The sequence below is a fragment of the Mycoplana sp. ABR4_002 genome, from assembly GCF_056159645.1.
Map to the genome: position 1 here is coordinate 228,131 of NZ_JBSWVO010000003.1, position 56,522 is coordinate 284,652.

Genomic DNA, 56,522 nt, shown 5'->3' on the forward strand with positions numbered 1-56,522 from the left:
CGGCGGACGCATGATCGTCATCGAGGTGTTCGAACGGTGGAAGCAGCCGCGCGGGCCGCCGGGCAAAGCAGAGACAGACCGGGAGAACGCCCCATGACCCGGCATGGCGTAGTCCAGCCTGCAGCCACAGGCCCCCCACGCGCGTCCATGGAGATCGTCGATGCCGACACAGGCGCGTCCGGCCGCGCACCGAGCCGACGATGCCCCGCGGCCGAAAGGCCCAGCGGTCCGTCCTCACCGATCTTAGTCCTGCCCGGCAGAAGTTGCGCAATCCCCGACACCAGCCGAAATCCGAAATCCCCATAGCCATCACCTGTGGCCCGCGGGTTCCTTCCTCGGGGACTTTCGTACGCCTGCCGGCGCCCGAAACTCTTCACGCTTCCTGACCGACAACTTTCGGTCGACAGAATCCCGAAGCGGACACTGATGCAACCTTCATCCACTGGGGAGTGCTGGGCTTCGCCGTCAGATATATTCGCAACCATAGCTCAGTTGAACGGGAAGCCTACAACGCGGTATCAAGCGTGGGCCGGTCGGGAATAGTCAACAACCATCGCTCGCATGAAACCGCGCTGGCTGACACCAGCGTTTGGTTGCGCCGTCTGCCCGCCGGCGGGGCTGTTCGGTAGCCGGTTCGCCGGCTGACCGCCCAGCGGACCGATAGGGGCGTCGTTCTCATCCACAGTACCCGCGAGGCGGCGCTGGCCGGGAGCACCCGGTCCTTTTACGATCCCGAAGTCCAACTCGCCCGTTTTCGAAGACACATGCCAAAGAATGACCCAAGTCCCCACTGTAGCTCACGCAGGCGCTGATCCTCGCGTCGCCGCGATCCGAACGCTCCGCTCCCACTACTTAAGTTGCGGCATCTTCATTCGGATTGCGAGTTTCACTTGTTGTCATTGTGTTTATTTCCGCCTCTTTCGTCTTTTTCCACCAACTCCTCACCCTCGCTAGCTGTCGAGGTCGGGCCGTAGTCGCTAATCACTATTTTGTCTCTGACTACCCCGTATAAGTATGCGGCCAATGCAATAAGCATAACTACGACTATTTCGTCTGGTAACGGAAGTATAAAGAAGAGAGTTGCAGCTATGGCCGGAATTATTACTATCTTAATCAGGGTGGCAGGTGTGAACAATTCGTTTATGTGGGGTCTCTTTGCCATGTGAGTCTCCGCTGCGCTGCCGAACGTTGGATTCGCCATTGGCTAACGTTCGGAAATAGGTTCTGCCCCACCAGCATAGCAGCCGGCAGGTGCGTGGACTCCCAGTCGTGAGTAGCCACGGGCTTCACGCTCGCCCTCAGGCGGCACTTACTGGTCGGACACGCAAGTATGGGATTCGAAGCTAATCCGCTTCACTGTGGATAGCATTAACATGTTTTTATGTAACCGCAACCAATACCTGCATCGATGAAAGGGCAATCACAAGTCTGAGCTGCGGACGCGCGCCTGTGCCAGCGGTAGTGACCTGCCACGGGTAATATCGTCCAGAGACGGTTCTCCCTCATGTGACTTTCGACAGCCTCACTTTGGCACATCGCGATGCCGGGAGCGGAGGCAGTCCACCACATCAGGTCAGTTTTTCTTTGCAGTTGCGGCAGAGGGGGGCGACCAACGAAGCCCTCCTTCGTGAAAGTATAGCGGCGTCTTTCCATGCCTCTGAAGAGGCGATGGATTTTTCGACGTCCTTGGCCAAACTTCTGCATCTGCCGAGCCAGGCGAAGGTGCGTTCTACGACCCATTTGCGCGGCAGAACCTCGAAGCCTTTTGCCTTGTCGGTGCGATTGATGATCTCGACCGTCCAGCGCCCGATCTTCTTCAGTCGCCCCTGTCGCCCGCATAGCCGCCATCTGCAAAGACAAAGACATGCAACAACCATGGCCACCTGTGGCGGATGGATTTCAAGAGATCGGGAGCACCGTCGCGATCCTGGATGTCAGCGCTGCGCACCATGAGGCCGACCATCAGTCCGAGCGTGTCAACGATGATGTGACGCTTGCGGCCTTTGATCTTCTTGCCCGCATCATACCCCCGAATGCCGCCGCTTTCCGTGGTTTTGACGCGCTGGCTATCGATCACTCAGGCTGTAGGGCTCGCCTCTCTGCCCTCCAGTTCTCGCGCTTCCATCACGAGATGATGGTTGATCTTCCCCAATAGCCCGCTCGCTCGCCATGCATAGAAGTAGCTCTGGATCGTCGAGTAGGGCGGAAAATCCTTTGGTAACATTCGCCACTGGCAGCCCGTCGAGGCAATATACAAAAGAGCGTTGACGACCTCACGCAGCAGCGTCCGACGAGGTCGGCCAAGTCTGCGTGGCGGCGGCATGAAGGGCTCAATCGACGACCATTCTCGATCCGTCATGTCACTTGCATAACGCAGCGGCAGTCGCCCATACTGACGAGGATGAAATCAGTCCAGGCCATAAAATCTCCATCGAATCCTAGCAAATCCGAAGGGATCACAACCTGCTGATTTCACTCAACTCTTTTTCGGTCAGGCTCTGAGGCCTGCGAGCAACGGAAGAGAATTGGTAGGCGACTATGCCCGCAGCGCAACTACAGGGAAAGCCGTTCCCGGCAGATCGTTTCCACCAGGCTCTGCAGAACCTTCACCCGGTCAACAAGCCAGGTGAGTTCCTCATTGCTGATCGCATATTGCGACGAGTAACGCGCTTCCACATAGGCGCGTGAAAGCAGCTCAAAACAGCGACGAGAAAACCGGTTGTCGCGTGGCCAGGCGGCAATCAGTCGATTGTCAATCCCTTCGGCCTGGGATCGAAGGACCTTGATGCGATGAGACTTTGGGCTGTAGAGCGTCAGTGTGAGCAGAGCGCAGTGATAAAGACGCTCTGCTGTCTGATGCAGGTTGAAGGCGGCTTCCTTCAAATTACCCCTTTTGAAAAGGAAGCTTGCAGATGCATTGAAAGCGTCCGCGCTCTTTGACCACTCTTCAAAATACCCGCGCGCCTCGGCATACTGTTCTTCCACAGTTAGCGATTTTGGCTGTGAAAAGTGGTAGCCCGGCGCTTCGTAGAGGACGATGCCATCCATGGCGATGTCGACGAAGAAGGGACGTCCGCGGGAAAGCTGGTCGTTGACGTCCTGCAAGGTGTGGACGATCGGGACGACCGGTGTCTCGATGCGGTGGGCGATCTGCTCCTTCAGCAGCTGCTCTTCGATGCCTTCCCAGAGATCGCTCTCATCGGCAAAAGATTTGGTGCTGACCACGATCAAAAGGTCGTAGTCTGAACGATATCCGCTCAAACGATCCTCGACCCAATCGCCACGGGCGTAGGACCCGTAGAGTATCACCTTCAGGATCTTGCCGCCGCCTTTCTTGCCGGACAGCTTGGTCGCCTGGAACTGCTCGACCTCGGCAAACAGGATTTCGATGATGCGGGCCAGTTCGCGGCGCTTTTTGTCCGGCAGATGCTCAATATGATCGGTCAGGGTCAAAGCAGCGTCGAAGCCTTCGGTGTGAATCGCATCCATCGTAGCGTTTCCAGCGTGATTGCGCATCTGAAGCTTTTACGCGAAGGGAGATAGGTCCACAATTAGAGGATTAAGCAGTCCAACTTGGTGGCGCTGTGCTTCATGCGTCCAATGGAGCTGATGTCGAAGGGTTTTTCGTCCCATGAAGGGCGGTGGCAAATCGAAGCGTCTACGCCCCCCAACGCCGCGTCAGGCACACGTCGAACAGGTGTAAGATGGATTTGCGCGTTCCATCACCTGTTCGAAGGGGTGCACGCTGTAGCGAAGAAAGTCGGAAGCACACGCGGAGTTGTTGTGGCCCGTGACTTGTATTGACAAGACGTCCTGCTGTAAGCGGTGAGCCCAACGTAACACCGGGAGGGAACTTTGCTCCACGAGTTGGCCCAACTGACGGCAGAGGTGGTTTCCGCCTACATTTCCAAGAATGTGATTCCGCAGGCAAGTCTTCCCGCTCTGATCAGCGACGTGCATGGCGCATTGCGTAGCCTCGGCGATGCCGCTGCAACGCAAGCTCCCGAAGTGGCTGAAGAACCGTTGAAGCCGGCGGTTCCAATCAAGAAGTCGGTGTCTGCCAGCGAGCTTGTCTGCCTGGACTGCGGCAAGCGCTTCCAATCGCTGAAGCGCCATCTGCGAACGAATCACGGTCTCAGCCCTGATGAATACCGCGCTCGGTGGAGCCTGCCTTCAAGCTATTCGATGGTTGCCCCCAACTACGCCGAAGCCCGATCGACCCTGGCAAAGCAGATGGGCCTCGGGCAAAAAATTTCACGCTCCAGCAAAGAAGCCAAGGCAAAGTGATTTAAACTCGCTGACGGCCATGCAGTAATGGCCGCCTCGTCACGCCAGTTGAGCACCTGTCGTGGTGGGTGCACCGACAAGACGCACATGATGCAATTCAACGGCATCCACGGGTGTGGGCTCCGAAGACACTGGGCGAAGTCGGACATCGGACAATCGCGGCCGCAGATCGCCACGAGCGTTTCAACGGTCGCTCTGCCGCTGACGCGGACTAGCGCGTTCTGCCGCCTGTTCTGAGATTGTCATACATCATCGTCCGTGCAGCCAACCGATCTAAACCGGTCCGCGTCCGAGACAGAACCGATCGGTGCTCCATTGTATCGCCCCGAATGGCGGCAAGCGACATCGGAAGAAGGTCAGGACGATGGCGAGAACAAGCCGACGAACTCCCGATCCTCGAAGTAGCGGATCTTGGAGACGACGGCCGGCGATTGCCCCTGTCGCAGCAGGAGCATCTGGGCACTCGACAGGCGCAGGATCTCATCGGCATTGATAAGGTCACGTGCCGAGATGTGTTCGGAATGCGACGTATCGCCCCTGCTCCAGGAGCGGGTGGTGTAGCTGACGTCCGTCTTGCCGATCGTGCGGGCGATGAGCTCCGCCGTCTCGATGTCATTGACGCCGAAGACCTGAAGCACGGCCGCGTTCGACAGGAAGGTGCCGGCACCCCGGCCATAGGTGGCACGCAGTTGATGAATGTCCTGCAGGATCGGCCAGAGCTGCACGCCATAGCCAGCCATCAAGCCCATCGCCCGTTCGACCGGAGCGAGATGGCCGAGGGCTGCGAACTCGTCCAGGAGATAGAGCACGGGACTGGCTGGCTTTGCCGCCTCACGCGCCATGTCAGTGAGGCTCTGGGTGATCAAAAGGCGCAGCCATCGCGAATAGGTCGACAGCCGGTCGGGTGGGAGGACAAGGAACACCGTGGCGTCGTGCTGTTTCAAATCACCGAAGCGAAACTCCGATCGGGAAAGCACCGCGGTCATGCGTGGGCCATCGAGGAAATGGGTGTGGCGCTGCGCGGCCGACAGCACACCGGCAGCTTCGCGGTCGGCTTTGCCGAGATGGCGATTGGCCGAGCGGGCAATCAGACCATTGGCCGCGTCCATCGCCTGCATGCGCGCCATCAGCGCAAGGAAGCGTTCCGGCGCCAGGGTGAGATATTCGCGCAAGGTTGTAAGGTTTCGGCGGCGCGGGGATTCTGAGGCGATGATCTTGAGGATGAGGCCGGCGATCAGTGCTTTCGCCTCTTCGTTCCAATGCGCCTCGCCCGCCATGTTCGGCTCGTCGACGACGAGCGCGTCGGCCAGCATTGCAGCGTCCTCGGCGACATCAAGTCCATCAGGATCGAGCAATTCAAGCGGATTGTATGAGGAGGATTGTCTGCCGGTGACGTCGAACGGATCGAGAATATGAACCGGTCCGATCTGCTCGCGGGCAGCGCCGGCGACGATGGCGTTTTCACCTTTCGGATCGACGCAGATCACCGAGCGATCGACGGTGAGCAGGTTGGGTATGATCGTGCCGACACCCTTGCCGGTTCTGGTTGGCGCCATCGTCAACAGGTGTGCTGGTCCATCATAGCGCAGCAACTTTTCCGTTCCCGGATCCCGGCCAATCACCAGGCCGACATCCGTAGTGGAGAGCTTCTGCATTTCCTTTGCGTTTGCCCAGCGGGCGGTGCCAAACACAGAGGAGAGCGGCGCATCCGTCATGAACGCCGAGAAGAAGCCTCCCACTCCGAACACGAGCGGCAGATACCTGGCGAGCGCGTGGACGAGCAGGCTGATCTGCCCCTGCTCAAGACCGCCGATCAGATGGATGAGAAAATTGGCAAGGAGCATCAGCGCCGAAACAAGGAAGCCGAGTACGACACTGAACATCGCGAGGAAGGGCGCCGTGACCAACGCCTTGAGAAACGCGGTGCGGTTCATTCTGCCGGCTCGCCGTTCACGTCGGTTTCGGCCGGGCTGAGGATGTCGTCGAACAGGGCCCTGTCGCCATCGCGGACGAGGAAGCCAGGCAGTTCCCTGCTGAGCCACTCCCGCAGGCGACGGGTGAAGTCCGGACTATCGGACTGTTCCAGCCGGTGGAGCACTAATGCACCAAGGAGGATCTTGCGGCGGGTGTCCTGGGCGCGTTCCTGCTTTCCGAGCCGAGCCTTCAGCGCCTTCTTGCGCTCCTCCAGTTCGGCGAGGCGCTGTGTGATCGGTTTGCGTACCAAGAGGCCCTCCCTGTGCGCGCTGTGATAGAGAAATTCCGCCATTGCGCGCTATGGCTGAAAGTAGTTTGCTCCGTCGGTTTGCACACCCCTGAATTGTCACTGGAACGGTGCATCTTGCATGATCCCGAACGGAGGGAGCGAAGCGAGTGAAGTGATAAGGACGCACTTACGAGTTGCATAGCAACTCAGTGCTTGGTATGGTTGTACGCCTTTGGAGAGTGTCGCTTGGCCATCTACCATTGCAGCATGAAGCCGATCGCCCGAAGTGGGGGCCGAAGCGCCGTCGCGGCGATTGCCTATCGCACAGCGACAAAGATGCTGAACGAGCGCGATGGCATCGTGCACGACTTTACGAGGAAACAAGGTGTTGAGCATTCGGAGATCGTTCTTCCCGATGGGATGAATGCGGCGTGGGCACGCGATCGTTCGACGCTCTGGAATGCGGTTGAGCGCGCCGAGACACGCAAGGATGCCCGCGTGGCGCGTGAGTTCGAGATCGCCCTTCCGCATGAGATCAGTGCAAGCGATCGCCTGGTGCTGACGCGTGACTTTGCGCGAGACCTTGCGAACCGTTATGGCACTGTTGTCGACTTCTCCATTCATCAACCACAGGGCGAAAGCGACATCCGCAACGTCCACGCGCATGTGGTGATGACGACCAGGGTTGTGAGCGAGCAGGGGTTCGGCGAGAAGACGCTGATCGAGCGTGAGAACAAATGGCTGCTCAACCACGATCAGCCGACCTCGCACATGCAGCTTCGTGATATTCGGCAGCTCTGGGAGCATCAAGCCAACCGTCATCTGGCAAGGCTTGGATTGGACATTCGCATCGACCATCGCTCGCATCTGGAGCGTGGTCTTGAGATCGAGCCGACGGAGCATATGGGCCCGCACGCTTCGCAGATGGACCGGCGAGGCTTCAGCGTGTCGCGTGCTCGGATTGACGACAAGGCGGCGCGGTTCAACGCCGAATTGATCCGCAGAAAACCTGAAGAAGTGCTTTCGATCATCACGGGCGAGAAGAGCGTCTTTGATCGCCATGACGTGGCGCGCGCGCTGCATCGCTACATCGACGATCCGGACCGGTTCCGAAACGCTTTTGCCGCGGTCATGGCGTCGCCGGCGCTTGTCGAATTGAAGCCTGAAACTGCGACGGAACTGGCGCGATACTCGACGCGCGAGATGGTCGAGATCGAACACGCGATGGCGTCTGGTGCAGACCGGATGCGCCAATCTCATAGCCACCCTGTTCATCGTTCCCATGTCGACCGGGCGCTGGACATTCACGACCAGGCCATTCGCGCGAACGCGTCCTCTTCGCGTTCTGAGAAGGGCAACGGAAGCGGGCAGCGTCCGCTCGATGGCGACGGAAAGACGATGCGCGTGGGCTTGAGCGCCGAGCAGCGCGCGGCCGTGCGCCACATCGCCGGACCCGAGCAGATCGCGACCGTGATTGGCTTTGCCGGCGCCGGTAAATCCGCCATGCTGGCGGCGGCGCGCGAGGCCTGGGTTGCTGCGGGGTATCGCGTGCATGGTGCGGCGCTTGCCGGCAAGGCGGCGGAAGGACTGGAGGAGTCCTCCGGGATTGCGTCGCGCACCTTGGCCTCCTGGCAATACGGCTGGCAGAACGAGAGGGGGCTGCTCGGAAAGGGAGACATCCTCGTCATCGATGAGGCGGGCATGATCGCAAGCCGCCAGCTTGCGCAATTCGTGAACGAGGCCGAAGCAAGGGGGGCCAAGCTTGTTCTCGTCGGCGATCACGAGCAGCTGCAGGCGATCGGCGCGGGGTCTCCTTTCCGCGCAATTGCGGAACGGGTCGGTGCTGTCGAACTCTCCGAAATCCGCCGTCAGAGAGAAGCCTGGCAGAGGGAGGCTTCGATCGCCTTTGCCACGCATCGCACGGGAGAGGGCCTGTCGATCTATGCCGAGCGTGGCGCGGTCCGGTATCTCGACAATCGCCTCGACGCTCGAGCGGCTTTGGTCAGCGACTATCTCTCAGACAAAGAAGTCCACCCTTCCGGCTCACGCATCGCACTGGCCCATCGCCGCGTCGATGTCCGTGCGATCAATACCGACATCCGGTTGGGTCTTCAGGAGCGTCGCCAACTGGCGCGGGGTGACGAGGAGGATGCGGCACTTGGGCGTGAACGCGTTTACCGCACCAACGATGGCGAGCGGTCCTTTGCCCGCGGTGACCGCATCGTGCTTCTCGAAAACAACCGGGATCTCGGCGTGAAGAACGGCATGCTTGGCACCGTTGAGGCCGTCGAGCCGGACGCACTACAGATACGTCTCGACGGCGGTGCGGGCGCAGCTAAAAGCACCCGCTCAATCTCCATACCGGTCAACAGTTACCAATCCTTTGACCATGGCTACGCGACGACCATCCACAAGTCGCAAGGGGCAACGGTCGATCGAGCCTTTGTCATGGCATCGACCACCATGGACCGGCATCTTGCCTATGTCGCAATGACCCGCCATCGCGAGCATGTGCGGCTCTATGCCGGCCAGGACGAGCTCAAAGACATCGCGGCGCTGAGCGCCAGCATGGGGCGATCGGGGGCGAAGGAAACGACGCTCGACTACACCGGCACCTTTGCCACACGCCGGGGACTTGCTGAAGGGTTCGGCATCCGAAGCGAGATTGCCTTCGCTGCCGCGCCCGACGCGGCCAGGTCAAGTGCTGTCTATGAACGGCAAGGTGGATCTGAGGCGGGCGAGGGACCGAGGGAAAAGGTCGAGCCGCTCATTCCGGCTATCACGAACTATGCACGCAGCATCGAGGATATCGCGCGCGAAAAAGCAAAGTCGGACTTCGACCAAGCGATGGAAGCGGTGCGGTCGGTGGGCCGAGAGGTCTATGTCGACCCGAAAAGTGCTGCGGTCAGAATCGGATCGGCGATCGTCGAGACGGAAGCAGGCGGGCAGACACTTGCGAACTCCGTTGCCGAGCATCCGGAACGGTTCGGAGCGCTGCGCGGCAAGGCAGGGCTGTTTGGCGACAACAGGGACCGCAAAGCGGCGCGTCACTTCGCCAAAGCACTCGGTCATCACATCGCTTCGGCGGCCAAGACCTGGACGTGGCGGCTTGAGGCGGAACGTCAGTCTGAAGTCTGGCAGCGCGACCATAGAGACCTGGTCGAAGTTCCCGGTCTCACCAAGCGCTGTGAAGACATCCTCAAGCAGTTCGACGCGTTGCCGCAGGCTGAAAAGCCGAAGTTCCTTGCGGAGCTCTCGGGCACGTCGGACGGGCGGCAGGTGCTTGAGGAGACGAAGACCATCGCCCATGCCCTTCAGCAGCGCTTCGGCAGTTCGGACCCGCGTGAGTTCAGGAAAGAGCTCGATCGGCTGGGATTGAAGGATGGCGCAAGAATCGAGCGCATCAAGGAGGTAGCGCGTCTCGTCGATCGAGCTCAGAAGGAGGAGCTCAGCCGCAGGTACGAGCTGACACGAGGATTGAAGAAGGGGCTGGGCTTGAGCATGTGAGCCATGCCCAGATTGGCGTGGTGCTGAAGAACCAGAGGAAGACGGTCGGCGGCCACTCTTCAATGGCGGCCTTGCTAACCACTTTGCCTTGTGCCAGAGCCGATCGGGTCTCAGCGTGGTCGGGGGCTGCCATCGGATAGTCCGCTGACAGTCTCACCGTGCTCGGTAGTCGTCAGGCGTGAGGCCGTGATTGCAAAAGGCGCTTCAGCGAGCCGAAGCCTTTGCCGCAGTCCAGGCAGACCAGCTCGCTGGTAGATACCGACATCCAGATAGGAACCGCTGGCTTCAACGGCTCTTGAACCGTTTCGGGAGCTGGCGTCTCAGGTCATCTATCGACTGGAACGCGTTATGCACTTGCTCTGTCGCTGAGTATTTCCATGTAGGCACGATAGACGAAGACCCGTCCACGACGTCGACCTGTTGCTTCTTCAACGATCCCGAGTTTCTGGAGTTGGTCTAGAGCTGCGTTAACGGTCGGCATGGTCAGCCCGCTCCGCTTCACTGCCGTACTGGCGGTCAGATAAGGGCTCGTGCGCATGACTTCGTGGATCTGGAGGACCGATCCCGTACGTTCAGACCGTCTAACGATGCGTTCGCGGTCGTTGTCGAAAAGTCGTGCAATTTGATTGGCAGTCTCGAAGGCTTGTTCCGCTGTGTCAGCGATCCCATCGAGAAAGAACTCGAGCCAAGCTTCCCAGGTGCCGTATTCGCGAACTTCCTGCAGCAGGCGATAATAATCGGTCCTGCGCGACTTAAAATAGAGGCTGAGGTAAAGCAGGGGTTGTCGGAGTACGCCCGTGGCGCAAAGAAATAGAGTGATCAGAAGCCGACCGAGACGGCCGTTGCCGTCCAGGAAAGGATGGATCGTTTCAAATTGAACGTGAATGAGCCCCGCCTTGATCAGAGGTGGAATGTCGGGCGTATCCAGATGAACGAACCTTTCCAATTCTCCAAGGCAACTCATGACTTCATTGGGAGGAGGGGGCACGAACATTGCGTTTCCCGGCCGAGTTCCGCCGATCCAATTCTGGGTCGTGCGGAATTCACCAGGGCTCTTCGTCCCACCGCGGCCGCTGTCCAACAACCGCTGATGCATTTCTCGAATAAGACGCAGAGATAGCGGTAGCTGCTCCAGACGCTCGAGACCGAACATCATGGCGTCGACGTAATTGGAGACTTCGCGAATATCGTCGACGGGCTCGCCACCGATCGCCTCCGTTTCAAAGCGAAGTAGGTCGGAAAGCGTCGATTGGGTGCCCTCGATTTGGGACGAAAGGACCGCCTCCTTGCGTACGTACATGTAGAGGAACAGTTCCTTGTTGGGCAACAACACCGAAACACCGTCAAGCCGTCCGAGCGCGCGCTCGGCCGCGCTGAGACGTGTAAGCAGGCCGGCGATCGCGATTGGCGGAACCGGGGGAAGGGGAGGCGGCACAAACGCTTTGACCCGTTCACCACCGACTGCCGTTTCCACGAAGCGGCCCAGTCGCCCGTTGGTGTTGGGATCGTTGCTATCCATAGCCTTCCGGGATCAATTGATGTGCTGACGTTAAATAGCACCTCGCCTTAATAAACAAAACAACATTTTCGTTAATTAATCGCTCGCTTAAATCACAATGGGCAAGCAGGTCTGCCCGTCAATCCTAAGCGGGAGGGTTGCAGCAGCTTGATAAAGTCGGCGTGCTTCGTCCAGAAACGGAGCGATAGAATTCAAAGTGCATCACCGTTCGATAGCATGTCTCGCCTCGGGCGCGAAGTCCTTATTTTCATGTGGGCGCGGGGCGGCAAGCGCCAGAAGATGGGGCTGGGGCCGTATCCTCAGATCGAGGAAGCCGACACCGGCACCGGCCACCTGCTGTTCACTGTGGCGCCCGCTTAGAGGCGCTTTGCATGGCGTCCGCGTCAGCTCAAAGTCGATATCATGCCTTGGGATGAGGTGGACTTTTCATGCGTGCTCGACGCGTTAACCAAGCGTGGTCTCATCGTGAAATATGCGTCGGGTGGGCGGGAGTTTGGGCGCATCCGCACCGGCCGCGTTGCACCATCGATCGACACCGGCACCGACCGCATTCTGTTCACTGTGGCGCTCGGGCACATGACGCCTGCACCATCTGCACCGCACGCCTGCGGGATCAAGCTCGCCCTGTTGGGCATCCATCCGACCGCCCTTACTTCTGCCGTCGATGGCCCGGTTGCGCGGCAGGGCGCCATGCGGCAAGCGTTGCCGGGCGGCCGTTCCCCACGGCTATTGGAAGACGACCACGTTCACCGCTGGCGGCCTACTATCCGGCATGGCAGCGCCGATGCTGCTTGACGGCCCGACGAACGGTTCGGCGTTCCTCTATGCCTTTGCTGCGCCGGCATGATCACCCACGATGCTGTCGGCCGCCGACGGCCAGATGAGCGACCGCGCTCGAGCTTATTCGTGAACGGGCAGGCATCCTTGCCGTCGTGACAGATTAGCTTGGTCGGTCCACCCTTCCGAGTAATCCCGAAACGCTCAGGGCGATGAGACGCGGAGAATCCAGTTCTTGGCATCGTTATGGAGATCGCACTTTTCGATCCCGATCGCGATCTTTGCCAAGAATGAATTGCCGATGTTTGAGTTTCATCGACTGACGGCGATGAATGGCGTCCCAACATGCCGGCGGATTGTAACAACTTTTACTATGTCCAGCGCACACTGGGCAATCTGATCGGCCTAGGGCACCCTTTACTGTTTATCGCCGAACAAGCGGTATCAAGGATTATAACGCTATCGGCCATGCACTCAATCAACTCCACATCATGAGAGAATAGTACAACGGACATTCCCCGTTCAGACCTTGCACTCATCATGGCGCTTACCACCTCACTCCGCGATTGCGCATCAAGTGCCGAGGTCGGCTCGTCGGCGACGAGCAGTTGCGGTCGCTGCATCAGGGCGAGCGCAAGGGCGACGCGCTGCGCCTCGCCCCCTGAAAGGCTGCGGATGCGGCGGGATAGGAAATCTGCGCCGTGGCCCAAACCCACTATATCCAACGACTCCTCCACACGGCGCTTCACTTCGGAGGCATGCGGTGGTGCCCGGTTGGCGCTTCTGGCGTCTAGATGGACTGCCTCGGCCACTACATTGAAAACGGTGAAGTGGGCGGCGAGCGACCGCGCCGGATGCTGGGAGAGATAGCCGACAGGCCGAGGTCCGGAATCCTCCCGCCGATGCCGGATCTCGCCCTGCTGCAATGGTTCGAGACCGATAAGAAGCCGTGCGAGAGTCGATTTGCCCGCGCCGCTTTCGCCACGGATGGCCAGACAAATCTCGGCCGGAACTGAAAAGCTTAGGTTGTGGAGCACGCATCGCGGCCCGTAGCGGTGACCTAGCCCTGAGACCTCTAGCACCAGGCTGTCGCTGATGGACCGGGGCCGAGCCCACGGTGGGCGAGTGGAGGCTGCTTCCGGCCGCAGGAGCGCGCGGGTAACGGCATGCCGTGGCGCGTTCAGCACGGTGCCGATCAGGCCCTGTTCGACAATCCGTCCCCGATCGAGAACGGCGATGACCTGCCACTGAGAATTTCCTCCACAATTGATTAGAGTCCTTCCCATTGAGGACGGACGAATGAAGAAGCAGAGATTTACGGAAGAGCAGATTATCGGTGTTTTGCGAGAGCAGGAGGCGGGTGCGAAGGCGGCCGACCTATGCCGCAAGCACGGGATTTCCGAGGCGACGTTTTACAACTGGAAGGCCAAATACGGTGGCATGGAGGTCTCCGAGGCTAAGCGACTGAAGGCACTAGAGGACGAGAACGCCAAGCTGAAGAAGCTGCTGGCCGAGCAGATGCTGGATGTGGCCGCACTTCGCGAGCTTCTATCAAAAAAATGGTAGGGCCTGCCGTCAAGCGTGACGCCGTCGCGCATCTGAAGGCCATGATGGGCCTCTCGGAGCGTCGGGCCTGCCAGATCATTTCCGCCGACCGCAAGATGATCCGTTATCAGTCCTGCCGACCGCCGGAGGTCGAGCTGAGATCGAGGTTGCGCGATCTAGCCAATGAACGGCGGCGTTTCGGATATCGACGGCTGTTCATCCTGCTCAGGCGGGAGGGAGAGCCATCCGGTGTCAATCGTATCTACCGGCTCTATCGCGAGGAAGGACTATCCGTTCGCAAACGAAAGGCCCGGCGACGTGCCGTCGGCACACGCGCCCCGATCCTGGTCGAGGCGAAGGCAAATGCCCGCTGGTCGCTGGATTTCGTCCACGATCAGTTTGCCTGCGGCAGGCGGTTCCGCGTGCTCAACATCGTCGATGACGTCACGCGCGAATGCCTGGCGGCGATCCCGGACACCTCGATCTCTGGCCGTCGTGTTGCTCGCGAACTGACGATGCTGGTCGAACGGCGCGGCAAGCTCGGCATGATCGTCTCCGACAATGGGACCGAACTCACCTCGAATGCCATCCTCGCCTGGTCGAAGGATCACAAGGTCGAGTGGCACTACATCGCGCCAGGAAGACCGATGCAGAACGGCTATGTCGAGAGTTTCAACGGGCGCATGCGCGACGAGCTGCCCAACGAGAGCCTGTTCTTCGGCCTCGACCATGCCCGCAGAGCCATTGCCGAATGGGCTGAGGATTACAACAATTTCCGGCCGCACTCGTCGCTCGGATATCAGACCCCGGCAAACTATGCCGGAACAATCGCCGCAACCGGCTCCAACGCTGCGCAAGATGAAAGCTACGCGTTTCCGCCGGTTGCTCCCGCCGCGCCATTTGGCGTATCAAAAACCGCCGAGGCTCTAATCGCAGCCGGATGAAAGTTCAGTGGCAGGTCAAGCCCAGCCTCCCGCGCCCGGCCGATGAGACGGTAGGGAATGTCGGTCATGATGTCGACTGTGCCTGCGCGAATGGCTTCGATCGCAGCCTCGGGCGACATCTTCACAACGAGGATCTCGGAGAACCGCGGCGCGCGCCGGTAGTAATCTTCGACTTCCACTAAGGTATACCGCCCCTGCGCGCGGTCATGGGAGATCAGTCGGAATGGCCCGCTGCCGGTCAGCGCGGCGGTGTCGGTGAAGCGCCAGGGGTCTTCCTGGCCCTCATAGACGTGCCTCGGAAGGATCGGCAACCCCATCAGCACTGTCGCCTCGAAACCGGCGTCGAGCCAGTTCAGCGTGATGCGGATACGATCGTCATCGATAATCTCGGTTCCAGCGACGTTGGCCAGGGAGACGAAGACATGCGGATTGCTCCGCATATAGTCGAAGGTGAAGGCCACATCCGCCGATGTGACATCCACGCCGTCATGCCAGCGGGCGGCCTCGTCGAGCGTCAAATCGAAGCTCAACCCGTCGGCCGAGCGGATCCATTTACGCGCCAGTTCCGGCGCCGGACCACCGCTCGCGTCCTGCCCTAGGAGATTGTCGAATACCCAAGAGGTCAGGATGTAGGCCATTCCGCCACGGCCCCGGCCGAAGCCGGGCCCATAGAGCTGGAGCAGATCAGAAGCTGCGCTGGAAGCGGATTTTTCCACCCCAATCGTTGGCCTCAGCACCAGCCACGTCGGAGTAGTCGGAGACGTAGGAAACTTCCGACCGGACGACAAAGCCCGGGGCCACCGTGTAGGTCAGGCCTACAGAGCTTTCCATCTGCCCGGCGTCGGTGAAGTTCTTGCCTTCATCCATGAAGTTGAGTTCGCCGTAGAGAGCAAGCTTCTCCGTGGCCTGGTACTGCGCGCCGAGCCAGACTGCCCAATCACCATACCACTTGGCATAGTCGTTGGTCTGGTCACCATCGGTGTTCCAGCCAGCCATGACGAACGCCTTGAAGGCGCCGAACGTGGCGTTGATACGACCCTTGATGGCGCCTTGCTCGACGTCGGCATCATAACCGCCAACCAAGAAGCCTTGGAACCAGCCAGCTGAATAGCTGAGACCGCCAACCACGTTCGGAACGTAGGTGTCATCGCCAATGACGGACGGGGTCTGGTCGTCGCTGCCGTCTTCGACAGCGGCCGTGAACGAAAAGCCAGCCTTCGTATCGCCGTAGGTGTAACGGACTTGTGTGCGAGCCACATCGCCGTAGTTGACGAGGATGTAGTCGCTCATGGCATAACCGCCGCCGATGTAGCCGCCAGCGAACAGCGAGTCGGTGTAACCGATCAGGAAGCCGGCGAACTCGATATAGCCGTGCGCCAGGCTTTCGTTGGAATCGGTGTTGTTGTTACGGTCGAAGTTGACTTCGGCGTAGGTCTTCAGTGCGCCGTATTCGGTGTCGGTCGCCGTCGAAACGCGGAAGTTGAAGCGCGAACGCGTACCCCAGGAATCGCCGCCGCCGGTGTCGCCGGCTGCTGCATCGGCAGCGGAACCAGCGAAGGTGTCCTGACCGAGAACATCGCCTGCATTGAAGTCAACGCGGATGTAGCCACCGATTTTGAGGCAGGTTTCCGTGCCCGGGATATAGAAGTAGCCGCTGCCGAATGCATCGCAGATGCGAACGTATTCCATCGGCTCCGGCTCGGCCGCGACGATTGCGTCGGCGGCGTGTGCGCCCGAGGCGGCGACAAGTGCAGCAGCGGAGCCGAGAAGTAGGGTTTTGATGTTCATCTGGTTGATCTCTCCTGTGGTTTAGGTAAATGCCCGGCGCAGATAGTTCTGATCTCAGCGGCCACTTCATTCACGCTGCCGCCAAACAGTACGTCCCAGATCGCCAGCGACTGGAGAGATATCATTGATCATGAATAGGCTTACAATAAGAAATCAGCAATGATTTTTCAATCATCACAAACATTTGCCGTTGTGTGTCAGGTACACAACTAAAATATTGTCGTATTTTGTATATTTGAAAATCCTATTACATTTAACTCGTATTGCTTATTACCATGGCTACACGGCAACAATATGCATCCTGCATCGAATTATTGACACCCAAGGCCGGAATGGTAAAATCTTTACTGCCCGGAGAGAAGGCGGGCATTTGGCGTAGCGTCGCCAGACTTCCAGCTGGCGACGCAATTTTCCATTTCAGGTTTAGGCCCAGTTCGATGCGCTCTCCATACAGCTGGCGACGCTACTTTAATCCTCTTCGCTTTCGCGTGAACCAGGAGTTCATTTGCAATGTACAAGCGTGGCGCTGGTCAGGCGTTCCGCCGGACGTCGCAGAAAAGCGTCTTCTCCAGAGGGAGAATGGCTGTCGCGGCATCAAAATTATTCAGTTTGGCCCTCGTTGATGGCAAACCGAAGGGCGGAAGAAGGGCTGAGGCCGTAAGCCGCCTTATACAGAACCGAGAACCTGCTAGGATTGGAGAACTGCAAGCTCAGAGCCAGGTCCGTGATGCTTGCCGTTCGGCCCTCCTTGATCGCACCGTGAGCGGCAGCGAGTCTATAGTTGCAGAGTACTCCCATCGGCGATCCTCCCCTGTATGTGCGAAACAGCCTTTGAAGCACCCTCGGCGTACTATCGGCTGCACCGGCGAGGTCCTCAAGGGATACTGGATTGGTCAAGTTCTCGCGCATGAATGCCTCTGCTTTGAGGAGTTGCCTGGGGGCTTCAACACTGTTTTTCTGACAAAACGCCTCCGCTAAATTGTGGGGCATCGTCGAAAACAGCTTCACGAGTGCGAGTTGCTGGTACGCCTTTGCCAACATGGGCCTTGCGGCTTGCGAGGTGAGTTCAAGATCCCGTTCTGCCTGCCGCAGAGTCTGAAATACCCCCGGAGACTTGTCGTCAGAAAAATGTGTGGGCGGCAGCACAAACTCTTGTACATATGGTCTGGCGGTCAGGTCCTCGAAGCCTCGCCGCAGGGCGTGCTCTGGAATATGCAAGGCAACCCATGAGCTCTGAGACTCGATCGCCAATCGGTTGCCGATGCGGTCGCGTATGCTCGCGACATGATTTGGAACTATGCAAAGCGGCTTGCGTGTCCGTCGGTCGGTTATTTCAATTTTCCCACGCAGAACAAAATAGAAGCTGATGAGGGCTGTGTCGCGCCTAGCAACGGCGTGTAGACCGACGGAATGTTCAAAGGCAGTAAGCCATGCGGACTGAAGTTCTTGCCGACGGTAGGCTAGCGTGAATTCGGCAGGAGCTTCGCGTGTTAATGTCCACCGCCAGTTCGGCTCTGCAGATCCAAGATTGGCGAGGATCGCCTCACGCGAATGAGCCTCGAATTTCCCTGTGCCTGAGGGACCAACTGAATGGGCCGCGCCGTAAAGTGAGGTGCTCCAGGCAAGGACTAAATAATCCGAGATAGCCGACCAACTGCCGTGGTCCATAAGGTCGGTCAGTGCCACGTCCCAAATCAGCCCCGATAGCAGTGCCGAAGCACCAGATTGAACTGAGTGGAGAGGTAAAGTTGACGCAACAATCAGTCCCAGCACAAGCAGGAATAGGATTGTTCGGCCAGTATGCCATGGAACTGCACCATCGGTCGTCACAGCTGAAGCGCCACAATGGACATCAATCTCCATCCGCCATTATCCTTTAGAGCTACTTTGTGGATGGCGCTGCGACCCAAACTGGTAGCTTCGATCCGATCATGGGTCGACCGAGTCATGGTGAAGGCGACGACTTGTCCGGGCATGAGTGCCGAAATAGAATGCTCGCGCGCCTCGTGCTCAGCCATCGGCTGCCGTGCACATTGAGCGACCAACTTGGCGCGACGAATAAAAAGGGCTGCCGACCGGACCTGTTCGACGGCAGCCAAGTTACCCAAGGAGTATGAGCAGGGAAAAAGTCCGTACGCGGAGAACGGATCGTGGTCCAACCTTGAAGACCACTTCGGGCAATGACTAGCTCGCTCGATCTTCCTGACGTTATAACCACAGTCACTGACAACGTGCACGAAGCAGTGTGTGGAAGAGTTCATTAGTCGACAACACATCCCACTGGTGGATTGTCGCACCTTAACCAGGTGACACAACCTCCTTGGCGAACTGTTAAAGTTGGATCGACCACGATAAATCTTGGTTGAAGTCCATTTCCAATCGACCCGCATGGTCTTTTCACAATCCAAATCCTGGCCTTCCACGCCGTTCACCCCCAAACTCGTTAGAGTGGTCAGCGCAACAGGCCCCGAGCGATGACTGGTCGACACTACGCTCAGTTCCGCCCGACAAGCAGCCGCTCCAGCCCGTACAGCCGGTCGATCACAACCATGAACAGCAGCGTGATGAAGATGATGATGACGGATGCCGCGCAGATTGAGGGATCAAGCCCCCAGGTGACACGGTCAAACAACCACACCGGCAGTGTCCGCGCGCTGGTGGACGCGACGAAGATGGAAATGGTCAGCTCGTCGAAACTTAGCAGGAACGCCATCAGCCAAGCGCCGGTGATGCCGGCCATCAACTGAGGCACGGTTATTCGCCAGAAGACCTTGATCGGTGTCGCGCCAAGGGAGAGGGCCGCGAGAGGCAAGGTCTTGTCCCCGCCCACCACGGCTGCAAAAAGGATCCGCACCACGAAGGGCGTGATGACGATGACATGACAGACTACCAGCGCGGCGATCGTCCCGTTCCAGCCGATATGAGTCATGAAGCGTAAGAAGGCGATGCCCATCACGATCGCCGGAACGGGAATCGGCGACAAAAGAAAGGCGTTGACGGCCTCCCGTCCGGGAAATCTGTAGCGCCCCAGCGCCATGGCCGCAGGAACGCCAATTATGATCGAGAGGCTCGCCGTCAACGTCGCCACCCGCACGCTAAGCCATAGCGAGGCGAGGAACGCCTGGTCTGCAAGCACAGCCTTGAACCAGCGCAGGCTCAAGCCGCTCCATGGCAGCGTAATATATTCCTCCCGCGCAAAGGCGACAAGGGACACGACGATGAGCGGTGCCATCACGAATAGGATAAGTAGGGTGTGAAAAGCCAACGCCAGAGGGCCATTGCGTATCATCTGGATTGCTCCACCATTATGACCAGCGTTGAATCCGCCTGTCCGCCAGACGGTTGTAGGTGACCAAGGTGACGAGCGTGAAGACGAGAAGCACGAGCGCGAGGCTGGCGCCAAGCGGCCAGTTGAGCGTGCCCGTGAACTCCTCATAGACAGCGGTCGAGACCACCTTGAAGCGGCGTCCACCCATGATCGCCGGGGTGGCGAAAGCGCTGGAGGCTAGCGAGAAGACGATCAGTGAACCCGACAGGAGGCCCGGCAGCGCCACCGGCACGACGATGCGGAAGAAGACCGCAGTCCCGCCGGCGCCGAGCGAATGGGCGGCGCTTATAATCGAGTCCTTCTGCTTTTGCAGCGCGGTCCAGATGGGGATGACCATGAAGGGCAGGAGCACATGCGTGAGCCCGAGAACAATGGCAGGCATGGAATAGAGGAACTGGATACGGCTCTCGACCACGCCCACCGATAGAAGCGCCGTATTGACCAGGCCACTATTGCCGAGGAGGATGAGCCATCCAGTCGTTCGCACTACAAGCGAGATAAGCAGCGGCCCCAAGATGGCGAGAAGAAAGATGGAACGCCAGGGCGAGCGCATCCGCGACAGGATGTAGGCCTCTGGCATGCCCAGCACGGCTGTGCCGACCGCCGTCAGGACGCCGACCAGGATCGTATTGAGATAGAGCTCGTGGTAATAACCGTCCGTCAGGATTTCCAGATAGTTGGCAAACGTGAAGGTGGGGATGATGCCTTCAAGGCTGCTGTAGGTGTAAATGCTCAGAAGGGCGATCATCACCATCGGCACCAGGTAGAAGGCGACAAACAGCCCGACCGCCGGCACGCACAAAGCGAGCGCGAACATGGTTGTCTTGTGGCGGCTCATGCTGCTGTCTCCGGCAGGAGATGTGCGTGCGCGGGGAGCCAGACGAGCGAGACCTCGGCCCCTTCGGTGCGCGGAGTTTCGATGTTGTTCTGCTCGCATACGAGCAATGTACCGAAAGCTTCGGTCTGCACCTGGTAGAGCCACGTATTGCCGAGCAGCACACGGGTCGTAATGCGGCCGCCAGCAAAACCTTTCCCATCGACGAAGGTGATCTTCTCAGGCCGAACGCTTAGGAGACCTCTTTGGTGGACCCAGCCCGGCGCCCTCACCTTGAACCGAGCATCGCCAACGCGAACCTCGATCAGATCTTCACCTATTCTTTCCGTTTCCGCTGCCAGGAAATTGGTTTTTCCAAGGAAGTTTGCCACGAAAGCCGTAGCCGGCCGCTCGTAGCTTTCCCATGGGCGGGCGCACTGGACGATGCGGCCACAGTTCATAACCGCAATACGATCGCTCAGCGCCATCGCCTCGGTCTGATCATGCGTCACAAGAATGGTGGTGATACCCAGTTTGCGCTGCAGCATCTTGAGCTCGATCTGCATGTCCTCGCGCAATTTCGCGTCAAGGTTCGACAACGGTTCGTCGAGGAGGAGGATTTTGGGCTCGATCACCAACGCACGGGCAAGAGCCACACGCTGCTGCTGGCCGCCGGAGAGTTCCTTCGGATAGCGCCCAGCAAAGGGAGCAAGGTGGACGAGTTCAAGTGCTCGTGCCACACGCTCCCTACGCTCGGAAACGGGAACCCGCCGCATCTCCAACCCGAAGGCGACGTTCTTCTCTACCGTCATGTGGGGAAACAACGCATAGTTCTGGAAGACAATGCCGATGTCGCGCCTGTTAACCGGGACGCGCGTTAGGTCGTGCCCCTCGATCAGGATTTGGCCGGCGCTCGGCTCCAAAAAGCCGGCGATCATGTGGAGTGTCGTGGTCTTGCCGCATCCCGATGGGCCGAGAAGGGCGACGAACTCGCCCTTCTCAACATCCAGCTTGAGGTTCTCGACGGCTACGAAACCACCGAAGCACTTTTGAATACCGACAATCTGAAGGAAAGCCATTCCGCCTCCAGCCTTTCTCTCTATTAATATCGGAAGGTCTAGCGTTCTATCTCGCGGTTCCAGCTGCGGGTCCACTCGGGGCGGAACTCGGCTATGACATCCGAATCGACCGGCAATGCCTTTTGCGAATCCTCCGCGGAGACGAGAATGTCGGTTCCCGCCTCGAGCTTCAGCGCCCGCAGCGTGGGTCCGTATCCGACCTTCGCGTAGATCCGCTGGGCCGCCTCGCTCGTCATCAGCTTCACGAGTTCGAGCGCTGCCTTGGCATTCTTTCCACCCTTGACAACACACAGTCCGTTGAAATCGACGGTTGTGCCCTCTTCGGGAACCACGAACTCGATCGGAAGCCCGGCATCGACGAGCTGCTTGGCCCCGACATTGCTCCAGGTGGTGATCGCAATCTCCTGCGCCTGCAGCATTTCCGGGATCTGCGTCGTGGATTCGAGGAAGGAGACAACGTTCAGTGCCACCTTCTTCATCGCCTCCAATCCCGGTTCGATATTTTTCTCACCGCCGCCATTGGCGCGCGCCAGAAGAATGAGCGTGGCGAGCCCATAGCCGTTGCCGATAGTAGCAAGTGACAGATGTCCGGAAAATTCCGGCCGGGCAAGATCGTTCCAGGAGACCGGCGCCTCCCATCCCTCCTTCGCGAAGATTTCCGTATTGTAGACGATGCCGTGGTAGCCGAAGCCGATGCCGACCGCATGGCCGTCTATTACGGCCATCGGTTCGAAGGTCTGCGTGAATTCGGCCGGCAGCGCTTCGCAGAAGCCGCGCTTGACCGCCTGTTTCATCACCGGACTGTCGAGCATGACGACATCCAGCTCTTGGTTGCCCTGCTGCGCCTGCAGGCGCGAGAAATGATTGACGGACGTCCCGGCAATGACTTCGACTTTGACGCCTTGCTCCTGCTCAAATTTTGGCAGCAGGCTCTCAGAGAGCAGGCCCATGGTCCTGCTGCTAGCACTGCCGATCGCCAAGCGATCCTGTGCGAAGCTTGCGGAACTGAGCATCGCAGCCGAAAAGACTGCAGTAATAGTCCAAAATTTAGCTTTCATTTTCCCCTCCGTTTACGGGCGCACGCAGTCCCGTTCTGTTCCCATGTAAGCTTTCGGTACAAAGCGGCTCATCCCTTCATTCCGGCTGTTCCGCAGCACGCTGCAGGATATCCTTGACACTCTCCTCGGCGAGGAGGCCTTCGGCTATCGCCGCAGCTATAAAAGTGCGGCCGTCCCGTTCGGCGGCGCGTACGATCCGCGACGTCTTCGCATAGCCGAGCTGTTCCACGAAAACAGTCGCGATAGCCGGTGATGCGAGCAGGTTAGCATAGGAGCGCTGCTCGTCCGCTGCGAGCTCTTCGATACAACGGTCGCAGAACGGCCCATAGGCCGCCGTCATCTTCTCCAGGCTGTCGAATACGGCACGCGCCATCGCGCCTTCGTAGTGATTTATCTCGAGCTGCCCGCTTTGAGCGGCTAGCGCCACCGTCGCATCGTTGCCGTGCACGACGAACGCCATCTGATGAACAAGCATGGGCATCACCGGATTGATCTTGCCGGGCATGATGGAGGATCCGGCCTGGGCCGGCGGCAACCGAATTTCTCCCAAACCGCTGGTGCCGCTGCCGAGGATGACCAGATCCGCCCCGATCTTGCCGACGATCTGGGCGCAGGCACGCAATTCAGACGAGAAGCGCGCGATCTGGTCGGCGTTCTGGAGACCGTCGAAAAAATCCCGCGCCTGCCGAACCTCTAAGCCGAGCATCTCCGACAAGACCGGGCAGATGTTTTTCCGGTAATAGGCCGAGGAGCCTAATCCCGTTCCAATCGCAGTCGCACCCAGCGGAAGAACGAGAAGTGCCGCACGCCGTTCGGCCAAAGACGAACGGGCGCGCTCCACCGCATTTGCATAGCCGCCAAAGGCCTGCCCGAGGAACATGGGCTGCGCGGGCTGCATGCAGGTGCGCCCGACGCGAAGCACACCTGCCAGTTCGGCTGATTTCCTGCGCAGCGCTACCGACAGACGATCGAGCACTTCAAGCAGCGGCCCCGACATCGCGTAAGCCGCCAGCTTAATTGCCGCCGGATAAACGTCGTTGGACGACTGCCCCAAATTGACATGATCGTTGGGATGAATGACGTCGTAACGGCCGGGCTCGCTGCCGGCAATCTGCAATGCCCGGTTAGCGATCACCTCGTTCATGTTCATATTCGACGAGGTGCCGCCCGAGCCCTCCAGGATCGGCACGAGCAGATCCGCATGCGTTCCCGAGGCGATAATTTCGTCGCAGGCGCGGACGATCGCGGAGGCTACGTCACCGCCAAGCGTGCCGCCGCGCTCATTGACGAGCGCTGCCGCCTTCTTGATCTGCGCCAGCGCGCGCACGAAATCGGGATAACGTCCGATCGGAGCCCCGCAGGAGCTGAAATTGACGAGAGCCCGGGTCGTGTTGATCCCCAGCAGGCGCTCCTTCGCGATCCGTACCGAACCTAGAACATCGCTTTCGACACTGTAACGTCCTTCGACACTCTTCGCTCCCGCGTTCTCGACTATTTCAGCCATGAACCGCCTCTCAATCTCGCAATCACGGAAAAGTTCCCACTGGAGAGAGACTAAAGAAACTGGCTTCTATGGCATACCTCAGAAAAATTTATGTCGCCCAGGTACCCGAGAATCAGCACTCGTCGTCGGCGAGGCGCAAGGTGCGATCAGCGATCTTGGTGCGCGCCTTTAGCCATGGCGCCTTGACGAACAGGCCTTCCTGCCCCTTGAGCTTGATGCTGTTGGAGACTCGGACGGCGACCGTCTTGGGCAAATTTCCCAGTTCGCCCTTCCGCGCGAGTAGATACATGGAGCGCTGCTGTTCCGGGCTAAGCGGGGCAATGATTAGATTGTCTGCTTGCCTGATAGCGGACATCAGACAAAGAGGAGAGGAAATCGCCCATCCAACACCTGCTCTCACCGTGTCGAGCAGCGGTTCGGAGACGTCGACCTCGAACAACCGGGGCGGGTTCACCCGCATGCGCCGGAGGTGGCGCTCGATCTGACTGCCGATATTTGAACGAGCGCTGTAGCGGATAAGGGGTGCGTGATCTGCAAGAACGTTCAGCGGGGCGCCCACCATAGATTCCATCGATTTCGGCAGCACCAGAACAAATGGCTCCCGCACAACTTCGTAGCGGTCGACATGCTCCAAATCGGGCATCGGATCGGAGGTGATGATTACATCGGCGCGACGGTCAAGAAAAGCCTCACGCTGCGCTGGAGCAAGACCCGCCCATATTGAAAGGGATTGCGTGACCGGCTCCAAAAATAGGACCAGATCGCTCGCCACAAGCCCCACGACACTGTCGACTATGCCAATGTGAAGCTCAGGGTACCGGTGACCTGCCTGTCGCACATTCGACGTCATTGCGCGTGCGTTATCTATCAGCTGCTCCGCTGAGCTTCGCAGAACTTTGCCCGCCGGCGTGAGCTGAAGAGGTCGCAGATTGCGATCGAACAGTGGCGCGCCGAAGGTCTTTTCCAGAGCTGAAATAACATGCGAGACCGCAGGCTGCGTGAGCCCGGCGCGCTGTGCGGCTTCCGTCATCGAGCCGGTCTGACAGACGTCGAGAAAGAGACTGAGGTGCTTCAGCTCGAAATCGAACCCGTTCTTTCGCTTCATCGACTTACCGCCCCTTCGAGCCAACGGCCTTGGCTTGCGTTATATCACAGCCGGCCCGGGATCGCCCGTTGCGACACTTTAGATTAGGCTATTTTATATTCCGGATTAGCGGCGCCGTGAGCAATAGTGTTCCTGTAATCGCAAAAGGAGGCCCGGTAAACTTGAACGGAATTCTCATTCGCCTGAAGGAGACGAAACGCAAACCCGTGCCCATCCTAGTGGACGGCGAGGAGATCGCCGCCCTGAAAGGCGACACGGTGCTGACGGCCGTGCTGACGCATAGGGCTGCATTGCGCGAAACTGAATTCGGTGCCGAGCCCCGCGCCGGGTTTTGCTTGATGGGCGCCTGCCAGGATTGCTGGGTCTGGAGCGAGGATTTGCAGAGAATCCAGGCCTGCACCACCCAGGTTAGTGAGGGATTGTCGGTCAAAACCCGCAATCCGGCCCTGCCGTGAGAAGAGTCGTAATTGTCGGAGCAGGACCGGCCGGTATCCGCGCCGCGGAACGGCTGGTCGACGCGGGACTCGAACCTGTCATCGTTGACGAGAACGCCGCCGACGGCGGTCAGATCTACCGCCAGCAGCCAAAAAATTTCCGTCGTAATTATGAACAACTCTATGGCGACGAGGCCGCAAAAGCCAGACGGTTGCACCAGGCCTTCCAATCCATTAGGCCGAAGGTCGACTATCGCGCATGTACGCTTGTCTGGGGTCTTGCGGAAAACACGCTGCACATCAGTTCTGGAGTGCGGACGGCGGAGCTTTCCTTCGACGCGCTTATCCTGGCAACGGGTGCGACGGATCGGCTGATGCCGATCCGCGGCTGGACGCTTCCCGGTGTCTTCTCCATGGGCGGCGCGCAGATCGCGCTAAAAACCCAAGGTTGTAGCATCGGTCGAAGCACCGCGCTCATCGGCACCGGGCCACTCATGTATCTGCTCGCCTACCAATATCTGAAGGCAGGGGCGAAGCTCGTCGGCATCTTTGACACATCGCCCTTTTCAAACCAGTTGCTGAGCCTCCCGAACCTTCTTTCAAGTCCGCGCACGCTGGCGTTAGGTGCGAAATACCGGCTGGCGCTTCTCCACAACGGCATTCTTGTTCAGTCGGGCATCTTGCCGGTGGCGTTCGAGGGTTCGCGCAAGGTGGAAGCGTTCGTCTATCGGGATAGACGCGGAAAGACGCAGCGCGTCGCTTGCGATGGCGCGGCTATCGGCTTCAGCCTGCGCAGCGAGACGCAGCTCGCCGACCTCGCCGGCGTACCCTTCGCATTCGATCCGCTCACACGGCAGTGGCTGCCGGAATGCGAACTCAACGGCCGCACACGACGCGGTGATATCTATCTCGCCGGCGACGGAGCTCGCATCGGCGGGGCCGACGTCGCGGAGATCACCGGGAGACTGGCTGCCGACAGCCTTCTCGAAGATTTGGGGCTCTCGATCGACCATGAACGGCGCGAAGGAGACCTCCGCACATTGAGCCGCTGGGCCCGCTTCCGGCGAGGGATTGAGGAGGCGTTCCCCTGGCCACATATGCTTGTGCAAGCCGTACCCGACGACGTGGTGGTCTGCCGCTGCGAATCCATCACCGCGGGCGAGCTGCGCCGCAGTATCGAACTCAGCGCGGGCGACATCAACCGCGCCAAGGCTCTATGCCGGTTCGGCATGGGCCGCTGCCAAGGCCGGTATTGCGGCTCGGCCGGCGTCGAGATTCTGGCAGGCCACATGAATTTACCGGTTTCCGCCGTCGGTCGGCTGCGTCCGCAGGCGCCGCTCAAGCCGTTTCATTGCGAGGACGAGGAGGCGCACCTATGAGGCACTTCGATGTCATCATAGTCGGCGGCGGTATCATGGGGTGCTCGACCGCACTGCATCTGATGCGCGCCGCACCGGGCATTAAGGTGGCCCTTGTCGAGCGCGGCTTGTGTGGCACCCAGGCGAGCGGCGTCAATTTCGGCAATGTGCGCACCAATGGCCGCCCGACGTCGCAGATACCCCTCTCGCTCCGCTCGCGCGATATTTGGTGGAGAATCGAGGACTTGATCGGAAACAACGGCGAATATAAGCAAACCGGCGCGCTCAAGGTCGCTTTTCACGAAAATCATCTGGCGGAGATCGAAGGCCACGTCAAAGACGCGCGCGACGGCTTTGGCCTCAAAACCGAACTGCTGGGTCGGAAACGCCTGCGCGAGTTTTTTCCCTGGATCAGCGAGGACGCTTTGGGCGCGCGATACTCTCACGACGACGGTGTCGCCAACCCACGCCTCGTGGCCGCCGCGTTCGGCGGCGCCGCGAAGCGGGCGGGCGTGCACGTGCATGAGCATTTCGAGGTCTCATTCGCGGGAAAGAACGGTGAACACTTCGGCGTTGAATCAAGCGAGGGCCGGACGATTGTGGCTCCGTTGCTTGCCAACTGCGCGGGGGCTTGGGGTGGACTGTTCGCCCGGTGGTTCGGCGAGGCGGCGCCCATAGAGGCGAAGGGACCGCAGATGGGTGTGACGGAGCCCCTGCCCTATTTCATCGTGCCTAGCACCTCGACCGTGAACAGCCCGATCTACCTGCGCCAGGTGGAGCGCGGCAATATCGTCTTCGGCGGCGGGCCGCGCGCGAGGGTGGATCTCGAAGCCGTCCGGCATTTCTCCCTGCCCGAAAACCTTGCGCGCCAGACCACCCTCCTCGCCAAGCTCGCGCCGGCACTCAAGGCGGCGCGAGTAATCCGCGGATGGAGCGGCATAGAAGGATATCTGCCGGACGGCCAGCCGGTGCTCGGCCCAAGCAGGACGACGCGCGGGTTGGTGCACGCCTTCGGCTTCTGCGGCAGCGGCTTTCAACTGGGGCCGGGCGTGGGCGCGGTGGTTGCGGAGCTGCTGCTTCAGGGCAAGACCAAGACTCCTATTGCGGCCTTTGAAATCGGTCGTTTCACCGCAGTCACCGGACATACAAGCAAAGCGGAGGGGAACGCCTGATGGGGTATTGGACCGAGGTGCGCATCGAGGTTTTCAGGCGTGATACCACTGGGGTAGCAAATGTAGTTCATTTCAACAATGCGGGCGCATCCCTGATTCCCGACCCGCTCTATGAGACCGTGATCCGCCACCTAGAGCCACATGGGCAGAAGGGTGGATATGAGGCTGCAGCTCTGGCTTCCGACTTAAACGATGCGGTGCCAAATAGCCTCATGCACTCGATCGGGGCATCGCCGCAGGAGATTGCGGTGATCGACAGCGCCACGCGCGCGTGGACCACCGTCTTCACCGCCCTTTCCTACACTCCGGAGCAACGCATCCTGACCACGCGGTCGGGATATGCAAGCAACTACATCGTCTATCTCCAGGCAGACTTCGGCATCAAGATCCAGTTAGTCCCTGAAGGGGAGGACGGAACGATCTCCATCCGTCGCTCGGAACAAATGCTCGGCAGGGAAGTCGCGCTTGTCTCGCATGACCACCTCCCGAGCCATGACGGGCTCGTCCACAATGCGGCAGCGGTCGGGCGTCTCACGTGTGCGGCGGGCCTGCCCTTCCTCCTCGACGCCTGCCAGAGCGTGGGGCAGATGCCGATCGATGTGCGGGAGATCGACTGCGACATGACCGCCACGGGCCGAAAGTTCCTGCGCGGACCGCGCGGCACGGGCTTACTCTATATGCGCGCAGGGCTAGCCGAAACACTGGTGCCTTGGCACGCCGATGTGCAGCGCGCAGACTGGCTTCCCTCCATCGACCGCTATCCTCTTAAACCCGGCGCCCGGCGATTCGAGCAATGGGAGGCGAACCATGCGGCCCGGCTGGGGCTTGGGGCTGCGGACCGATTACGCGCAGGCGATTGGTCTCGACAATATCTGGCAACGCGTCGAGCATCTGGCCCGACTGCTGCGTCTAGAGCTGGCGCGCATTCCCGGCGTCACCGTGCGCGACCGCGGTACGGTGTAGAGTGGCATCGTCACCTTCACGGTCGAAGGGTCCGACCCCTTCCACTTGCAGGCACGGATGCGGGCCGACGGCATCAATGTCTCGGTCCCCAAGGCCCGTTCGGCACGCTTCGATTGCGAAGGACAGGATCACGAGGCGCGGGCCCGCGCCTCCATCCACTACTACAACACTGAAGACGAGATCGGCCACCTCATCCGCTGGATCGAGCGTGACCTCTCGCGGCGATAGAGGCATATCATGGAAGAATTTTATCTCGACATCGGTGGTGAGCAGCGGCAAGCGGAGAGCCACGCCACCTTTGAGTCGGTGAGCCCGGTGACCGGTGAGCCGTGGGCGCGCATCGCCCGCGCATCGCCGGCCGATGCGTTGGACGCGATTCAGGCTGCGGCCGATGCCTGGAAACGATGGCGGCGAACGTCCGGCTTCGAGCGAGCGCGGCTGATGCGGCATTTCGCCGACCTCATTCACCAGAACAGGGAAGAGCTTGCCCAGGCGGAAACACGCGGCAACGGCAAGACGCTGTCTGAAACGCGCGGACAAGCTGCATCACTCGGCGGCTATTTGCACTACTATGCAGGGCTGGCCGACAAGCTCGAGGGAAAGGTGATCCCGGTCGAGGATCCGCATGCTCACGTCTATGCACAGTGGGAGCCGCTCGGCGTCTGCGCCCTTATCCTCCCCTGGAACTCACCCCTTCCTCTCGCCGTCCAGAAGCTGGCGCCCGCGCTTGCTGCCGGCAATTGCGTGGTCATTAAGCCATCAGAATTCACCTCCACCTCGATCGCACATTTGATGAACCTTGTGCGTCAGGCCGGTTTCCCGCCGGGCGTGGTGAACGTCGTGACCGGTTTCGGTGACGAGATCGGAGAAGCGTTGATTGCGGCTGACGAGACCGCGCTCGTCTCTTTCACAGGCGGCAGCGTCGCGGGAGCAGCCGTTGCCGCTACGGCCGGACGGGCGCTTAAGCGCGTGACGTTGGAACTTGGCGGTAAATCCCCGCAGATCGTCTTCGCGGACGCGAATCTCGACAATGTCGTCCAAGGTATCGTTCAGGGCATCTTCGCCTCGGGCGGCCAGAGCTGCATTGCAGGCTCCCGGTTGCTCGTGGAGGAAAGCATACATGGTGCGTTGGTGAACCGTCTCGTAGAGACGGCTGCGACGCTGCGGATCGGCGATCCGCTGCACAATGGCACGCAGATTGGCCCGCTGGCGAACAAACCGCATTTTGAGCGCGTGCTCGGCTATTTTGACACCGCGAAGGAGGATCGTGCCGAATGCGTCATTGGCGGGAAACAGTATCTCATAGGCGATTGTGCCCACGGCTTCTTCGTCGAGCCGACGATCTATACAGGCGTCACCGCTGACATGCGGATCGCACAGGAGGAGATCTTCGGGCCGGTACTCTCGGTACTAACCTTTGCTGACGAAAACGAAGCGCTGGAGCTCGCCAATGACAGCCGATATGGCCTCGCCGCGGGAATTTGGACGCGAGACGGCGCCCGCGCGCAGCGCCTTGCGCGCGGCCTCCAGGCGGGAATGGTCTGGGTCAATAGCTATCGAACCTGGTCAATCGCCATGCCTTTCGGCGGTGTCAAGCGGTCAGGCATCGGCCGCGAGGGCGGTACGGCAATGATCCACGACTACATGCAGCAGAAATCCGTATGGATGAACACCAGTAGCAGTTTTGCTTCGCCGCTGCTTGCGTCGGCCGCCTCGGAGTAAATGGAATGACCGGCTTTAGCGAGACCCTGGCCGGTTGGGTCAGGGCCGATCTCTCTTTTTCCGATCCCGTGGCCGAGATAGTTCGGCTATCCTATATAGATACCGTAGCCTGCATGGCGGCCGGATCGGGAGGCCAGGCGGTAGATGCAGTCATCGCTTCGGGCGCAGCGCTTTCTTCCGGCAGGATTCCCGTGGCGGGCCGCAAGCAGCGCCTCGGGCTCGACTGGGCGGCACTTGCCAATGGCGCGGCCGCCCATGTGCTCGATTATGATGACAATCTCGAACCCGCCCTCGGCCATGCAAGCGCCGTGCTCGTACCAGCTCTGCTCAGCTCAGCCTGCCATTTCAGCGGCACGGGGCAAGACCTGATCGAAGCCTATATCGTAGGCATCGAGGTGATGTCGCGCCTTGGTTTGGCGATGAACATGCGTCACTACGACACCGGCTGGCATTCTACATCCACCCTCGGCGCGCCGGCTGCCGCAGCGGCCGTGGCGAAGCTCCTCAGGCTCAGTTCCGAGCAAACGCTCCATGCGATTTCCATCGCCAGCAGCATGGCGGGCGGAAGCAAGATCCAATTTGGTACGACGACAAAGCATCTCCATGCGGGTCTGGCGGCAAGGGCTGGTATCGCCTCCGCCATGCTCGCGCGTTGCGGGGCGCGGGGCGCGCGAGAAGCAATCGAAGGCGCCTGGGGGATGCATGGGCTTATGCAGGGCAACAGCAATGGCGGAATGGCGGCGGCGCTAGAAGGACTCGGCTCGGAGCTGATGATTACCAGATATGGACTCATGCGGAAACTCTACCCCTGCTGCGCTGCCGCTCACCGCGCAATCGATGGAGCCATTGAATTCAGCCGCGAGTTCGCCCCATCGCACCCATCGGTCGAAAGGATCGAAATCAGGCTCGCCAAAATCCAAGTACAGAATCTTCGCTATGAGAACCCACGCACCCCCCATGAGGCGCGTTTCAGCCTTCACTACTGCTTCGCCTCAGCACTTCTTGACGGCCGGCTGGGGCCGGAGGCGTTCACACCCGATGCTCTGGAGCGATCAGACGTGCGCCGGTTGTCGACGCGGATCGATATGCTCGAGGATCCAGACCTCCACGGAAACCTGCCGCCGGACGCCGTCACGCCGGCAACAATCACGGTGCGCCTTTCCGATGGAAGCATACACAAGAAGAGAATCGATTTTCAGCGGGGACACGGCTTGAACCCACTTTCCGAAACCGAGGTTCGGCAGAAATTTCTTGCACTCGTGGGACCAGTCCTCGGCGGACCACGATCGGAAAAGCTCTACCGATGCCTCGGAAATATCGAAAGGCTAGACCGGGCCGCCGACATACTCGAGCTGGCCCGCGCCTGACACGTCGTCGCGGCTTATAAACTGCGGAACCACTCGGAGCGGTGGATTTCGTGCATCTCGACCACTCGGCTCCTGCACAGTTCCTTTGTCCCCTTCATCCTGAAGCCGATTTTTTCGAGCACGCGTCGGGAGGCGACATTCAGCGGGTTGGTGGTCGCGATCAAGCGGTTGAAGGCGTAGTCCTTGAAGCCTATCTCCACCAGGGCACGTGCGATCTCCGACGCATAGCCCCGCCCCCATATCGAGGGATCGAGCATGTAGTTCACCTCGACCGCATCAGAGTGTGCAACGAAAAAAAAGCCGGCGCGTCCGACGAACCGTCCACTCTCGTGGCCGAAGACCGCATAGGGGCCGTAACCGCGCTCGCGCCACTGCTCCTTGCTCATCCCGACGATGCGGCGCGCCTGGCCTTGCGGATCGGCGGCGATTTCCGCCGCCCGGGAAAGATAGCGATGGACGTCCGGTTGCTCGATTAGTCGACAATAGTCATCCAGGTGCTCATCACCCAGCGGCGTGAGCAGCAGGCGTACTGTCTTCTTATCCACTCCAAGAGAATTTTCAGGTGTCACGGAGATCTCCTTTAGCACAGGCGTGACTCCGCCAAGCGGCAAAAGAAAGAGATGCCGATCGGCAACAGGGAGTCGTTGAAGTCATACCCCTGGCTGTGTAGGGGCGCGTCGTGTCCGGCATCGTCGGCCTGCCCGAGCCAGACATATGCGCCGGGTCGGCGTTCGAGCATGAACGCGAAATCTTCCGCTGCCATGGAAGGAACGGGATGCCGGTCTACCTGCAGCCCGATTGCTTCCAGTACCTTCATGGCAAGTTCCGCACAGCACGGATCGTTACGGGTGGAGGGATAGTACCGGTCATAGCTGACCTCCGTTTCCACATCGTTGGCTTCGGCGCAAGCCTTGGCGATCCGGCGGACACCGGCTTCGATTTGATCCCGCACGAGAGGATGATGGCAGCGCGCCGTTCCCGTCAACGTCACTTCCTGGGGGATCACATTGTGGCTCACGCCACCATGGATGCTGCTTACGGTAACCACAGCAGCTTGCGAAGGATCGATCGTGCGGGATCTCACGGCCTGCACCGCGTTCGTGAACTGCGCTGCGGCCAGCAGAGTGTCACCTGTCTTGTGCGGCATGGCGGCATGCCCTCCGCGTCCAAGGAAGGCGATGTCGAAGCGGTCCGCGGCGGCCATCATCGGTCCTGATCCTACCGCGGCCATGCCAAGTGGCAGGTCCGGCCAGTTGTGGACGGCATATATATCGTCGCAGGGAAACTTTTCGAACAATCCCTGCTCAATCATCCGCCGTGCCCCGGCCTTTCCCTCCTCCGCGGGTTGAAGGACGAGGTGCAGCGTGCCGTCATACACCTGTTCCGCCAGCCGCTCTGCCGCTCCGAGAAGCATCGCCATATGCCCGTCGTGACCACAGCCGTGAAACCGTCCCTTATTCCTGGAAGTCCAAGGCAGTTCATTGATCTCATCCATGGGTAGCGCATCCATGTCGGCCCGAAAGGCGATCGAGCGACTAGACGTGCCTTTACGGAGAGAGGCGACGAACCCCGTCTCGGCGATCGGCTCGCTCAGCTGATAACCCCAATTCAGCAGCCGTTCGCGCAAGAAGGCCGCGGTCTCCCACTCTTCATAGGCACATTCCGGGTGCTGGTGCAGTTGTCTGCGCCAGGCTTGCCACTGTTCCTGCAGTATTGAAGAATGCATAGAAGACGCGATCCCGTGTTTCGATGGGGACAACTAAGTACCCGCAGAGCGTCTAATGCGACATATTATTTTGATTGATCGTGGGATACTTCCACCGGCTTGACGCTGGCGTTCACGTGGGCCAGCGCTGCCTGGTATGCCCGTGGCGCGCGCAAGAGGTGGTCAGCTTCGCCGTAGGGCGTCAGCGTATAACCCTTGCAATCAATCAGCGCGGCAAGGTCCTTGTGGGCTGGGCCGGATAGATCGAAATGGTAGCACTCGATCGAGATCTCTTGGATGATCGTCCAGTTTGCCTCAACGATGACATCCGATTCGAAGGCGAGCACGAGCTTGTCAAGATCAGGCAGAAACCTCCGCATTTCCTCTTCTGCGCCCCTGGCGAGCGCAGAGCGAGAATGCACATGATCCTGTATAGCAACATCGTTTACAGCCGTGGTGGTGAATGGGCGGAATTTCAACGCCTTCGCAACTACCCGATCGACTAGCTGTCAGCTTTTTCTGTGGTCATTTCGCTTTTCCTTACATTGGACGCCGGCATACCCGGCGCCATTCTGGCGACCGTCAACAACTACACCGTTTTGGTGCTGACCTTGGCGGCCGTACCTTTTTGAGTTCGGATAGCGCAGTTCGCGCTCGAACAAATCAGCGCACATCTCCTCGAATTCGCCCCAGCTTTTAGAGGCAAGCAATTGGCTTTCGACAACGGACGACACGAAGAAGCACCTTCTATGGCTCGAATATAGTTCGAATGCTGCGAAGGCGGACGAAGCTTTGCGTAGCGTTGACACGACCTATGATGGCTCCTTGCTCGACGTCGGCATCTCGCCCAAAGAGCGACCGATCGGCTCGCCGAGGAGGCATCGCGCCTCGCGCTCAGCCATCGGCTGCCGTGCACCATTGAGCGACCAACTTGGCGCGACGAATAAAAAGGGCTGCCGACGGGACCTGTTCGACGGCAGCCAAGTTACCCAAGGAGTATGAGCAGGAAAAAAGTCCGTACGCGGAGAGCTGATCGTGGTCCAACCTTGAAGACCACTTCGGGCAATGACTAGCTCGCTCGATCTTCCTGACGTTATAACCACAGTCACTGACAACGTGCACGAAGCAGTGTCCAGGCTGACCAGACCTGGACAACGGTTGTCTGGCCAGTGACGTGGAAGAGTTCATTGGTCGACAACACATCCCACTGGTGGATTGTCGCACCTTAGCCAGGTGACACAACCTCCTTGGCGAACTGTTAAAATTGGATCGACCACGATAAATCTTGGTTGAAGCCCATTTCCAATCGACCCGCATGGTCTTATCACAATCCAAATCCTGGCCTTCCACGCCGTTCACCCCCAAACTCGTTAGAGTGGTCAGCGCAACAGGCCCCGAGCGATGACTGGTCGACACTACGCTCAGTTCCGCCCGACAAGCAGCCGCTCCAGTCCGTACAGCCGGTCGATCACAACCATGAACAGCAGCGTGATGAAGATGATGATGACGGATGCCGCGCAGATTGAGGGATCATGCCCCCAGGTGACACGGTCAAACAACCACACCGGCAGTGTCCGCGCGCTGGTGGACGCGATGAAGATGGAAATGGTCAGCTCGTCGAAACTTAGCAGGAACGCCATCAGCCAAGCGCCGGTGATGCCGGCCATCAACTGAGGCACGGTTATTCGCCAGAAGACCCTGAGCGGTGTCGCGCCAAGGGAGAGGGCCGCCAGAAGGGCAACCAAGTCATCCTCCTTCTTAGTCAGAGTGTGTTCTGGTCTGACATTTCGCATGTGTATGCTCCTGTCCATAAGCTTTGCCGCCCGGGCCATAGACCTCCGGATTGGGCGTGTAGCCCGGCCCCACTACCAACGCCTTGCCGGGCATAATCGCTTGGTCGATGTTCGATGTGAGCGTAGTCTCGATTGTCTGCAACACCTTGTCGCGACCATCGAAGATCCGGATTAAGATGGCATAGGGGCGGTCTTTCACGATGCAATACACCGGCGGACTCTCTAGCGAAACCTTCTCCCAGAACGGAAAAATCTTACTGCGAACAATGAAGGGCGCCCCACCGGCCGGGTTCTCGAAGTTTGCCTCGACGAAACTCGGCTCGGGCAGCGGCCCGGTGCGGGCGAGCGTGACTACATATGTCGTCTGCGCCACGCGGTAGTTGGATATAAAGACCTTACCAGAGAGCTTTAGCGGTTCGCCGACTTCTTCCCGCTGGCACCCTGAGAGAGATGCGAATCCAAGTAACAGGACCGAACCGATTGAGATCGGCTTCATTGCGAAACCTCCTTCTTCTTGCGATTGTAGTACCTGTTTGCCTTCACCCGGTTGCCGCAGACGGCCATGTCGCACCAAACCCGGCTACGGTTCTTGCTACGGTCAATGAAAAGCCACCCGCAAATGCCGCATATTTTCATTCGCTCTGGCTGGGGCTCGCATATAAGGCTGAGCGCAGAGTGTGCGGTTGCAGCTTCTAGGGTGTTGCCCGCCGGAGCGGAACGCAGCGCATGAGCGGCTGCCTCAAGAAGCTCCGCGAGATGGCTTCGGCTCGCTTCTCCGCAGACCCGTGCACGAAAATAGGTGTCGATCGCTTCGCGTAGTTCCAAGAATAGCGCCTTGTTCTCGACGGGCACCGGCCGCAGCGGGCCAAACCGCTCGCGCTCCGCGGAAAGCCGGGACGCGGCTTCCGGAAAAGCCGCTAGTTGCTCGGCCACGGCGAAGCGGTCGCGTTGGGCATCCGGGTCGTGCCGCAGGACAACGCTATTCGCCACATCAAGCGCCAGAGCGCCACCAGCAAATCGGTGAGGAGACCAAGAGAAGAACATGGATGAGATTATAACTGGTAAAATGCTTTTTGCTAGTTATAAATGCACCAAGGAGGAACCAATGGCCTACCTGTTGCAACAGCTCCTGAACGCGCTACCCATGGCCGGCCTCTACGCATGCCTCGCCTTTGGGTATTCACTCGCCTTCGGGGTGACAAAGCGACCGGACATCACCTTCGGCGCTCTTGTCGCCTTTGCAGGTCAGGTCTGCCTGCTGTTCACCAACTATGGTTGGAACCATCACTACCTTGTCCTACCAGCCGCTCTCGGCCTCGGCCTTGTCGCGGGGGTCGCATACGCGTCGCTCGCTGGCTTCTGGAATGCGCGCACCGTGATGATGCCGCTACACAAGCGCTCCCCAAACGCCTTGATCGTCGGATCTCTCGGAGTGGTCCTCCTAATTTCGGAGGGCGCGCGTCTGGCGCTCAACACTCGCAACCTCTGGCTGCCGCCTATCGGCCAGCAGTTCGTGGCGCTTTCCGTGATCGAGGGCATGACCGTCGGCCTCACCCGGCTGCAGATCCTTCATGTCGCATTGATGGGAACGATACTCGCAATCGGACATGCGCTGCTGGTCCTGAGTAGGGCAGGACGGTTCTGGCAGGCGGTCAGCCAAGATCATTTGGCTGCCCGCCTCGTTGGGATCGACTCGGATCAAGTGTTCGTGCTGTCGCTTGTTGCGGCGACGCTCATCGCCGCCTTCGGCGGCCTCTCAGCTACCGTACTTTACGGCACGATGGATTTCGGGGCGGGCCTAATGTTTGGACTGAAGGTAGTTCTGGTCGCGGCCGCTGGCGGCTATTCGCGCCCGCTGCAGTCGGCTATGGGTGCCGCAGCCATCGCATTTGCCGAGGCTCTCTGGAGCGCCTACGGGCCGCTGGTCTGGCGTGATGCAATCGTGATCTCCGCGCTGGTATGGCTGCTCGTCGTCAGCCGCCGCGAGAGGATCATCCCGTGAGCTAGATTTGAGATTTCAGGAGGTTGTCCATTTGGACCCTCCGGTGGAGACTGGAGTTACTAGGATCCGGAGGGTCGGAATGAACATCCATCAGAATGCCCGCCTGACGCCGTTTAACCGAGATGTTCGACCGCGTCGGACACCGATCACCAGCGATCGCCAAAAAGGGCAAGTCGCGCAGTGCCGGCAGGGAAGTCGTTCACGCCCCACCGACGATGTCTCGCGCATCGCCTTCAGCCATATCCTGCCCGACGAGCGCAAAGAGAGCGCCGTCGCCTACTATGCAAGCCTGGGCGTTACCGTCACCCGCGCCATGACCGACAACGTCCTAAGAGCGGAAGGAAAAGGAGCAGACAGTCAAAGCGTCTCTGTTCGTCAGCATGCTCTCGCCGCATGACGCCGGTCAAGTGAGTTGATCGCACCAGGCGGCTTCCACGAGCAAGGGAAAAGGTCTCGTCCATAGCAAACACAGGGTCCATCATTGTGGCCCTCACCGTCCTTAACACGAGCTTCTGATCCAGTGACCTGCCACTGAACTTTCATCCGGCTGCGATTAGAGCCTCGGCGGTTTTTGATACGCCAAATGGCGCGGCGGGAGCAACCGGCGGAAACGCGTAGCTTTCATCTTGCGCAGCGTTGGAGCCGGTTGCGGCGATTGTTCCGGCATAGTTTGCCGGGGTCTGATATCCGAGCGACGAGTGCGGCCGGAAATTGTTGTAATCCTCAGCCCATTCGGCAATGGCTCTGCGGGCATGGTCGAGGCCGAAGAACAGGCTCTCGTTGGGCAGCTCGTCGCGCATGCGCCCGTTGAAACTCTCGACATAGCCGTTCTGCATCGGTCTTCCTGGCGCGATGTAGTGCCACTCGACCTTGTGATCCTTCGACCAGGCGAGGATGGCATTCGAGGTGAGTTCGGTCCCATTGTCGGAGACGATCATGCCGAGCTTGCCGCGCCGTTCGACCAGCATCGTCAGTTCGCGAGCAACACGACGGCCAGAGATCGAGGTGTCCGGGATCGCCGCCAGGCATTCGCGCGTGACGTCATCGACGATGTTGAGCACGCGGAACCGCCTGCCGCAGGCAAACTGATCGTGGACGAAATCCAGCGACCAGCGGGCATTTGCCTTCGCCTCGACCAGGATCGGGGCGCGTGTGCCGACGGCACGTCGCCGGGCCTTTCGTTTGCGAACGGATAGTCCTTCCTCGCGATAGAGCCGGTAGATACGGTTGACACCGGATGGCTCTCCCTCCCGCCTGAGCAGGATGAACAGCCGTCGATATCCGAAACGCCGCCGTTCATTGGCTAGATCGCGCAACCTCGATCTCAGCTCGACCTCCGGCGGTCGGCAGGACTGATAACGGATCATCTTGCGGTCGGCGGAAATGATCTGGCAGGCCCGACGCTCCGAGAGGCCCATCATGGCCTTCAGATGCGCGACGGCGTCACGCTTGACGGCAGGCCCTACCATTTTTTTGATAGAAGCTCGCGAAGTGCGGCCACATCCAGCATCTGCTCGGCCAGCAGCTTCTTCAGCTTGGCGTTCTCGTCCTCTAGTGCCTTCAGTCGCTTAGCCTCGGAGACCTCCATGCCACCGTATTTGGCCTTCCAGTTGTAAAACGTCGCCTCGGAAATCCCGTGCTTGCGGCATAGGTCGGCCGCCTTCGCACCCGCCTCCTGCTCTCGCAAAACACCGATAATCTGCTCTTCCGTAAATCTCTGCTTCTTCATTCGTCCGTCCTCAATGGGAAGGACTCTAATCAATTGTGGAGGAAATTCTCAGTGGCAGGTCAACCTCACTGCGACGGAGTTTGCCGGTCTTGGTCACGGTACCGTCAGTATCTTCGGCATGAACGTGGAAGTTATGCTTGGCCAGATCAAGGCCTATCGTGGCAGCATTCATATTCACAGCTCCTGTTCAATTTTGGCGCGCTATCATACGGCCAATCGGTTCGGAGCGGGGCCGTCTTCCCCATCATTGGGCGGCTGCGAGACGAGTACTTGAATGAAACCCTCTTCTCGTCCCTGCCCCATGCCCGATCAGCGCTTTCAAACTGGCGCTGCGACTACAACGATCACCGACCGCACTCTGGCCTCGGCTGGCTGACACCTGCCGAGTACGCTCGGACCATCAACCCGCGACGTGATGCGGTGCTGCGCGGCCGAAATGGCTCGGCACCGCAACCCGCCGCTACCGACCCAAGTGTTGCAACCCAAAACCGCTGGAGCGAACTCAAAACTGGATAAAACTTGGGGGCAAGGTCATCAAGCACGTTAGAACAAAGCCCTACACACCCAAAGCCAACGAAAGCCATAGCGCTTCATCCAGACGGCGCTGCGCGAATGGGGTTATGCTGTCGTCTAGTCCACCACAGATCGCCGCACCGCGGATGGCTACACCGCTACAATTTGCATCGGCTCACGGCAAAACGCCAATCAGCCGCCTTGGCATAACCGTGGAGAATCTGTTGAGGCTCCACAGCTAGCGATCGCGCGCGTCAAGCTGTAGCGTGTTAGAGTACCTAGCAAAGTCACTCTTTAGCTGGCTGAAGGGCGGAGCGGTCTACGCCTTTACACTTGGATTGGTATGCGCCACGCACCGTTGCTTCGCACCTGAGAGAAGCTTGTCCATACATAATCGTTAATGAGCTGGTAGCTCTTTGACTTGACTTGGCGCTCGCACACCTTTTTCGACCTACTCGCATCGATCGAGTAAACCGGCGAACCAACTCCTATACAAGCTGATCTTAATTGCGCGATGCGCTATCAACCGGCTACCCGTATTGCATACCTGACTCTGGATGAAGCAGATCGCCGGACCGCCTCAGGTGCAACGTGGCCGAGATACCGGGAATGGCGCATCTAAATGGTGCGCGACTTTCCGTCTGCCGCCAGCGCTTGAAGCGAGCCTTCCGAATTTCCGGCTGAGCCGGGCCGGACGTGCGAACGCTCGTCCATCGCTCATCCATCGCTCGTCAGTCTGTATAGAGTTCGTAGTGCCTTACGCCCGGCTCGAATTCGAGCAGGTAGTCGGCATCGAAATCGTAATACTTGGCCGCCTCGTGATCGTCGCCGGCGAAGCGGCGAATGGCGGCGACGTCATCCCAGTAGGTGAGCATCTCAAAATGGACGATATCGCCCTCGACGCGGCGCAGGCACCAAGCGCCGCGGTTACCAGGCGTCGAGTGATACTCCGGAATTGCAACACTGCGCATCAGATCGAGGTAAATGTCGGCTTTGGCAAGAGGAACGACGCCGTGCCAGATTCGCGCTATCATCTCTAGTATCCCCGCATCTAGGTAACGTTGATATTCCTTAGGTCATCTCGTGTAGATTGCGCCGCGGCGTTTGACGACGAAGTGTACTGGAGGTGGTACCACCATTATCGAGTTCGCTGCGTTTACGAGAATTTGCGCGGCGCACCCGCACCCCGACCGGAAACTTGGGAACGTAGTCGTCGATGTTGCCAACATTTCAGCAATGAACGAGCGCTCTTGCAGGTTTCGAGCACGACGATCTCTTTCATGTGATCCTATTCGATTGTTGATTTGATTGTCGCCGAAAGTGGAGGCGGAAGCGATTGTCGTTCCGTCAGCCGATCTGGCGTAAGCCGGCATATTGCCGGCCCGTATGACGATACATCGAACACACAAATCCATCGAACGCGGTTATCTCGGTGTCGAATTATCGCCCGTGGCCGTAGGCTTCGCCGTCGCGGCCGATATCGGTCCGTTTCACGCCGCCAGACATGCCGGCCCGCAGCGCATCGAAAGATCGAAACAGGGGTCCCGGATCGTCGTTGAAGAAATAGACGGGCAGCCCGAACCGGGTTTGTTAGCCCTACCGCATCCGCTTCCGTCTAGAAGGCATGGATCGGCCCGACTATTGGCGCACGGGGACCGCGCCCCAAAGAATTCCGCTTCGGCAATCGCCATCGAACGTCAGTTCGCTGAATTTCCGGCCAGGTAAACCCACATCAGAAATAGACCTGCACCTATGAGGTCGAAACGAGCACGAGCAGGAGCGACAGGCCTTCAGTTCCACCACAATGTCGCGTGGATAGCGCATCAAGTACGTACCGGGTGGAATCAAACCGATGACACCACCGCGCATTCCTGTGCGGCAAGCGGATAGCGCTCATGGCTGGTGACGCGTCAGTGTCAGGGCCAGGTTACGCCTGTCGAACCGGGTTGAAAGGAAGACGATCGACTGGATCCGAACTACGCCGGTGATGTCGACGACTTCGTCGATGACGGCGTCAATGTCCTCGTTCATCGGCGCACTGACCTCGAGCAGCAGATCGAATTCGCCATTGACGGTCGCACACATGACGACCTCCGGCAGCTGCTCGATGCGATCGATCACTCGGCGCTGATTCTTGAGGTCGATCGAGACGAGCATGAGAGCGCGTACATAGGTGGCTTCATGAGCGGCGGAAACGAGTGCCGTATAGCCGGCGATCGTTCCCGATTTCTCCAGACGGACAATACGCTCATGGACGGTGGAGCGTGGCAGTCCGAGTTCCTTGGCGATAGCGGCTGTGGAGCGACGGGCATCATTTACAAGGAGCGCGAGTAAGCGGCGGTCGGTTTCGTCTTTGAGACGGTTCGTCAGCATCGCATTCCTGTCGATCTTCATTCAACAACCTATAGTGCTCACCCCCGCTCCGGCAAAACAATACCGGCCACAAGCGGGCTTAATCTATGCCGCAGACGAAGTTTGCCTAACAGGCATACGCGTATCACATATACGTTCAGATCGCGGGTAACCCCGAAATACCCCGGTCTCTGGACGTTCACCTAGCGGTGCCCTTCCACGCCGACATATCGCGCGATCAAACCGCGCGCATGATGTCGGAAAGCATCCAATTGTTGGACAAGATGTCCATGATCTGGACCTTTTCCGGCAACACTGTGAGCATGTCCTTGTCATTATCGAGATGGCGAATTCGGTTGGGATCCTGACCGGCCCAACGTGTCATCGCCTTGCGCGTGTCCCAGTAGGAAATGACGATAAACTCACTCTCGCCGCCGGGAAGGTCTTCGCGCAGCATCTGGACGCCGCGGGCGCCAAGCGACTCGAGCTTCTTGACGCCATGTTGATAGAGGTAAGTCTGGTAGGCGTCGCCGAGTCCGGCTCTCGCCGTTCCACGCCAAATGCGCGCGACGCCGCAGTTGCGATCGGTGGTGTCAGACATACATTGCTCCTGTTGCTGTTGGACGGTCTCAGCGCACCAGCGCCAGCGAGAACCAGGGAAAAATCGAGAGTATCGTCATGCCGATGAGGCATGAAACGAGGTAGGGCAGCATCGCCTTAAACACGGCCCCCGGCTTCATGCCCGTAGCGGCTGAGGCGATGAAGAGAACGATGCCGATCGGCGGGCTCGCCAGCCCCAGCACCACGTTGATGCAGATGACGACGCCAAAATGAATGGGGTCGATTCCGTAAACGTCCGTAGCTATCGGCAGCAGAATCGGCACCGTCATTATAAGTGCTGGAATGCCGTCGAGCACAGAGCCAAGGATCAGCACAATCGCGTTGGCGATCAGCATGAACGAGACTGGACCGTTGGCTATCGTCTGGATCCAGGAGGCGACATGCTGGGGAACCTTGCCGTAAATCAAGACCCAGCTCAAGACGGCAGCAACGGCGACAAGAAAGAGCACCATGCCTGACAACGTGCCAGCCCGCTGCAACATCCGCCATACGTCCGTGAGACCAAAGCGCGCGCCGTAGATTCGCGATACGATGAGTGACATCAACACAGCGAAGGCGGCCGATTCGGTGGGCGATGCGAAACCGGTGGCAATCGATCCGGTGATCGCCACCGGTATCATGAGCGCGGGAATACCCATTGCAGCGGCCTTCACCCGCTCGCCCCACATCATTCTTGGTTCCGCGGGAAACGGATTGAGCAAGCCGATTACGGCAATGCAGATGAAAATCCCGAACCCGAGCAGAAGCCCGGGAAGGATGCCGGCGAGGAACATGTCCCCGATTGCTACCTGGGCAATGACACCGAAGACGACGAAGGTGATCGACGGCGGGATGATGGGCGAGAGGAGACCGCCGGTGACGGTGAGCCCGACCGCAAATTCCCGCGCGTAACCGCGCCGTTCCATCTCCGGAACCATTAGCCGCGTCATAATTGCGGTCTGTGCGGCCGCCGAGCCGAGAATCGACGCCAACATCATGTTGGCAATCAGACAGATATAAGCGAGCCCGCCGCGAACCGAGCCCAAAAAGGCCGTAGCCATCCTAAAAAGACGCAGCGTGATGCCGCCGACATTCATGATCTCACCAACGAAGACGAAGAGCGGAAATGCGATCAAGCCGTAGGAGTTGATCCCGCCGAAAAGCTGGTGAAGGAGCGAGTCGAAAAGAACGGTATTGCCGGTCTCGAGTGAGAAAACCATTGCCGACAGGCAGACCGAGACGACGATCGGCACTCCGAGAAACATCAACGCCGTTACAGATGCGAGTGTGATCATGACGCGGCCCTCAATTTAGGAGAGGACGAGACTTCCGCCCCGAGAGAAGCAGGAACAGTTACCTTCCCGCTCACCGCTTCGAGAAGATTGGCTAGTGTGTGCACCACGAGAAAGACTACATAAACGGGAATAACGAGGTAGAAGACGAACCTCGGCACTTCGAGCGTGGTAGAACGTTCCAGATAGATGAAATTGCCGGTATCGACTGCGAACTTGCGGAAATCGAAACCGTGCTCATAGAGGGCGACAGGCTCAAACATCCGCCAGGCGAGAATGACGAGGGCAACGGCGAAGCCGAAGCCGATGAACGCGATTGCGACGCGCGTCACCCGGACGATGCGGGGGGGCGCATAGTCGAGAAGGAGGGTAACGGAGAATTCTTGCTTCAGCCGAGTGACGAGTGACGCGCCGATAAAGCTCATGGCCACCATTGAGAACGTCGCGGCCTCGTCAATCCAATAAATTGGATAGCCAAAATACCGGGCAAACATTCCGAAAATAACGAGGGCGAAGACTAAGGTCGCGAAAAAGCCGACGAGAAACCGTTCGATCTCGGTCACGCGGCCGCTCTGGCGAACGACGAATGCAGTTAACATTGCAGTAAGCCCCTCCCGGCTTGTAAGGAGATTAGAGGCTTGCGACCAGCGCGCGCATCTCCGCCACCATAGACGTTTTTGTCTGCCACTGCTCATCCCACTTTGCGGCAACATCGCCAAAAAAGGCGCTTTCGATCGGCACGATGTCGAGTTTGGTCTGCTTCAACTGGGAAAGGAAGTCTGCTTCTTTGGCAACGATACTGTCCTTCAGCACATCCAAATGCTTTGCCAATAGCCTGGTCAGGAGATCCCGATCGACCGGATCGAGGCCGCCCCACACGCGCGCGGATGCGACGGCGGCGCACCCGAACATGAAGTGATTAGTGACCATCAACTGCGAGAGGTGATCGTAGAAGCGGTAGACGGTGGCGCCCTCGAAATCCATGTCGATGGCATCAATCTGGCCATTGGCGAGCGCGTCATAGACTTCCGTGAAGGATACGGGGGTCGGGGCAGCGCCGACAAGGCCATAAAAATCCTTGTAGGGCGCGGCCGGCAGAATTCGGATCTTGATGCCGATGAAATCCTCGACCGAAGCAAATGTTTTTCGGGTGTAGATCTGACGCATCCCCGTCATGCCGTAGCCGAGCCCGACGAGGCCCACGTCGGGAAGCGATTCCAGGATCTTCAGCGCTTTCCCGTGTCGCAATACCGTGGCCGCCTGGCCGATGTCTTTGACTAGGAATGGCGCGAGGAGCGCCGCGAAGTCGGGCACGTGGTTGGCCATTTCCGGGATGGTGATCCAGGCGAGGTCGAGCGCCCCGGTCTGCAGTTGCTGGATCATTGCCGACTCGTTGCCAAGTTGGGCCGCGGGAAACACCACGAGACTGAGGCGTCCGCCGGATTGAGCCTTCAGGTCTTCAGAGAAGACCGCAAGCTGCCTGTTCCAGGAATGACTGTCTGGAGTGATGATGCCGATTCGTAGCTCGCGTGTCGCGATCTGCCCGGAGGCAGGCGAAATGATGGCCGCGGCTGCGAGACCGGACGTGCAAGCGATGAAATTGCGACGCGAAATCATGATTGCTCCATTGTCCATGTGCCGACGCTATGGCTCGGCTCACGGTTTCGTTAATACATCCGTATGATACATTTGTTTTAAACCTTGTCAAAACATATTTTTAACGGTTAGGATACCTCAAACCGGAACGAGGCTACCTTCATGTCCAATTCACCTGAACCGCCAACAGAAACTAAAGAAAGGCGGTCATATTCAAAGTACTCGCCCAGCGACACGCGCGATCGCATCCTCATCGCGGGCCAGCACTTTTTTGCCGAACAAGGATTTGAAGGCGCAACCCTGCGCGACATAACCGATGCAGCACAGGTCAATCTGGCGGCAGTAAACTACCATTTCGGTTCGAAGGACGAACTCTTGCGAAATGTACTGGAGGCCGGGATTGCGCCGATCGTGGGTGCGCGCATGGTCGCGCTCGACGACTGCCTGACCTGCTACGGCACGATCCCGCCGCTCGATGCCATGGTGGAAGCCCTCGTGCGCCCGCTGGTGGCCCTTTCGTCCGGGAACCACCGCGACATCATGCGCATCCTCATGCACGCTCGCACTGCGAAGAATTCCTGGATTGGCGACCTCGTTGCCGATCGCTTCAAACCGTTGCATGAGCGGTTTGTCGACGTATTGCAGCGCATTCTCCCGGATCTGTCGCGGTCCGAAGTGGCCTTCCGGTACGACGGAGGACGTTCGGCGACGCTTCAGATCTTGGTCGACCTTGCGCCTGCTGCGCGTCTCGTTGATGGGCTCGACGCCAACCCGCAACCCGATCAGGAGCTGCTAGTGCGGCGGCTGATCTCTTTCATCGCCGCCGGATTCCGAGCCCCGCCCACGCGCTGACCGTTGTTTCGGCTCCGGCGAACCGCTCGCAATCGAATACAGGCCATCGACGCGACGATACGGCTTGCGAAACTCAACAATCTTTGCCAATATCAAACATACGTTTCAATTTGGTGTTTCATGTCGCATCCTACCCCTTCCCTTCTCATTGGCGGCCGAAGAAAAGCCGGCAGCGGCGCGCCGGCTCGCATTATCGACCCTGCCACAGGCGCGCTACTTTCTGAATATTCCGGCGCGAGTTCCGATGACATCGACGCGGCCGTCGACGCGGCTGGCGCGGCGGCTCCCCGCTGGGCGGCAACCCATCCGTTCGCCCGCGCGCAAGTGCTCCGTCATGCGGCAATCGCTTTGCGCCAGCGATCGGAAGCCGCCGCCAACCTCATCACCGCGGAAAACGGAAAGCCCCTCACGGAAGCCCGCGCAGAAGTCTTCGCGTGTGCCGAGGTGCTCGAATTCTACGCAGACGAGGCGAGTCGGATCGTCGGTAGTGTCAGGTCAGGCCGGGCTGGTGATGCTTTAATCGTTACCTTGCGTGAACCGGTCGGCGTTGTCGCCGCGTTCGCGCCATGGAATTTCCCGATGATCAACATCGTACGCAAAGTCGCTCCGGCGCTTGCGGCTGGTTGTTCGGTCGTCGCGAAGCCCGCGGAAGAAACGCCCGGTGCTCCACTTCTCCTGGGTGAGATCATCGTCGAAGCACTGAATGCAGGCGAACACCCGGCCGGCGCAATCGGCATGCTTTTCGGAGATCCCGCGATGATATCGAGCCGACTGATCGCTGCACCTAGCGTGCGCAAGATTTCGTTTACTGGCTCGACCGCGGTCGGCCGTCAACTTGCGTGTATGTCCGGCAAGCATCTGAAGCGCTCTACACTCGAGCTCGGCGGCCACGCACCTGTCATCATTGCGCCAGACGCCGATCCCGTCGCTGCGGCAAAGATGGCGGCCGCCGCCAAGTTTCGCAATGCCGGACAGACCTGCAATTCCGCAAGCCGGTTCTACGTACATGCCAGCATCCGCCCGGCATTCGTGGCCGAGCTCGCCCGGTTTGCGGACGCGGTGAAAGTCGGCGACGGACGGAACCCTGAGACGACGATGGGTCCGTTGTCGAACGCGCGTCGACTAGCTGCCGTTGAGCTACTTGTCAGTGATGCGCTCGCTAAGGGCGCGCGTTTGGTCGCAGGCGGTGCTAGGCTCGAACGGCCCGGCTTTTTCCACGCGCCGACCGTGCTCGACGAAGTGCCTTCGCACGCTCGCATCATGCAAGAGGAGCCCTTCGGCCCCGTAGCTCCGGTCGTCGGCTACGAAGCGCTCGACGAGGCGCTCGCGCTTGCCAACGCGACTCCCTTCGGGCTTGCCGGTTACATCGTCAGCCGCGATGCACCGACAATCCGCCACCTCACCCGCAAGATGCGCGCCGGTGCTATCGGGATCAACACTTTTGTAGTAGCACTGCCGGAGGCACCCTTCGGCGGTCTCGGCGACAGCGGCTGGGGATATGAAGGTGGACCTGAAGGCCTTGAAGCCTACCTCCAGATTCGTATGCTCCACGAGGCGTGAACCCCATGTCGTCGCTTACCCTGCTTGAAGCCGATTTCGTCATTGTCGGCGGTGGTTCTGCCGGATGTGTACTCGCCGCGCGCCTCTCCACCTCCGGCCGTCATCGCGTCGTGCTCGTCGAAGCCGGCCGCGACCAGCCGCCCGACAGGGTCGAGGCTGACATCCTCGATTCCTACCCGCGCGTCGCCTATTTTAACCCCAGAAACGTCTGGCCGGAGCTCAAGGTCTTTCTAGAGCCGGCCCAGAACAACGGACCCGCTTCAGTCAAGCCAAAGCGTTACGAACAGGCGCGGATCATGGGTGGGGGTTCGAGCTTAAACGATATGCAGGCCAATCGCGGTCTCCCCAGCGACTATGAGGACTGGGCTTCGTCCGGGGCAATTGGCTGGCGCTGGAACGATGTTCTACCCTACTTCAAGCGTCTCGAGCGCGATATGGATTTCGGCGGTCCTTTGCATGGCGACCGGGGACCGATTCCGATTCGCCGGATCATGCCGGAAGTTTGGCCAGGCTTTTCGCGGGCTGCAGCTGACGCCATGGCACAGGCCGGGTTTCCGCCGATTGACGACCAGAATGGTGATTTCCGCGAAGGCTATTTTCCGGTAGCCATCTCAAACCTCTACGATAGGCGCGTGTCAGCCGCCACGGCGTATCTCGACAATGCGGCTCGTCGGCGCACAAATCTAAAAATCCTAACCGATACGGTCGTCACACGCCTCATCATCGTGGGTAACCGTGTGCTCGGCATCGAGGCTCGCGGCCCCAAAGGGGTCATTAAGATAGAGGCCGGCGAGACCATCCTTTCCGCCGGTGCAATTCACAGCCCTGCCATGCTGCTTCGCGCCGGCATCGGACCCGGCGAGGAACTGCGCCAGCATGGAATTGCAGTCGCCGCCAACCGCCGAGGAGTTGGGCGTGGGCTGCAAGAACATCCGGCACTTTCGGTTTCCGCATACATCCGCAAAGGCGCCCGCCTGACACCAGCACTGCGCCGCCATACACATCTCGGCCTGCGCTACTCCTCAAGGTGCGCCGGTTGCCCCACGGGAGACATGTACATGGTGGCGCTGTCTAGAACCGGCTGGCATCCCGTTGGATTGCAGCTTGGATCCCTCGTGACCTGGGTGCAGCGGCCGTTTTCGCGCGGCAGCGTCACACTCACCAGCGCCAAGCCCGAAAGCGAACCGAGGGTAGAGTTCGCGCTCCTGGCGGACTACCGCGACGCTCTGCGTCTGATGGACGGGGTTAGAACTGCGGCGCGGCTTTTCGACCAGCCAGCACTCAAGGCGGTAACGCAGGATCCCTTTCCGACGAGCTACAGCGAACGCGTGCGTGATCTTGGAATCGTTTCGACCAAGAATCTCATCCTCACGCGCATTCTCGCAAACCTTCTCGACGGCCCTAACTGGCTGCGCCGGCTCAGCCTCCGACGGCTGGTTACCGAGAGCGATCCGCTCGACGCGATTCTCGCCGACGAAGACCTACTTGAAGCGTTCGTACGCTCCACCGTCCACGGGGTGTGGCATGCCTCCTGTTCGTGCCGCATTGGCGCTGAAAGCGACCCGGACGCGGTAGTGTCGCCATCAGGCAAAGTCTATGGAGTCGCAGGCCTGCGTGTCGTCGACGCATCAGTGATGCCTTCTGTGCCTTCCGCCAACACAAACATTCCGACGATTATGATTGCAGAAAAGATGAGCGACGCGATCCTTGCCGAGAACGCAATCACTCCGGTCGCCGGACCGCTGGCCGACTGACATGCCGACACTTCGGATCACCACCACACGCGGCTGGATAACCGACGTATCAGAGCTGCTTTCTCGTCTCAGGGAAGCGTCGATGGCAGCGCTTAGCGCTCCGGCCTCGGCATTTGCCCTCAGTCTTGACGAATACGAACCCGGTACGTTTCTGGTACCGGAAGGTCGTGGTTTCGCCTATACTATGATAGACATACTGCTATTCCCCGGTCGTTCGCGCGACACACAGAGCGCCCTTATCGACGCCCTTGCCGATATTTTCACCGATTTCGGCCTGCATCGCGAAGATCTCGACATCTTTATAGCCGAGGTCAGGCTCGATGCGTCCTTCATTGCCGGTAGGCGATTGCCTAATTGACCGCGGGCGCCAACACAAACGCCTACGACCGTGCGGACGCTACTACGAGAACGAACCATGCGTTTGCCGATACCGGTGCATGCCGCCCAAAGCCAAACGTGAGGCCGCGGAGGCTGTCGAGCGGGTCTCAACAAGCGGAAATCTCTTCGTCGTACCTCATCACAATCACCCTCGCCACACACATTCATCGCATCGGCGCACTAACGCATTGAAAATGCCACGACAGGCATCGGTTACTTGTTCTCAGAGAGCCTCGGGCATAGTTCGATCACCCCTCAATAACGTGATAGCTGCCAGCCGTCGTTTCGTCGACAGACTATGCGATCGGCCGACGGATTTAACGATGCTTCCGACAGCAGTTCAAGCGAAACTCCAAGCGTCTGTTAAAACAGAGGAACAAACATGCGTGGCGCAGATTTGATTGTGCAGATGTTGTTGGCCCATGGAGTCGACGTAGTCTTCGGGGTGCCTGGTGATACCAACGTTCCTTTCTACGACGCTTTGCGTGAGGCCCAGGACCGTATGCGGCACGTCATGACACGGGACGAACGTTCGGCGGGTTACATGGCCGACGCCTATGCGCGGCTCACCAATCGCCCTGCGGTTGTCGAGGCACCGAGCGGCGCCGGCGCCATGTACGCGTTGCCGCCCATTGCCGAAGCGAATGAAAGCTCCTTGCCGGTCATCTTGATCACCTGCGACACCCCGCTGTGGGCCGAACGTCGCGGCGTCATCACTGAACTGGACTGCGCCAAACTGTTCGAACCAGTGACGAAGGGCTCCTGGCAGGTGAAGGCGGCCGATCGCATTCCCGACATGGTGCGACGCGCCTTTCGCACCGCGACTGCGGGCAGGCCGGGCGCCGTACATCTTGTCATTCCGGAGGATGTGCTTGAGCAGGACGTCGACCCCTCACGCCTCTCACTTCATGCAGATACGGCATATGCCACTTTTCCAGCACACCGGCCCGCTCCGCAAGAGGGGGAGCTGGCAATGCTTATTTCCCTAATCGCTTCGGCCAAGCGCCCCCTATTTGTGGCTGGAGGCGGCGTAAACCGCTCGGCTGCAGGCGATGCGCTGCGGGAGGTAGCCGAGAAATATGGCATCCCGGTCGTCAACACCATCACGGGGCAAACCGCCTTGCCCGATACACATCCGCTGGCAATCGGCGTCGCCGGCGATAATGGCTTCCACCCTCACGCCAACCGCGCGGTGGAGGCTGCCGATCTCCTCGTCTATGTCGGCTGTCGCGTCGGGTCGGTTGTGACCGTCGGCTGGACATTTCCAAGGCCGGACCCGGAGCGGCGAATCGTCCAGATCGATCTCGATCCAGAAGTAATCGGCAACAATACAAAGAACACGCTCAGCATACATGGTGATGCTCGACGCGTGCTCAAGATGCTGGCCGCACGCGCCGGTCCCCGTTCGGTCGTCGACCGGGAATGGGTTTCCACCATCAATGCCTGGCGAGCGGCTTTCTGGGACCAAGCCGAGACCGAGATGCAGCTCGAAACCGTTCCTCTCAAGCCGCAGCGGGTGGTCAAGGCGCTGGCCGACCAGCTCGAAGAGTGCGGACCGGTCTCGATACTCTCGGATCCCGGTACGCCGACGCCGCACATGACGCGGTTGTTGCGGCTGCCGGGTGAGGGTTCCACCTTCATCATTCCGCGCGGCTTCGGCGGTCTCGGCTATGCGTTGCCAGCTGTCCTCGGCGCCTGGTTGGCGCGGCCGGACGCGCGGCCGATCGGCCTTTTCGGCGACGGCTCCTTCGGTATGAGTTGCGGCGAACTGGAAACGCTGGCCCGCCTCAACGTGCCGACCATCCTACTTCACTTCAACAACGGCTGCTACGGCTGGATCAAGGCTCTGCAACGCCTGCATGGCAATAACGCCACCTATTCGGTCGACTTCACCCAGCTCGATGCCGCAGGCATTGCTGAAGCCTTCGGCTTGAAAGCTTGGCGGGCCACGGACGCGGCCTCGCTCGATGAGGCGCTTGCGGCCGCTTTCGCTCATGATGGTCCTGCCTTTGTCGACATCGTCGTCGAATCAATCGCCGACATCGCACCACCTGTCGTCTCATGGTTGCGTCGCGCGGGCCGCGATCCCCTGATGCCGCAGGGTGAACTGCGCCTTACCGAGCTTTCGGGAGCTCCCTGACATTGACCTCCTAGAAGTCGATCTAGCAAGCCCTCGCCAATAACATTCACTGCATCCTCACAATGGGCGAACCGGAAAGCCATAACGCCACACGGATAGTTCGATCGCCCCTCGATGACGTGGCAACCAACGACTTCAACCAAATCTGGCTCGAATTAAAACTTAGGTATTGACCTAAGTTTTAATTCGAGCCAGATTGGTCACAGCTCCAAGATGCGAAACAGTGATAGCAGGAAAACAAACTTTGGCTGAAACCGAACTCAGGGTAGCGATAACTAAGAGTGCTTCCATCGATGGCATTTTTCGCGCCTTGTCCGACCCAACACGCCGCAGTGTAATTGAGCGATTGAGCGCAAAGCCTTCGTCGGTCAGTCAACTCGCTGCAGCATATTCGATGGCGCTACCATCGTTCGCCGAGCATCTGAAGGTACTCGAAAGCGTGGGACTAGTCCGGTCGCGAAAGGTTGGACGGGTGCGAACCTACCAGCTTGAACCCCAGCAGCTAAAACTCGCGGAAGACTGGCTCTCCGAGCAGCGTTCCATCTGGATGGGTCGGCTGGACCGGCTCGACAGCTATCTATTGTCCCTCAAGAAAGAGAAATCGCAATGACGCCTTTTCCCGTAAAAGTAGACCCCACGCTTGATTTGGTGCTGGAACGCGAGATCGACGTCCCTGTTGACCTAGTTTGGAATGCTTGGACCACTGCTGAAAGCATAAAAAGCTGGTTCGTACCGAAACCGTGGATTGTCACCGAGTGTGAAATCGATCTGCGGCCGGGTGGCATATTCCGAACAACGATGCGCTCTCCAAATGGAGAAGAGTTCCCAAATATAGGCTCATATATCGAAGTCATCCCGAACAGGCGGCTGGCCTTCACCGACGCGCTACTGCCAGGCTTTCGGCCTGCGGCAAAACCCTTCTTTTCCGCGGTCTTATCGCTCGAGCCCTTCAGTGGCGGCACGCGATACACGGCCATTGCCATCCACAACGACGAAGCCGCGCGCAAATCCCACGAAGAAATGGGCTTCTACAACGGATGGACAACAGTAGTCGACCAAATGGTAGCGTACATCAGATCCTCCGCTCACTGACCGTCGCCAGCTAATCGGAGCACCGATATGACCGATTTTGAATTCACTGCCCGTACCGCTCGTCTTGCGGGTGTCGCTGCAGGATTACTTTTCTTTCTCATCCCGACAGTTGAGATTTTCCGTCGGCCCAACTTCGATATTGAGCGTCACGCGATAAGCATGCTAAGCCTCGGTGAGGGTGGCTGGATAATGAAGGCAGTGTTCATTGTCAGCGGTCTACTGACCCTATTTTGCGCCTGGGGTAGCCACCAGGCGATCGGCAAGAGTCTGGCGGGTTTTGTTCTCCCAATGCTAATTGCCCTCTACGGTGTGGGGCTGATACTGGCGGGCATGTTCGACGCACCAGCCGGGTTGGGCTTTCCGGTGGGAACCCCCATCGACCAGGAGCCAGTCATGACGACGGGCGCGATGTTGCACAGCCTAGCGTTCATGGTCGCATTTGGCGCACTGATTCTTTTGTGCTTTGCCTTCGTTTGGTATTTCGCATTTCGCGGTCAGGTTGCATTCGCCGCCCTGTCTGCCGCAACAGGCTTAGCGTTGCCAACTCTCATTTTCCTCGGTATCTCGTCCGTTATCGCGCCGGGCATCGCCTTTTATTGGGCTGCCATGGCAGGATGGGCATGGCTTTGCGTGAGTCTTTTAATGATCAGATCATAATTCCGATTCTGCCATATATCGCCATACAATGAATACTTAAGCGGTAGAGCACATTCACACTCGCCAGTTACCTTCGAACAGCAGTGCTTCACGGAGTTCAACATTGACACGAAGAGATTTTGATCCAGAAACGGTCGCACCGGACGGAAGGCCCGCCACCAAAGGTTTCGTTTACAACGCCCACGCAGAGGGGCCGTGGCGCGGTGTACTCCCGGGAGAGGCTATAAATGGGCCAATCACCGTTCTTGCGTATGGCAATGATACGCCGGGGGAAGGCCCCCGGCTGCATGTTCATCCTTATGACGAGATCTTTGTTGTTGTCGCGGGAAGGGCTAGGTTCTTTGTTGGAGACGATGTCATCGAAGCTAGCGCGGGTGAGGCCGTGCTGGGACCCGCGGGCGTTCCGCATAGGTTCGAGAATATGGGCCCAGGACGGCTACAAACGATAGACATTCACCACTCGACCCGCTGGATACAGGCAGACATCGACTGAACAGGCCCCTGAACATTAAATGGGCACAGATATACGGTAGGCGCATCATATCGAGAACGACAGGGGTCGGAAGCCCGTTTCGTCGAGTGCCGACTTGTCCTCCCATATGTAGTCGCCGGTAAGATTTACGTGCTCCCAGCTGAGCGGAGATAAACTCGATAGCAAATTATCGGGGACACTCTGCCCAGCTCCATGCAATGCATCGACGACCCGGCCGGTATAGATTGTGTTTCAGTGGATGATGGCTGTGACGACCAGGTTGAGAGCGGATGCCCGGATCGAAAGGTTCTCCTGGCTGCGATCGCGGAAGCGGCCGAGGCGATGGAGATTGACCGCCCGCACGAGGCTGTTGCGGCTTTCCCCTTTGTTCAGCTCTGCCGTTGTTGTCTTTCTCAGTTCCTCGTCGTTGATCCAGTCCAGCGTGAACAGAGTTCGCTCGATCCGGCCCATCCGACGTAATGCCTGGGCAAGACCGCTCTGCCTGGTCGTTGATGACAGCCGTTTGAGCATGAGCGAGGCGCTGACGGTGCAGGTGCGCAGCGAGGTCATCAAGCGCAGTTTCTCGTCCCAGTGCGCCCGGATCAGATCGGCGTCGATGCGATGGTGCGGTTGAACTCTCCGAAATCCGTCGGCAGAAGGAAGCCTGGCAGAGGGAGGCATCGATCGCCTTTGCGACGCATCGCACGGGAGAGGGCCTGTCAATCTATGCCGAGCGTGGCGCGGTCCGGTTTCTCGACAATCGCATCGACGCCCGAGCGGCTTTGGTCAGCGACTATCTCTCAGACAAGGAGGCCCACCCTTCCGGCTCACGCATCGCACTGGCCCATCGCCGCGTCGATGTCCGTGCGATCAATACCGACATCCGGTTAGGCCTTCAGGAGCGTCGCCAACTGGCGCGGGGCGACGAGGAGGATGCGGCACTTGGGCGTGAACGCGTTTACCGCACCAACGATGGCGAGCGGTCCTTTGCCCGCGGTGACCGCATCGTGCTTCTCGAAAACAACCGGGATCTCGGCGTGAAGAACGGCATGCTTGGCACCGTTGAGGCCGTCGAGCCGGACGCACTACAGATACGTCTCGACGGCGGTGCGGGCGCAGCTAAAAGCACCCGCTCAATCTCCATACCGGTCAACAGTTACCAATCCTTTGACCATGGCTACGCGACGACCATCCATAAGTCGCAAGGGGCAACGGTCGATCGCGCCTTTGTCATGGCATCGACCACCATGGACCGGCATCTTGCCTATGTCGCAATGACCCGCCATCGCGAGCATGTGCGGCTCTATGCCGGCCAGGACGAGCTCAAAGACATCGCGGCGCTGAGCGCCAGCATGGGGCGATCGGGGGCGAAGGAAACGACGCTCGACTACACCGGCACCTTTGCCACACGCCGGGGACTTGCTGAAGGGTTCGGCATCCGAAGCGAGATTGCCTTCGCTGCCGCGCCCGACGCGGCCAGGTCAAGTGCTGTCTATGAACGGCAAGGTGGATCTGAGGCGGGCGAGGGACCGAGGGAAAAGGTCGAGCCGCTCATTCCGGC

General features: G+C 59.3%; 50 protein-coding genes and 9 pseudogenes (1 of these 59 cut by a window edge). 27 read left to right on the forward strand and 32 right to left on the reverse strand.

Translation table 11 applies throughout. The features are described from left to right. On the forward strand, positions 1-97 hold the 3' end of the coding sequence (locus ACXAGF_RS23410) for an IS91 family transposase (protein ID WP_475019945.1). The gene continues 1,097 nt to the left of window position 1, outside the view; the window shows 97 of its 1,194 coding nt (coding positions 1,098-1,194); its start codon lies beyond the left edge, outside the window; the stop codon is at positions 95-97. Between the two features lie 789 nt (positions 98-886). Here the strand turns inward: ACXAGF_RS23410 and ACXAGF_RS23415 are convergent. The 3 genes and pseudogenes from ACXAGF_RS23415 to ACXAGF_RS23425 all read right to left on the reverse strand — a co-directional run bounded on the left by ACXAGF_RS23415 (position 887) and on the right by ACXAGF_RS23425 (position 3,489). Continuing rightward, positions 887-1,162 (reverse strand): hypothetical protein, encoded by a 276-nt coding sequence (locus tag ACXAGF_RS23415; protein ID WP_475019946.1) that lies wholly within the window; start codon positions 1,160-1,162, stop codon positions 887-889. A gap of 406 nt (positions 1,163-1,568) precedes the next feature. After that, positions 1,569-2,421 (reverse strand): annotated as a pseudogene (locus ACXAGF_RS23420) (IS5 family transposase). 132 nt (positions 2,422-2,553) lie between these two features. Then, complete coding sequence (locus tag ACXAGF_RS23425) at positions 2,554-3,489, reverse strand: HEPN domain-containing protein (protein WP_475019947.1); 936 nt, start codon at positions 3,487-3,489, stop codon at positions 2,554-2,556. A 366-nt stretch (positions 3,490-3,855) separates the two neighbouring features. On the opposite strand from ACXAGF_RS23425, the gene ACXAGF_RS23430 reads away from it, so the two are divergent. After that, positions 3,856-4,287: a Ros/MucR family transcriptional regulator gene (locus ACXAGF_RS23430; RefSeq protein WP_475019948.1), complete on the forward strand. Its 432-nt coding sequence runs from the start codon at positions 3,856-3,858 to the stop codon at positions 4,285-4,287. A gap of 356 nt (positions 4,288-4,643) precedes the next feature. On the opposite strand, the gene ACXAGF_RS23435 is transcribed toward ACXAGF_RS23430, so the two are convergent. After that, positions 4,644-6,221 (reverse strand): type IV secretory system conjugative DNA transfer family protein, encoded by a 1,578-nt coding sequence (locus ACXAGF_RS23435; RefSeq protein ID WP_475020006.1) that lies wholly within the window; start codon positions 6,219-6,221, stop codon positions 4,644-4,646. Beyond that, positions 6,218-6,511, reverse strand: coding sequence for a mobilization protein (locus tag ACXAGF_RS23440; protein WP_475019949.1), 294 nt, complete (start codon positions 6,509-6,511; stop codon positions 6,218-6,220). Before ACXAGF_RS23440 ends, ACXAGF_RS23435 begins: the two co-directional genes overlap by 4 nt. Before the next feature lie 225 nt (positions 6,512-6,736). On the opposite strand from ACXAGF_RS23440, the gene traA reads away from it, so the two are divergent. Next, positions 6,737-9,997: a Ti-type conjugative transfer relaxase TraA gene (gene traA, locus ACXAGF_RS23445; protein ID WP_475019950.1), complete on the forward strand. Its 3,261-nt coding sequence runs from the start codon at positions 6,737-6,739 to the stop codon at positions 9,995-9,997. 172 nt (positions 9,998-10,169) lie between these two features. Here traA and ACXAGF_RS23450 read toward each other — a convergent pair. Next, a pseudogene (locus ACXAGF_RS23450) lies at positions 10,170-10,295 on the reverse strand (MucR family transcriptional regulator); the annotation flags it as partial. A 48-nt stretch (positions 10,296-10,343) separates the two neighbouring features. After that, on the reverse strand, positions 10,344-11,516 hold the full coding sequence (locus ACXAGF_RS23455) for a Fic family protein (protein WP_475019951.1): 1,173 nt from the start codon (positions 11,514-11,516) through the stop codon (positions 10,344-10,346). Between the two features lie 661 nt (positions 11,517-12,177). On the opposite strand from ACXAGF_RS23455, the pseudogene ACXAGF_RS23460 reads away from it, so the two are divergent. Beyond that, positions 12,178-12,336, forward strand: a pseudogene (locus ACXAGF_RS23460) (IS630 family transposase); the annotation flags it as partial. A 328-nt stretch (positions 12,337-12,664) separates the two neighbouring features. Here ACXAGF_RS23460 and ACXAGF_RS23465 read toward each other — a convergent pair. Further along, positions 12,665-13,579 (reverse strand): ATP-binding cassette domain-containing protein, encoded by a 915-nt coding sequence (locus ACXAGF_RS23465; protein WP_475019952.1) that lies wholly within the window; start codon positions 13,577-13,579, stop codon positions 12,665-12,667. A gap of 13 nt (positions 13,580-13,592) precedes the next feature. Here ACXAGF_RS23465 and ACXAGF_RS23470 point away from each other — a divergent pair. Then, positions 13,593-14,782 (forward strand): IS3 family transposase gene (locus tag ACXAGF_RS23470; RefSeq protein WP_475019953.1). Its coding sequence is split into 2 segments (ribosomal slippage): positions 13,593-13,845 and positions 13,845-14,782, totalling 1,191 coding nucleotides; the frame shifts between segments, so codons are not numbered across the junction. Here ACXAGF_RS23470 and ACXAGF_RS23475 read toward each other — a convergent pair. The 9 genes from ACXAGF_RS23475 to ACXAGF_RS23515 all read right to left on the reverse strand — a co-directional run bounded on the left by ACXAGF_RS23475 (position 14,704) and on the right by ACXAGF_RS23515 (position 25,458). After that, positions 14,704-15,420, reverse strand: a complete 717-nt coding sequence (locus ACXAGF_RS23475; protein ID WP_475019954.1) for an ABC transporter substrate-binding protein — start codon at positions 15,418-15,420, stop codon at positions 14,704-14,706. The genes ACXAGF_RS23470 and ACXAGF_RS23475 overlap by 79 nt on opposite strands. Before the next feature lie 46 nt (positions 15,421-15,466). After that, the gene (locus ACXAGF_RS23480; RefSeq protein WP_475019955.1) at positions 15,467-16,570 is read right to left on the reverse strand and encodes a porin; all 1,104 of its coding nucleotides are present in this window, start codon (positions 16,568-16,570) and stop codon (positions 15,467-15,469) included. A 600-nt stretch (positions 16,571-17,170) separates the two neighbouring features. Then, entirely contained in the window at positions 17,171-18,433 is a 1,263-nt protein-coding gene (locus ACXAGF_RS23485) for a helix-turn-helix transcriptional regulator (protein WP_475019956.1), read from the reverse strand. 631 nt (positions 18,434-19,064) lie between these two features. Further along, on the reverse strand, positions 19,065-19,859 hold the full coding sequence (locus ACXAGF_RS23490; protein WP_475019957.1) for an ABC transporter permease: 795 nt from the start codon (positions 19,857-19,859) through the stop codon (positions 19,065-19,067). Between the two features lie 16 nt (positions 19,860-19,875). Further along, on the reverse strand, positions 19,876-20,736 hold the full coding sequence (locus tag ACXAGF_RS23495) for an ABC transporter permease (protein ID WP_475019958.1): 861 nt from the start codon (positions 20,734-20,736) through the stop codon (positions 19,876-19,878). Beyond that, a complete protein-coding gene (locus ACXAGF_RS23500; protein WP_475019959.1) occupies positions 20,733-21,791 on the reverse strand; it encodes an ABC transporter ATP-binding protein in 1,059 nt (352 codons plus the stop codon). The genes ACXAGF_RS23495 and ACXAGF_RS23500 overlap by 4 nt, the downstream gene beginning before the upstream one ends. A 38-nt stretch (positions 21,792-21,829) precedes the next feature. Further along, positions 21,830-22,849, reverse strand: a complete 1,020-nt coding sequence (locus tag ACXAGF_RS23505) for an extracellular solute-binding protein (protein WP_475019960.1) — start codon at positions 22,847-22,849, stop codon at positions 21,830-21,832. A 76-nt stretch (positions 22,850-22,925) separates the two neighbouring features. After that, on the reverse strand, positions 22,926-24,353 hold the full coding sequence (locus tag ACXAGF_RS23510; RefSeq protein WP_475019961.1) for a lyase family protein: 1,428 nt from the start codon (positions 24,351-24,353) through the stop codon (positions 22,926-22,928). Positions 24,354-24,465: 112 nt separating this feature from the next. Continuing rightward, the gene (locus ACXAGF_RS23515) at positions 24,466-25,458 is read right to left on the reverse strand and encodes a LysR family transcriptional regulator (RefSeq protein WP_475019962.1); all 993 of its coding nucleotides are present in this window, start codon (positions 25,456-25,458) and stop codon (positions 24,466-24,468) included. A gap of 161 nt (positions 25,459-25,619) precedes the next feature. Here ACXAGF_RS23515 and ACXAGF_RS23520 point away from each other — a divergent pair, with 161 nt between their 5' ends. From ACXAGF_RS23520 to ACXAGF_RS23555, 8 genes and pseudogenes are all read left to right on the forward strand, one after another. Further along, positions 25,620-25,913: a (2Fe-2S)-binding protein gene (locus ACXAGF_RS23520; protein WP_475019963.1), complete on the forward strand. Its 294-nt coding sequence runs from the start codon at positions 25,620-25,622 to the stop codon at positions 25,911-25,913. Beyond that, a complete protein-coding gene (locus ACXAGF_RS23525; protein ID WP_475019964.1) occupies positions 25,910-27,271 on the forward strand; it encodes an FAD/NAD(P)-dependent oxidoreductase in 1,362 nt (453 codons plus the stop codon). The genes ACXAGF_RS23520 and ACXAGF_RS23525 overlap by 4 nt, the downstream gene beginning before the upstream one ends. Continuing rightward, the gene (locus ACXAGF_RS23530) at positions 27,268-28,422 is read left to right on the forward strand and encodes an NAD(P)/FAD-dependent oxidoreductase (RefSeq protein ID WP_475019965.1); all 1,155 of its coding nucleotides are present in this window, start codon (positions 27,268-27,270) and stop codon (positions 28,420-28,422) included. Before ACXAGF_RS23525 ends, ACXAGF_RS23530 begins: the two co-directional genes overlap by 4 nt. After that, a pseudogene (locus ACXAGF_RS23535) lies at positions 28,422-29,198 on the forward strand (aminotransferase class V-fold PLP-dependent enzyme); the annotation flags it as partial. The gene ACXAGF_RS23530 and the pseudogene ACXAGF_RS23535, both read left to right, overlap by 1 nt. A gap of 31 nt (positions 29,199-29,229) precedes the next feature. Next, positions 29,230-29,385 carry a hypothetical protein gene (locus tag ACXAGF_RS23540; protein ID WP_475020009.1) on the forward strand — a complete coding sequence of 52 codons (156 nt, stop codon included), beginning with the start codon at positions 29,230-29,232 and terminating at the stop codon, positions 29,383-29,385. A gap of 45 nt (positions 29,386-29,430) precedes the next feature. After that, positions 29,431-29,613 carry a hypothetical protein gene (locus ACXAGF_RS23545; protein WP_475020010.1) on the forward strand — a complete coding sequence of 61 codons (183 nt, stop codon included), beginning with the start codon at positions 29,431-29,433 and terminating at the stop codon, positions 29,611-29,613. A gap of 9 nt (positions 29,614-29,622) precedes the next feature. Next, positions 29,623-31,107 (forward strand): aldehyde dehydrogenase, encoded by a 1,485-nt coding sequence (locus tag ACXAGF_RS23550; RefSeq protein WP_475019966.1) that lies wholly within the window; start codon positions 29,623-29,625, stop codon positions 31,105-31,107. Positions 31,108-31,112: 5 nt separating this feature from the next. Further along, a complete protein-coding gene (locus ACXAGF_RS23555) occupies positions 31,113-32,474 on the forward strand; it encodes an MmgE/PrpD family protein (protein ID WP_475019967.1) in 1,362 nt (453 codons plus the stop codon). Positions 32,475-32,488: 14 nt separating this feature from the next. On the opposite strand, the gene ACXAGF_RS23560 is transcribed toward ACXAGF_RS23555, so the two are convergent. The 6 genes from ACXAGF_RS23560 to ACXAGF_RS23585 form a co-directional block, all read right to left on the reverse strand. Next, on the reverse strand, positions 32,489-33,043 hold the full coding sequence (locus tag ACXAGF_RS23560; RefSeq protein ID WP_475019968.1) for a GNAT family N-acetyltransferase: 555 nt from the start codon (positions 33,041-33,043) through the stop codon (positions 32,489-32,491). Between the two features lie 11 nt (positions 33,044-33,054). Continuing rightward, on the reverse strand, positions 33,055-34,200 hold the full coding sequence (locus tag ACXAGF_RS23565) for an amidohydrolase (protein ID WP_475020007.1): 1,146 nt from the start codon (positions 34,198-34,200) through the stop codon (positions 33,055-33,057). Between the two features lie 65 nt (positions 34,201-34,265). Further along, entirely contained in the window at positions 34,266-34,559 is a 294-nt protein-coding gene (locus ACXAGF_RS23570; RefSeq protein WP_475019969.1) for a hypothetical protein, read from the reverse strand. Positions 34,560-35,600: 1,041 nt separating this feature from the next. Next, on the reverse strand, positions 35,601-35,924 hold the full coding sequence (locus tag ACXAGF_RS23575) for an ABC transporter permease (RefSeq protein ID WP_475019970.1): 324 nt from the start codon (positions 35,922-35,924) through the stop codon (positions 35,601-35,603). A gap of 13 nt (positions 35,925-35,937) precedes the next feature. Beyond that, a complete protein-coding gene (locus ACXAGF_RS23580; RefSeq protein ID WP_475019971.1) occupies positions 35,938-36,468 on the reverse strand; it encodes a hypothetical protein in 531 nt (176 codons plus the stop codon). Further along, positions 36,465-37,016, reverse strand: coding sequence for a CGNR zinc finger domain-containing protein (locus ACXAGF_RS23585; RefSeq protein WP_475019972.1), 552 nt, complete (start codon positions 37,014-37,016; stop codon positions 36,465-36,467). The genes ACXAGF_RS23580 and ACXAGF_RS23585 overlap by 4 nt, the downstream gene beginning before the upstream one ends. Before the next feature lie 61 nt (positions 37,017-37,077). Here ACXAGF_RS23585 and ACXAGF_RS23590 point away from each other — a divergent pair, with 61 nt between their 5' ends. Both ACXAGF_RS23590 and ACXAGF_RS23595 read left to right on the forward strand, forming a co-directional pair. Further along, entirely contained in the window at positions 37,078-37,974 is an 897-nt protein-coding gene (locus ACXAGF_RS23590) for a branched-chain amino acid ABC transporter permease (RefSeq protein WP_475019973.1), read from the forward strand. 125 nt (positions 37,975-38,099) lie between these two features. Then, positions 38,100-38,299: pseudogene (locus ACXAGF_RS23595) on the forward strand (IS481 family transposase); the annotation flags it as partial. Between the two features lie 214 nt (positions 38,300-38,513). Here the strand turns inward: ACXAGF_RS23595 and ACXAGF_RS23600 are convergent. Next, positions 38,514-39,703, reverse strand: a protein-coding gene (locus ACXAGF_RS23600) for an IS3 family transposase (RefSeq protein WP_475019953.1) whose coding sequence is annotated in 2 segments (ribosomal slippage) — positions 38,514-39,451 and positions 39,451-39,703 — 1,191 coding nt in all. Because the reading frame shifts where the segments join, the coding sequence is not laid out codon by codon here. Between the two features lie 61 nt (positions 39,704-39,764). Beyond that, positions 39,765-39,875: pseudogene (locus ACXAGF_RS23605) on the reverse strand (IS110 family transposase); the annotation flags it as partial. A 74-nt stretch (positions 39,876-39,949) separates the two neighbouring features. Here ACXAGF_RS23605 and ACXAGF_RS23610 point away from each other — a divergent pair. Further along, positions 39,950-40,219 (forward strand): annotated as a pseudogene (locus ACXAGF_RS23610) (integrase core domain-containing protein); the annotation flags it as partial. A 17-nt stretch (positions 40,220-40,236) separates the two neighbouring features. Continuing rightward, positions 40,237-40,458: pseudogene (locus tag ACXAGF_RS23615) on the forward strand (IS481 family transposase); the annotation flags it as partial. A gap of 489 nt (positions 40,459-40,947) precedes the next feature. On the opposite strand, the gene ACXAGF_RS23620 reads toward ACXAGF_RS23615, so the two are convergent. From ACXAGF_RS23620 to ACXAGF_RS23645, 6 genes are all read right to left on the reverse strand, one after another. Beyond that, entirely contained in the window at positions 40,948-41,250 is a 303-nt protein-coding gene (locus ACXAGF_RS23620; protein WP_475019974.1) for an antibiotic biosynthesis monooxygenase family protein, read from the reverse strand. 859 nt (positions 41,251-42,109) lie between these two features. Further along, entirely contained in the window at positions 42,110-42,610 is a 501-nt protein-coding gene (locus tag ACXAGF_RS23625; RefSeq protein ID WP_475019975.1) for an Lrp/AsnC family transcriptional regulator, read from the reverse strand. Positions 42,611-42,806: 196 nt separating this feature from the next. Beyond that, on the reverse strand, positions 42,807-43,169 hold the full coding sequence (locus ACXAGF_RS23630) for an antibiotic biosynthesis monooxygenase family protein (RefSeq protein WP_475019976.1): 363 nt from the start codon (positions 43,167-43,169) through the stop codon (positions 42,807-42,809). A gap of 28 nt (positions 43,170-43,197) precedes the next feature. Further along, a complete protein-coding gene (locus ACXAGF_RS23635) occupies positions 43,198-44,463 on the reverse strand; it encodes a TRAP transporter large permease (protein ID WP_475019977.1) in 1,266 nt (421 codons plus the stop codon). Next, positions 44,460-45,023, reverse strand: a complete 564-nt coding sequence (locus ACXAGF_RS23640) for a TRAP transporter small permease (protein ID WP_475019978.1) — start codon at positions 45,021-45,023, stop codon at positions 44,460-44,462. The genes ACXAGF_RS23635 and ACXAGF_RS23640 overlap by 4 nt, the downstream gene beginning before the upstream one ends. A gap of 67 nt (positions 45,024-45,090) precedes the next feature. Further along, a complete protein-coding gene (locus tag ACXAGF_RS23645; RefSeq protein WP_475019979.1) occupies positions 45,091-46,077 on the reverse strand; it encodes a TRAP transporter substrate-binding protein in 987 nt (328 codons plus the stop codon). 141 nt (positions 46,078-46,218) lie between these two features. Between ACXAGF_RS23645 and ACXAGF_RS23650 the strand changes: the two genes are divergently transcribed. The 9 genes from ACXAGF_RS23650 to ACXAGF_RS23690 all read left to right on the forward strand — a co-directional run bounded on the left by ACXAGF_RS23650 (position 46,219) and on the right by ACXAGF_RS23690 (position 54,982). Further along, positions 46,219-46,908, forward strand: coding sequence for a TetR/AcrR family transcriptional regulator (locus tag ACXAGF_RS23650; protein WP_475019980.1), 690 nt, complete (start codon positions 46,219-46,221; stop codon positions 46,906-46,908). Positions 46,909-46,911: 3 nt separating this feature from the next. After that, a complete protein-coding gene (locus ACXAGF_RS23655; RefSeq protein ID WP_475019981.1) occupies positions 46,912-48,468 on the forward strand; it encodes an aldehyde dehydrogenase family protein in 1,557 nt (518 codons plus the stop codon). 5 nt (positions 48,469-48,473) lie between these two features. Continuing rightward, positions 48,474-50,222, forward strand: coding sequence for a GMC family oxidoreductase (locus ACXAGF_RS23660; protein ID WP_475019982.1), 1,749 nt, complete (start codon positions 48,474-48,476; stop codon positions 50,220-50,222). 82 nt (positions 50,223-50,304) lie between these two features. Then, a complete protein-coding gene (locus ACXAGF_RS23665; protein WP_475019983.1) occupies positions 50,305-50,580 on the forward strand; it encodes a tautomerase family protein in 276 nt (91 codons plus the stop codon). A gap of 402 nt (positions 50,581-50,982) precedes the next feature. Continuing rightward, the gene (locus ACXAGF_RS23670; RefSeq protein ID WP_475019984.1) at positions 50,983-52,740 is read left to right on the forward strand and encodes a thiamine pyrophosphate-binding protein; all 1,758 of its coding nucleotides are present in this window, start codon (positions 50,983-50,985) and stop codon (positions 52,738-52,740) included. A gap of 244 nt (positions 52,741-52,984) precedes the next feature. Continuing rightward, a complete protein-coding gene (locus ACXAGF_RS23675) occupies positions 52,985-53,350 on the forward strand; it encodes an ArsR/SmtB family transcription factor (protein ID WP_475019985.1) in 366 nt (121 codons plus the stop codon). Continuing rightward, complete coding sequence (locus ACXAGF_RS23680) at positions 53,347-53,832, forward strand: SRPBCC family protein (RefSeq protein ID WP_475019986.1); 486 nt, start codon at positions 53,347-53,349, stop codon at positions 53,830-53,832. The genes ACXAGF_RS23675 and ACXAGF_RS23680 overlap by 4 nt, the downstream gene beginning before the upstream one ends. A 27-nt stretch (positions 53,833-53,859) precedes the next feature. After that, positions 53,860-54,489 (forward strand): DUF998 domain-containing protein, encoded by a 630-nt coding sequence (locus tag ACXAGF_RS23685; RefSeq protein ID WP_475019987.1) that lies wholly within the window; start codon positions 53,860-53,862, stop codon positions 54,487-54,489. A 103-nt stretch (positions 54,490-54,592) separates the two neighbouring features. Then, positions 54,593-54,982 (forward strand): cupin domain-containing protein, encoded by a 390-nt coding sequence (locus ACXAGF_RS23690; protein WP_475019988.1) that lies wholly within the window; start codon positions 54,593-54,595, stop codon positions 54,980-54,982. A 45-nt stretch (positions 54,983-55,027) separates the two neighbouring features. Here the strand turns inward: ACXAGF_RS23690 and ACXAGF_RS23695 are convergent. Further along, positions 55,028-55,582: pseudogene (locus ACXAGF_RS23695) on the reverse strand (Tn3 family transposase); the annotation flags it as partial. Positions 55,583-55,743: 161 nt separating this feature from the next. On the opposite strand from ACXAGF_RS23695, the gene ACXAGF_RS23700 reads away from it, so the two are divergent. Continuing rightward, the coding region (locus ACXAGF_RS23700; RefSeq protein WP_475019989.1) for an ATP-binding domain-containing protein at positions 55,744-56,522 on the forward strand (779 nt) is incomplete at its 3' end.

Coding starts and splice junctions, on each gene's coding strand:
- ACXAGF_RS23665 (WP_475019983.1), top strand. CDS start 50,305: ATGGCAGCGCTTAGCGCTCCGGCCTCGGCATTTGCCCTCAGTCTTGAC.
- ACXAGF_RS23495 (WP_475019958.1), bottom strand. CDS start 20,736: ATGAGCCGCCACAAGACAACCATGTTCGCGCTCGCTTTGTGCGTGCCG.
- ACXAGF_RS23585 (WP_475019972.1), bottom strand. CDS start 37,016: ATGTTCTTCTCTTGGTCTCCTCACCGATTTGCTGGTGGCGCTCTGGCG.
- ACXAGF_RS23510 (WP_475019961.1), bottom strand. CDS start 24,353: ATGGCTGAAATAGTCGAGAACGCGGGAGCGAAGAGTGTCGAAGGACGT.
- ACXAGF_RS23465 (WP_475019952.1), bottom strand. CDS start 13,579: ATGGGAAGGACTCTAATCAATTGTGGAGGAAATTCTCAGTGGCAGGTC.
- ACXAGF_RS23435 (WP_475020006.1), bottom strand. CDS start 6,221: ATGAACCGCACCGCGTTTCTCAAGGCGTTGGTCACGGCGCCCTTCCTC.
- ACXAGF_RS23650 (WP_475019980.1), top strand. CDS start 46,219: ATGTCCAATTCACCTGAACCGCCAACAGAAACTAAAGAAAGGCGGTCA.
- ACXAGF_RS23570 (WP_475019969.1), bottom strand. CDS start 34,559: ATGCGGAGGTTTCTGCCTGATCTTGACAAGCTCGTGCTCGCCTTCGAA.
- ACXAGF_RS23530 (WP_475019965.1), top strand. CDS start 27,268: ATGAGGCACTTCGATGTCATCATAGTCGGCGGCGGTATCATGGGGTGC.
- ACXAGF_RS23550 (WP_475019966.1), top strand. CDS start 29,623: ATGGAAGAATTTTATCTCGACATCGGTGGTGAGCAGCGGCAAGCGGAG.
- ACXAGF_RS23620 (WP_475019974.1), bottom strand. CDS start 41,250: ATGATAGCGCGAATCTGGCACGGCGTCGTTCCTCTTGCCAAAGCCGAC.
- ACXAGF_RS23625 (WP_475019975.1), bottom strand. CDS start 42,610: ATGAAGATCGACAGGAATGCGATGCTGACGAACCGTCTCAAAGACGAA.
- ACXAGF_RS23635 (WP_475019977.1), bottom strand. CDS start 44,463: ATGATCACACTCGCATCTGTAACGGCGTTGATGTTTCTCGGAGTGCCG.
- ACXAGF_RS23580 (WP_475019971.1), bottom strand. CDS start 36,468: ATGAAGCCGATCTCAATCGGTTCGGTCCTGTTACTTGGATTCGCATCT.
- ACXAGF_RS23540 (WP_475020009.1), top strand. CDS start 29,230: ATGCGGCCCGGCTGGGGCTTGGGGCTGCGGACCGATTACGCGCAGGCG.
- ACXAGF_RS23630 (WP_475019976.1), bottom strand. CDS start 43,169: ATGTCTGACACCACCGATCGCAACTGCGGCGTCGCGCGCATTTGGCGT.
- ACXAGF_RS23475 (WP_475019954.1), bottom strand. CDS start 15,420: ATGGCCTACATCCTGACCTCTTGGGTATTCGACAATCTCCTAGGGCAG.
- ACXAGF_RS23425 (WP_475019947.1), bottom strand. CDS start 3,489: ATGGATGCGATTCACACCGAAGGCTTCGACGCTGCTTTGACCCTGACC.
- ACXAGF_RS23455 (WP_475019951.1), bottom strand. CDS start 11,516: ATGGATAGCAACGATCCCAACACCAACGGGCGACTGGGCCGCTTCGTG.
- ACXAGF_RS23490 (WP_475019957.1), bottom strand. CDS start 19,859: ATGATACGCAATGGCCCTCTGGCGTTGGCTTTTCACACCCTACTTATC.
- ACXAGF_RS23515 (WP_475019962.1), bottom strand. CDS start 25,458: ATGAAGCGAAAGAACGGGTTCGATTTCGAGCTGAAGCACCTCAGTCTC.
- ACXAGF_RS23645 (WP_475019979.1), bottom strand. CDS start 46,077: ATGATTTCGCGTCGCAATTTCATCGCTTGCACGTCCGGTCTCGCAGCC.
- ACXAGF_RS23565 (WP_475020007.1), bottom strand. CDS start 34,200: ATGCATTCTTCAATACTGCAGGAACAGTGGCAAGCCTGGCGCAGACAA.
- ACXAGF_RS23480 (WP_475019955.1), bottom strand. CDS start 16,570: ATGAACATCAAAACCCTACTTCTCGGCTCCGCTGCTGCACTTGTCGCC.
- ACXAGF_RS23555 (WP_475019967.1), top strand. CDS start 31,113: ATGACCGGCTTTAGCGAGACCCTGGCCGGTTGGGTCAGGGCCGATCTC.
- ACXAGF_RS23660 (WP_475019982.1), top strand. CDS start 48,474: ATGTCGTCGCTTACCCTGCTTGAAGCCGATTTCGTCATTGTCGGCGGT.
- ACXAGF_RS23670 (WP_475019984.1), top strand. CDS start 50,983: ATGCGTGGCGCAGATTTGATTGTGCAGATGTTGTTGGCCCATGGAGTC.
- ACXAGF_RS23415 (WP_475019946.1), bottom strand. CDS start 1,162: ATGGCAAAGAGACCCCACATAAACGAATTGTTCACACCTGCCACCCTG.
- ACXAGF_RS23505 (WP_475019960.1), bottom strand. CDS start 22,849: ATGAAAGCTAAATTTTGGACTATTACTGCAGTCTTTTCGGCTGCGATG.
- ACXAGF_RS23680 (WP_475019986.1), top strand. CDS start 53,347: ATGACGCCTTTTCCCGTAAAAGTAGACCCCACGCTTGATTTGGTGCTG.
- ACXAGF_RS23500 (WP_475019959.1), bottom strand. CDS start 21,791: ATGGCTTTCCTTCAGATTGTCGGTATTCAAAAGTGCTTCGGTGGTTTC.
- ACXAGF_RS23590 (WP_475019973.1), top strand. CDS start 37,078: ATGGCCTACCTGTTGCAACAGCTCCTGAACGCGCTACCCATGGCCGGC.
- ACXAGF_RS23685 (WP_475019987.1), top strand. CDS start 53,860: ATGACCGATTTTGAATTCACTGCCCGTACCGCTCGTCTTGCGGGTGTC.
- ACXAGF_RS23485 (WP_475019956.1), bottom strand. CDS start 18,433: ATGGAGATTGATGTCCATTGTGGCGCTTCAGCTGTGACGACCGATGGT.